Origin of the sequence: Aeromicrobium sp., assembly GCF_047606445.1 — a bacterium.
In the GTDB taxonomy this organism is placed as follows: Bacteria; Actinomycetota; Actinomycetes; order Propionibacteriales; family Nocardioidaceae; genus Aeromicrobium.
Genome location: NZ_JASGEK010000010.1, coordinates 111583 through 169253, shown reverse-complemented (window position 1 = coordinate 169253; position 57671 = coordinate 111583). Strand labels below are relative to the sequence as shown.

The 57671-nt window shown below is 66.7% G+C and carries 52 protein-coding genes, 2 tRNA genes and 1 pseudogene (2 of these 55 only partly in view); 35 read left to right on the top strand and 20 right to left on the bottom strand.

The window, feature by feature from the left end:
- Positions 1–1073 carry the 5' portion of a hypothetical protein gene (locus QM621_RS02955; protein ID WP_414988856.1) on the bottom strand. The gene continues 313 nt to the left of window position 1, outside the view, so only the first 1073 of its 1386 coding nucleotides appear in the window; its start codon is at positions 1071–1073; the stop codon falls past the left edge of the window.
- Positions 1073–3760, bottom strand: a complete 2688-nt coding sequence (locus QM621_RS02950; protein WP_414988855.1) for an McrB family protein — start codon at positions 3758–3760, stop codon at positions 1073–1075. Before QM621_RS02950 ends, QM621_RS02955 begins: the two co-directional genes overlap by 1 nt.
- A 69-nt stretch (positions 3761–3829) precedes the next feature.
- Between QM621_RS02950 and QM621_RS02945 the strand changes: the two genes are divergently transcribed.
- Positions 3830–4627 carry an SDR family NAD(P)-dependent oxidoreductase gene (locus tag QM621_RS02945; RefSeq protein ID WP_414988854.1) on the top strand — a complete coding sequence of 266 codons (798 nt, stop codon included), beginning with the start codon at positions 3830–3832 and terminating at the stop codon, positions 4625–4627.
- 1 nt (position 4628) lies between these two features.
- A complete protein-coding gene (locus QM621_RS02940; RefSeq protein WP_414988853.1) occupies positions 4629–5384 on the top strand; it encodes an SDR family oxidoreductase in 756 nt (251 codons plus the stop codon).
- Between the two features lies 1 nt (position 5385).
- Here the strand turns inward: QM621_RS02940 and QM621_RS02935 are convergent, their stop codons facing one another.
- Positions 5386–6273: an NAD-dependent epimerase/dehydratase family protein gene (locus QM621_RS02935; protein ID WP_414988852.1), complete on the bottom strand. Its 888-nt coding sequence runs from the start codon at positions 6271–6273 to the stop codon at positions 5386–5388.
- Between the two features lie 108 nt (positions 6274–6381).
- Between QM621_RS02935 and QM621_RS02930 the strand changes: the two genes are divergently transcribed.
- Genes QM621_RS02930 through QM621_RS02920 form a run of 3 tightly spaced genes read left to right on the top strand, consistent with a single transcriptional unit; the run spans position 6382 to position 7980 of the window.
- Entirely contained in the window at positions 6382–7068 is a 687-nt protein-coding gene (locus QM621_RS02930) for a TetR/AcrR family transcriptional regulator (RefSeq protein WP_414988851.1), read from the top strand.
- Between the two features lie 53 nt (positions 7069–7121).
- Positions 7122–7655 (top strand): GNAT family N-acetyltransferase, encoded by a 534-nt coding sequence (locus QM621_RS02925; RefSeq protein ID WP_414988850.1) that lies wholly within the window; start codon positions 7122–7124, stop codon positions 7653–7655.
- A 34-nt stretch (positions 7656–7689) separates the two neighbouring features.
- Positions 7690–7980 carry a DUF1778 domain-containing protein gene (locus QM621_RS02920; RefSeq protein ID WP_414988849.1) on the top strand — a complete coding sequence of 97 codons (291 nt, stop codon included), beginning with the start codon at positions 7690–7692 and terminating at the stop codon, positions 7978–7980.
- Between the two features lie 24 nt (positions 7981–8004).
- Here the strand turns inward: QM621_RS02920 and QM621_RS02915 are convergent, their stop codons facing one another.
- The gene (locus QM621_RS02915) at positions 8005–9426 is read right to left on the bottom strand and encodes a CCA tRNA nucleotidyltransferase (RefSeq protein ID WP_414988848.1); all 1422 of its coding nucleotides are present in this window, start codon (positions 9424–9426) and stop codon (positions 8005–8007) included.
- 83 nt (positions 9427–9509) lie between these two features.
- Between QM621_RS02915 and murJ the strand changes: the two genes are divergently transcribed.
- From murJ to trxA, 4 genes are all read left to right on the top strand, one after another.
- Positions 9510–13169: a murein biosynthesis integral membrane protein MurJ gene (murJ, locus tag QM621_RS02910; protein ID WP_414988847.1), complete on the top strand. Its 3660-nt coding sequence runs from the start codon at positions 9510–9512 to the stop codon at positions 13167–13169.
- Positions 13170–13214: 45 nt separating this feature from the next.
- Complete coding sequence (locus QM621_RS02905; RefSeq protein WP_414988846.1) at positions 13215–14780, top strand: protein kinase; 1566 nt, start codon at positions 13215–13217, stop codon at positions 14778–14780.
- 88 nt (positions 14781–14868) lie between these two features.
- Positions 14869–15804 (top strand): thioredoxin-disulfide reductase, encoded by a 936-nt coding sequence (trxB, locus tag QM621_RS02900; protein WP_414988845.1) that lies wholly within the window; start codon positions 14869–14871, stop codon positions 15802–15804.
- 23 nt (positions 15805–15827) lie between these two features.
- Positions 15828–16154: a thioredoxin gene (gene trxA / locus QM621_RS02895; protein WP_414988879.1), complete on the top strand. Its 327-nt coding sequence runs from the start codon at positions 15828–15830 to the stop codon at positions 16152–16154.
- A gap of 87 nt (positions 16155–16241) precedes the next feature.
- On the opposite strand, the gene QM621_RS02890 is transcribed toward trxA, so the two are convergent.
- The 8 genes and pseudogenes from QM621_RS02890 to rpmH all read right to left on the bottom strand — a co-directional run bounded on the left by QM621_RS02890 (position 16242) and on the right by rpmH (position 20915).
- Positions 16242–17141: a ParB/RepB/Spo0J family partition protein gene (locus QM621_RS02890; protein ID WP_414988844.1), complete on the bottom strand. Its 900-nt coding sequence runs from the start codon at positions 17139–17141 to the stop codon at positions 16242–16244.
- On the bottom strand, positions 17138–18058 hold the full coding sequence (locus QM621_RS02885; RefSeq protein WP_414988843.1) for a ParA family protein: 921 nt from the start codon (positions 18056–18058) through the stop codon (positions 17138–17140). Before QM621_RS02885 ends, QM621_RS02890 begins: the two co-directional genes overlap by 4 nt.
- A gap of 34 nt (positions 18059–18092) precedes the next feature.
- Positions 18093–18728 (bottom strand): 16S rRNA (guanine(527)-N(7))-methyltransferase RsmG, encoded by a 636-nt coding sequence (rsmG, locus tag QM621_RS02880; protein WP_414988842.1) that lies wholly within the window; start codon positions 18726–18728, stop codon positions 18093–18095.
- Positions 18728–19198 (bottom strand): protein jag, encoded by a 471-nt coding sequence (locus QM621_RS02875; RefSeq protein WP_414988841.1) that lies wholly within the window; start codon positions 19196–19198, stop codon positions 18728–18730. Before QM621_RS02875 ends, rsmG begins: the two co-directional genes overlap by 1 nt.
- A complete protein-coding gene (gene yidC, locus QM621_RS02870) occupies positions 19198–20139 on the bottom strand; it encodes a membrane protein insertase YidC (protein ID WP_414988878.1) in 942 nt (313 codons plus the stop codon). The genes QM621_RS02875 and yidC overlap by 1 nt, the downstream gene beginning before the upstream one ends.
- A 73-nt stretch (positions 20140–20212) precedes the next feature.
- Positions 20213–20407, bottom strand: a pseudogene (gene yidD, locus QM621_RS02865) (membrane protein insertion efficiency factor YidD); the annotation flags it as partial.
- 6 nt (positions 20408–20413) lie between these two features.
- On the bottom strand, positions 20414–20773 hold the full coding sequence (gene rnpA / locus QM621_RS02860) for a ribonuclease P protein component (protein ID WP_414988840.1): 360 nt from the start codon (positions 20771–20773) through the stop codon (positions 20414–20416).
- A 4-nt stretch (positions 20774–20777) separates the two neighbouring features.
- Complete coding sequence (gene rpmH, locus QM621_RS02855; RefSeq protein WP_414988839.1) at positions 20778–20915, bottom strand: 50S ribosomal protein L34; 138 nt, start codon at positions 20913–20915, stop codon at positions 20778–20780.
- Positions 20916–21249: 334 nt separating this feature from the next.
- On the opposite strand from rpmH, the gene dnaA reads away from it, so the two are divergent.
- The 5 genes from dnaA to QM621_RS02830 all read left to right on the top strand — a co-directional run bounded on the left by dnaA (position 21250) and on the right by QM621_RS02830 (position 26678).
- Entirely contained in the window at positions 21250–22668 is a 1419-nt protein-coding gene (gene dnaA / locus QM621_RS02850) for a chromosomal replication initiator protein DnaA (RefSeq protein WP_414988838.1), read from the top strand.
- A gap of 359 nt (positions 22669–23027) precedes the next feature.
- Positions 23028–24173, top strand: coding sequence for a DNA polymerase III subunit beta (gene dnaN, locus QM621_RS02845; protein ID WP_414988837.1), 1146 nt, complete (start codon positions 23028–23030; stop codon positions 24171–24173).
- 22 nt (positions 24174–24195) lie between these two features.
- Positions 24196–25083 carry a phosphogluconate dehydrogenase (NAD(+)-dependent, decarboxylating) gene (gene gnd / locus QM621_RS02840; RefSeq protein WP_414988836.1) on the top strand — a complete coding sequence of 296 codons (888 nt, stop codon included), beginning with the start codon at positions 24196–24198 and terminating at the stop codon, positions 25081–25083.
- Between the two features lies 1 nt (position 25084).
- Positions 25085–26212 (top strand): DNA replication/repair protein RecF, encoded by a 1128-nt coding sequence (gene recF, locus QM621_RS02835; RefSeq protein ID WP_414988835.1) that lies wholly within the window; start codon positions 25085–25087, stop codon positions 26210–26212.
- A complete protein-coding gene (locus tag QM621_RS02830) occupies positions 26205–26678 on the top strand; it encodes a DUF721 domain-containing protein (protein WP_414988834.1) in 474 nt (157 codons plus the stop codon). Before recF ends, QM621_RS02830 begins: the two co-directional genes overlap by 8 nt.
- 4 nt (positions 26679–26682) lie before the next feature.
- Here the strand turns inward: QM621_RS02830 and QM621_RS02825 are convergent, their stop codons facing one another.
- Entirely contained in the window at positions 26683–27516 is an 834-nt protein-coding gene (locus QM621_RS02825) for a phosphatase PAP2 family protein (RefSeq protein WP_414988833.1), read from the bottom strand.
- A 201-nt stretch (positions 27517–27717) separates the two neighbouring features.
- On the opposite strand from QM621_RS02825, the gene gyrB reads away from it, so the two are divergent.
- The 7 genes from gyrB to QM621_RS02790 all read left to right on the top strand — a co-directional run bounded on the left by gyrB (position 27718) and on the right by QM621_RS02790 (position 35918).
- The gene (gyrB, locus tag QM621_RS02820; RefSeq protein ID WP_414988832.1) at positions 27718–29718 is read left to right on the top strand and encodes a DNA topoisomerase (ATP-hydrolyzing) subunit B; all 2001 of its coding nucleotides are present in this window, start codon (positions 27718–27720) and stop codon (positions 29716–29718) included.
- A gap of 103 nt (positions 29719–29821) precedes the next feature.
- The gene (gyrA, locus tag QM621_RS02815; RefSeq protein ID WP_414988877.1) at positions 29822–32308 is read left to right on the top strand and encodes a DNA gyrase subunit A; all 2487 of its coding nucleotides are present in this window, start codon (positions 29822–29824) and stop codon (positions 32306–32308) included.
- The gene (locus tag QM621_RS02810) at positions 32305–33081 is read left to right on the top strand and encodes a DUF3566 domain-containing protein (protein WP_414988831.1); all 777 of its coding nucleotides are present in this window, start codon (positions 32305–32307) and stop codon (positions 33079–33081) included. Before gyrA ends, QM621_RS02810 begins: the two co-directional genes overlap by 4 nt.
- 50 nt (positions 33082–33131) lie before the next feature.
- Positions 33132–33206 (top strand) — tRNA-Ile (locus QM621_RS02805).
- Between the two features lie 146 nt (positions 33207–33352).
- A tRNA-Ala gene (locus QM621_RS02800) sits at positions 33353–33425 on the top strand.
- Between the two features lie 55 nt (positions 33426–33480).
- The gene (locus QM621_RS02795) at positions 33481–34962 is read left to right on the top strand and encodes an Eco57I restriction-modification methylase domain-containing protein (RefSeq protein WP_414988830.1); all 1482 of its coding nucleotides are present in this window, start codon (positions 33481–33483) and stop codon (positions 34960–34962) included.
- Positions 34959–35918: a BsuBI/PstI family type II restriction endonuclease gene (locus QM621_RS02790; RefSeq protein ID WP_414988829.1), complete on the top strand. Its 960-nt coding sequence runs from the start codon at positions 34959–34961 to the stop codon at positions 35916–35918. Before QM621_RS02795 ends, QM621_RS02790 begins: the two co-directional genes overlap by 4 nt.
- A 106-nt stretch (positions 35919–36024) precedes the next feature.
- On the opposite strand, the gene QM621_RS02785 is transcribed toward QM621_RS02790, so the two are convergent.
- Positions 36025–36483, bottom strand: coding sequence for a hypothetical protein (locus tag QM621_RS02785; RefSeq protein WP_414988828.1), 459 nt, complete (start codon positions 36481–36483; stop codon positions 36025–36027).
- Positions 36484–36515: 32 nt separating this feature from the next.
- Positions 36516–37289: a YfbU family protein gene (locus tag QM621_RS02780; protein WP_414988827.1), complete on the bottom strand. Its 774-nt coding sequence runs from the start codon at positions 37287–37289 to the stop codon at positions 36516–36518.
- 695 nt (positions 37290–37984) lie between these two features.
- On the opposite strand from QM621_RS02780, the gene QM621_RS02775 reads away from it, so the two are divergent.
- Positions 37985–38182 carry a hypothetical protein gene (locus tag QM621_RS02775; RefSeq protein ID WP_414988826.1) on the top strand — a complete coding sequence of 66 codons (198 nt, stop codon included), beginning with the start codon at positions 37985–37987 and terminating at the stop codon, positions 38180–38182.
- Here the strand turns inward: QM621_RS02775 and QM621_RS02770 are convergent.
- Positions 38174–38587 (bottom strand): SRPBCC domain-containing protein, encoded by a 414-nt coding sequence (locus QM621_RS02770; protein WP_414988825.1) that lies wholly within the window; start codon positions 38585–38587, stop codon positions 38174–38176. The two genes, QM621_RS02775 and QM621_RS02770, sit on opposite strands and share 9 nt — an antisense overlap.
- Before the next feature lie 49 nt (positions 38588–38636).
- On the opposite strand from QM621_RS02770, the gene QM621_RS02765 reads away from it, so the two are divergent.
- The 7 genes from QM621_RS02765 to QM621_RS02735 all read left to right on the top strand — a co-directional run bounded on the left by QM621_RS02765 (position 38637) and on the right by QM621_RS02735 (position 43838).
- Positions 38637–38972, top strand: coding sequence for a MazG-like family protein (locus QM621_RS02765; protein WP_414988824.1), 336 nt, complete (start codon positions 38637–38639; stop codon positions 38970–38972).
- Positions 38973–39140: 168 nt separating this feature from the next.
- Positions 39141–41858, top strand: a complete 2718-nt coding sequence (locus QM621_RS02760; RefSeq protein WP_414988823.1) for a GTPase — start codon at positions 39141–39143, stop codon at positions 41856–41858.
- A complete protein-coding gene (locus QM621_RS02755; protein ID WP_414988822.1) occupies positions 41855–42187 on the top strand; it encodes a hypothetical protein in 333 nt (110 codons plus the stop codon). Before QM621_RS02760 ends, QM621_RS02755 begins: the two co-directional genes overlap by 4 nt.
- Positions 42123–42605 carry a hypothetical protein gene (locus QM621_RS02750; RefSeq protein ID WP_414988821.1) on the top strand — a complete coding sequence of 161 codons (483 nt, stop codon included), beginning with the start codon at positions 42123–42125 and terminating at the stop codon, positions 42603–42605. Before QM621_RS02755 ends, QM621_RS02750 begins: the two co-directional genes overlap by 65 nt.
- Complete coding sequence (locus tag QM621_RS02745; protein WP_414988820.1) at positions 42602–43318, top strand: hypothetical protein; 717 nt, start codon at positions 42602–42604, stop codon at positions 43316–43318. Before QM621_RS02750 ends, QM621_RS02745 begins: the two co-directional genes overlap by 4 nt.
- Before the next feature lie 25 nt (positions 43319–43343).
- The gene (locus QM621_RS02740) at positions 43344–43469 is read left to right on the top strand and encodes a hypothetical protein (protein WP_414988819.1); all 126 of its coding nucleotides are present in this window, start codon (positions 43344–43346) and stop codon (positions 43467–43469) included.
- A 9-nt stretch (positions 43470–43478) separates the two neighbouring features.
- On the top strand, positions 43479–43838 hold the full coding sequence (locus tag QM621_RS02735) for a cupin domain-containing protein (protein WP_414988818.1): 360 nt from the start codon (positions 43479–43481) through the stop codon (positions 43836–43838).
- Positions 43839–44101: 263 nt separating this feature from the next.
- Here QM621_RS02735 and QM621_RS02730 read toward each other — a convergent pair whose 3' ends face one another.
- The 3 genes from QM621_RS02730 to QM621_RS02720 form a co-directional block, all read right to left on the bottom strand.
- A complete protein-coding gene (locus tag QM621_RS02730; protein ID WP_414988817.1) occupies positions 44102–44275 on the bottom strand; it encodes a hypothetical protein in 174 nt (57 codons plus the stop codon).
- A gap of 112 nt (positions 44276–44387) precedes the next feature.
- Positions 44388–44924 (bottom strand): TetR/AcrR family transcriptional regulator, encoded by a 537-nt coding sequence (locus tag QM621_RS02725; protein WP_414988876.1) that lies wholly within the window; start codon positions 44922–44924, stop codon positions 44388–44390.
- A gap of 198 nt (positions 44925–45122) precedes the next feature.
- On the bottom strand, positions 45123–47348 hold the full coding sequence (locus tag QM621_RS02720; RefSeq protein ID WP_414988816.1) for a hypothetical protein: 2226 nt from the start codon (positions 47346–47348) through the stop codon (positions 45123–45125).
- Positions 47349–48237: 889 nt separating this feature from the next.
- Here QM621_RS02720 and QM621_RS02715 point away from each other — a divergent pair.
- Both QM621_RS02715 and QM621_RS02710 read left to right on the top strand, forming a co-directional pair.
- A complete protein-coding gene (locus QM621_RS02715; RefSeq protein WP_414988815.1) occupies positions 48238–50196 on the top strand; it encodes a glycosyltransferase in 1959 nt (652 codons plus the stop codon).
- A 122-nt stretch (positions 50197–50318) separates the two neighbouring features.
- Positions 50319–52082, top strand: coding sequence for a hypothetical protein (locus QM621_RS02710; protein WP_414988814.1), 1764 nt, complete (start codon positions 50319–50321; stop codon positions 52080–52082).
- 65 nt (positions 52083–52147) lie between these two features.
- Here QM621_RS02710 and QM621_RS02705 read toward each other — a convergent pair whose 3' ends face one another.
- Positions 52148–53188 carry a septum formation family protein gene (locus QM621_RS02705; RefSeq protein ID WP_414988813.1) on the bottom strand — a complete coding sequence of 347 codons (1041 nt, stop codon included), beginning with the start codon at positions 53186–53188 and terminating at the stop codon, positions 52148–52150.
- A 371-nt stretch (positions 53189–53559) separates the two neighbouring features.
- Between QM621_RS02705 and QM621_RS02700 the strand changes: the two genes are divergently transcribed.
- From QM621_RS02700 to QM621_RS02685, 4 genes are all read left to right on the top strand, one after another.
- The gene (locus QM621_RS02700) at positions 53560–54861 is read left to right on the top strand and encodes a MurT ligase domain-containing protein (protein WP_414988812.1); all 1302 of its coding nucleotides are present in this window, start codon (positions 53560–53562) and stop codon (positions 54859–54861) included.
- The gene (locus QM621_RS02695) at positions 54858–55586 is read left to right on the top strand and encodes a type 1 glutamine amidotransferase (protein ID WP_414988811.1); all 729 of its coding nucleotides are present in this window, start codon (positions 54858–54860) and stop codon (positions 55584–55586) included. Before QM621_RS02700 ends, QM621_RS02695 begins: the two co-directional genes overlap by 4 nt.
- Before the next feature lie 135 nt (positions 55587–55721).
- Positions 55722–56990, top strand: coding sequence for a serine hydroxymethyltransferase (gene glyA, locus QM621_RS02690; protein ID WP_414988810.1), 1269 nt, complete (start codon positions 55722–55724; stop codon positions 56988–56990).
- Positions 56991–57004: 14 nt separating this feature from the next.
- A protein-coding gene (locus tag QM621_RS02685; protein ID WP_414988809.1) for an SURF1 family protein crosses the window boundary here: on the top strand, positions 57005–57671 show its 5' portion. It continues 104 nt past the right edge of the window; the window shows 667 of its 771 coding nt (coding positions 1–667); it begins with the start codon at positions 57005–57007; its stop codon lies off the right edge, out of view.

The window sequence follows — 57671 nt, the reverse complement described above, 5'->3', positions numbered from 1 at the left end:
CGCACATACTCGATCCCCGCCCAGCTGTCCGCCGGTCGGGTCGTGACGCACGGCTCGAAAGCGACCCTGATGTCGCCGGGGAATCTCACGGTCGCGCCTGCGGGGATGTCGATGCGCGGCCCCCGAGCAGTCTCGGCGCGCAGCACACTGAATCCGCCGGCTATCGGATCTCCGTACTTCTCACGCGCTTGAAGGAGCACCTGCAAGAACACCCAGTACTCGTACAGTCGGCTCAAACCACGAACACCCAGACGGATCTCGCCGGGTCCCTCCACCGGTGCGAGGTCCGGTCGCGTCAACAGGCGACGTACCCGCTGCACCTGCCGGTACCGCTGGTCGAGCACATAGCTCGACCCGGCGAAACCGCCCGGCCGGAGGTCGCAGAACGGCTCCACCGAGAGCCACCGAGCCGCATAGGAGGCGACGGCGGCGTCACCGCGACGCAGCGCGTACGCCCTGATCCGCCGCAGCGTGTCGGCGACCATGGCGTTGTCGGCCGTCATCGCCGTCCGTTCGACGACCCGGACGAGAGCGCTTCCGCCACGGGGCAACGCCCGTAACGTCGCCGCCGTCAACTCCCGCCGGTGTCGGACCCGCAACGAGGATCGGTATCCGACAGTGTCGCGCAACTCCTCGTGCGGCTGCGCCGCGATCTGCCGGACAACGCCTTCGATCTCCTTCCACAGGTCGGCTGGCGGCGGCGGCCCTGCCTCCAAATGGGAGAGCGCCTCCGGGTCGAGCGTCAGACCGGTCCACACCGTCTCGACGTCAGCCCGCAGCCGACGGTAGGCGTCCTGGCTCATCTTGTCGGGCACGACGTCGATCTCGCCGAGCGGAACACCCTCGACGCTCACGGAGATCAGCCCGATGTGCCCGCGCAAATCGTCGAAGTCGCGCAGCTTGAACGAGACGTCGCCCCGGTTGCTCGCGGTGACGTCGATCTGGTCGCCGAGGGTGACGGTCGCGTTCGCCTCCACACCGCGCAGGCGGAACAGGTCGCTCTCCCCGATCTGCGCCGGAGGCTGGTCCGAGGCCAGCCTGTGCCACCGTTGAGCGCCGAAGATCTGCGCCATCAGCGCGGGATCCCGATGTGCGGAGCGGTGCCGTCGATGTAGGCGTCGTCGGACACTGACGGATCGAGCCACCGGTCGACGACCGCCAGCGACTCACCGCACTTCTCGGCGACCAACGCTTCCCGCATTGCCTCCAGGGCAGGCGTCAGCTCGCGCTTGAAGCCGCGCACCTTCGGGATGATGCGCTGGAGGACGCCCATGTCGAGCGCGACGTGCGACTCCAGGATGTCCTCGGCGTTGGCGAGGAACCGCTCGATCTCGACGTGGGATCGCAACCCGACGCCGATGCCCACCAGCTCCAGCATCTCGGCGAACCCGACGAGGATGTCGTGATGCTCCGAGGACGGCTCGACTTTGACCAAGGCACGCCACGCGTCACTGTCGACCACCCACGGCTGGGTCTCCTTCGTGTCCTCCGCCTCGTGGTGACCGCGCGACCATCGGAGCTTGAGCTGGAGAAGGTTCGCCCGATCGATCACCCGGTCCGAGAGCGGCCTCGTGGTCTCGTCGACGTTCACTGTGCCGATGACGAAGAGGTTCGTCGGGAAACGCAACTCGGCCGGCCACTGCTGCGCGTTCCTCGGCTTCGCGCCCCGGGTGTAGAGCGGCAGCGTCACATCGTCGAAGCCCGCGCGGACCGACTCCATCGCCGAGAGGAACTCCGCGAGGTACTGCTCGACCGGCGCGAGGTTCATCTCGTCGAGGAGGACGAAGAACAGGTCGTCGGGGTTCGCCTGGCAGGAACGGGCCACATCGGCCAACCAGCCCGGTTCGAAATCCCCCGACATCGGGTTGATGTAGCCGAGGACGTCGGACTGGTCGATCCAGTCCGGCCGCACCGCGATCCGACGGAAACGTCCGTTGGCCGCCGACGAGCCGAAGGCCTCCGCGACCAGGCGCGCGATGCTGCTCTTGCCCGATCCCGTCAACCCGGCGAGGATGACGAAAGGCTTGGTCTTGAGCGCCACGAACAGCCGTTTCAGGTCGTTCTCGTCGTAGTCGATGCGCTCCGTGCAGTATTTGATGAGGTGGCCGAGCAACTCGCCTTCGGAGTGACGGTCTGGAATCCATCGGCGGGTGATCAGCTTGTTGATCTCCGCCTCCAAGGCCAACAACCCCGCGTGCGTGGCCATGATCTCCACGTCGGTGGAGTCACGGTCGACGATCGGCGGCGCCGACTGCCGTAGCTCGGCCCGCCGGTCCTCGTCGATCGAGGGGTCCGAGAGTGCGTCGGCGACCCGCTCTCGGGTACGTCGCACCTCCTCGACGCGGTCGTCTCGCAAGTTGGCGACCTGACGCTCCATCTCTTCCAGCCGACTGCGCGTGATCGTGGCTTTCGCCTCATTGTTGAGGTCGTAGACGCGCTCCTTCGTCGTCCCCAACGTCTCGAGGGTCTTGACGTGACGTTGGAACTCCTCCCGCCGGAGTCTGGCGACCTGGTTCTCCAGCCGTTCTCCGGCCTCGCGCACCCCCTCTCGCAGGGTCGACTCCCGGCCGTCGACCAGCAAGGTCGCGATGTCGTCTCGCAGCGATCGTAGATCCGCGTCCTCGACGCCGACTCGTTCCGCACGGTGGAGAGCGGCGTCGATCTCGCTCTGCCACCGACGTGTGGACAGCTCGATCTCCTTGTCGCCCTGATGTTGACCGATGAGCTCGTGCGCGTGGTCGAAGTCGCCCTCGAGGAAGTACAACTCGATCTCGTCGATCGCCTCGCTGTCGAGGTCAGCCTGTCGGAGCTCCTCGATCTGCGACTCGATCTGCGGGATCTGATGCAACGCCTCCGAAATCGCGGGCAGCGCCGGCGCCGCGGCGTAGAGGTCGTACCGTTCGTCGACCCAGGGGCGTAGCAGGAGCGCCACTTGATGTCGGCTCCCCGTGTCGAGTCGCTCCAGTTCGGCGTCGAGCGTCGACTCCAGGTCCGCAGGCCGAGGAGGATCGACCAGTACCGGGAACAACAAGACATCGGCGCTGTCGCCCAGCAGATCGCGCATCTCCTCGGGGACCTCCCGCAGGACTGGCACATCGACGTCGGGGGTGTGCGACAGCCAGATCTGCGTCTCCTCGCGCAGATCGTAGAGGAAGTCCGCCATCTGCTGCACCCGGTATTTGATGGCCTTCCAACGATCGGAGTTCTCGATGATGTCGCTGGCGATGAGAATGCGCTTGACATCGTCTTCGATATCGGCGATCTCCGGACCCGGACGACCCGATCGCAACGCGCTGATGTGCGGCTCGAACAACTCGATGAACTGATCCCAGGCAGCTCGTTCTTTCGGGATGCGCGAGTTCCCGTAGTAGTCCATACTCAACGGACCCTTCGTTCCGGGCTCGATCAACGCGCGGCCCTTAGCGACGGTGCTCCGCGCGCTGAGCCACCTCCAGGGCGCGATATCGGAGTGGATGTCCCGCAACGCGGTCATGGCATCGGCGAGATCGCCGCGGATGTCGGCGGGCAGCTGGTAGCACGACCCGTTGGCCGACTCGCCGGTCACGACCTTCACCCACCAGTCCATGACAGTCGCGGGGACCGAGCCCGGCGCCACGGTCGCCAGACAGCTGCGGACAGCGCCTGCGAGAGCGGGGTAGTTCTTCTCATGGAGGATCGGGCCGATCAATCGGACGAGGTCGAGCGTGTCGGACTCATCGGTGACCTGACGGGCGGAGAGCAGCGAGCTGAGGAGGGGCATGTCGACCATCGTGGCAGTTGTGACGTGTCACCGGGGGTGAAACTTTCAGATACCGGTAGTATCTGAAAAATGCAGATCACTTCCGGCTCCCGTGCGCTGGTGACCGGCGGGGCCTCTGGGCTCGGCCTGGCGCTGGTCCGGCAGCTTCGCGACAAGGGTGTGCGCGTGCTCGCCACCGACGTCCACCAGGAGCGCCCCGACTCCCTCGACGGGCTCGACGTCGAGTACCGCCGCCTCGACGTCACCTCCGACGTCGACTGGCAGACCGCGCACGACTGGGTGGTCGAGACCTGGGGCGGCCTGGACTACCTGTTCAACAACGCGGGCGTCGCGGCGGGCGGCCGGATCGAGCTGACCGAGATGGACCAGTGGCAGTGGATCGTCGACATCAACCTGCTCGGCGTGGCACGCGGCTGCCGACAGTTCACGCCGATGATGAAGGAGGCGGGCAGCGGCCACATCGTCAACACCGCCTCGGCCGCCGGGCTCGTCCACCCGCCTCGCATGACCGAGTACGTCGCGGTGAAGGCGGGCGTCGTCGCGCTGAGCGAGTCGCTGAGTTATGAGCTGGACCCCTTCGGCGTGAAGGTGTCGGTGATCTGCCCGACCTTCTTCAAGACGAACCTCGCCGAGTCGCTGCGCGGCAAGGACGAGTCGTCGCGACAACTCGCCGCCAAGCTCATCGACCGGTCGAAGGTCACCGCCGACGACATCGCCGCGGCCACGCTGCGCAAGATGGAGAAGGGCGTGCACGTCATCACGACCGACCGCAATGGCACGATCGCCTACGCGGCGAAGCGCTGGCTGCGCCCCCTGTACACCCGCGAGATGCTCAAGGCCGCCGCGAAGATGGCGAAGAAGGACTGACATGCGCACGAACATCCTCATCACCGGCGCGAGCTCCGGCCTCGGCGCGGAGATGGCCCGTCAGTTCGCCGCGAAGGGCCACTCGCTCGCCCTCACCGCGCGCCGTCTCGACCGGCTGGAGGAGCTGCGCGCCGAGATCGTCGCCGCGCACCCCGACGTCGAGGTGGTCGTCCGCCAGCTCGACGTCAACGACCACGACCAGGTCTTCGCCGTCGTCAAGGAAGCCGCCGACGAGCTGGGCGGCCTCGACCGGGTGATCGTCAACGCCGGCCTCGGCAAGGGCGGACGGATCGGCACCGGCAAGTTCCACGCCAACAAGCAGACCGCCGAGACGAACTTCATCGCCGCGATGGCCCAGTGCGAGGCCGCGATGGAGCACTTCTACGCGAAGAAGTCCGGTCACCTCGTGGTGATCTCGTCGGTGTCGGCCATGCGCGGCATGCCGTCGAGCATGGCCGCCTACGCCGCGACGAAAGCGGGCATCGCGCATCTGGCCGAAGGCATCCGCATGGACCTGGTCGGCCGGGGCCTCGACATCTTGGTCACCACGATCTATCCCGGCTACATCGCCTCGGAGATGAACGAGAAGGTCGAGCAGGAGCAGAAGCTCATGGTCGACACCGCGACCGGCGTGCGCGCGATGGTCAAGGCCATCGACAAAGAGGTCGACAACGCCGCCGTCCCAGCCTGGCCCTGGGTCCCGCTCGGCCAGGTCCTCAAGCACGCCCCGCGTCCCGTGGCGCGCAAGCTGATCTGAGTCAGCCGACGGTCGCCTTGGCGATGACGTCGAGGTCGGTGGCGGGGAGGCCGAACTGTTCGCGTGTCGTCGTGAAGTCGATCTGCAGCGGCTCAGTGAACAGGTGGCCGGTCTGGGCGAGGGCGCTGGTCTCGGGGTGGACGGCGCCGACAGCGCGCAGCGCCCACAGCGGGACCGGACGGATCCGGGGGACCGGCACGCCCGCCGCACGGGCGAAGGCCTCGACGACCTCACGCTGGGTGGCGTGGACCGCAGGAGCCACGATGATCGACTCATCGATATGTCGACTCGCAGCACTCATGGTAGCGGCGAGGTCGGACAGATAGGTCCACGCGTGGACGGTGTCGACGTCGCCGACTGGCCGCACCGTCTTCCCGGCGACCACCGCCTGCCACATGCGCGGACCCGCGTGCGACTGGTCGGCGCCTGGGCCGATGAAGTCGCCGGCCACCACGCTGACCGTGCGCGCCGGTGAGGCCGCACGCTGCTCCAGCAACTGTCGCCGCACCTGGCCGAGCGGGCTGCGCGGCGCGAACGCCGAGGCGGCAGTGACTGGGGAGGAGGTGCCGAAGGCGTAGACGCTCTCCGGGAAGACCACCGTGGTCCCGGTGACGGCGGCCGCGTCGAGCACCGTCCGCTCCAACGACGGCAGTTCCCGCTCCCAGACATCGGCACGGTACGCCGAGGCGTGCAAGCAGAGGTGCAGCGTCTCGACCTCGATGAGAGCGGCGCGCAACGCCGCGCCGTCGGAGGCCTCGAGGCGTTCGACGGGCAGGTCGGCCGGGCCCCGGCCGGAGCGCGTGGCGACGGTGACGCGCTCGCCCTGCGCGAGGAGGTGACGGGCGAGGTGTGGGCCGATCTGTCCGGCTCCGATGACGAGGTGGCTCATGGCTTCTCCTAAAAGTGAGCGGTGCTCTCTCTTTGAGCATGGCACCGTTCCACAAGAAAATCAAGAGCAGTGCTCTCTCAATCCGTCGCCTTCGCTACGGTGGACTCCGTGGAGACTCCTCGCCAACAGGCCCGGCGCCAGACGATGGCCGACATCGTGCGACTCGGCCGCGAGCAGCTGGCGACGGCGACGCCCGCCGAGTTGTCGCTGCGCGCCATCGCCCGCGACCTCGGCCTTGTCTCTTCAGCGATATATCGATATGTCAAGGATCGCGACGAGTTGCTGACCCTGCTCATCGTCGACGCCTACGACGAACTGGGGGAGGAGGTCGAGGCGGCCGTCGCCCAGACCGCCGACCGCCCCGGCCGTGAGCGCCTGCTCGCCCTCGGCCGCGCGCTCCGGGCGTGGGCGCTGCGCGAGCCGTCGCGCTTCGCCCTGCTCTACGGCACCCCGGTGCCGGGCTACACCGCGCCGAGCGAGCGCACCAACGACCCCGGCACCCGCGTCGCGGTCGCGCTGATGGGGATCGTCGAACAGGCCTGGACCGCAGGACGGCTCACCGCGCCCGACGACGACCTCCCCGACGACGTAAGCGAGGACATGGAGCGGCTGCGCCAGGAGTACGGTCTGACCCTGCCGCCGCTCGTGCTGGCTCGAGGGATCGGCCTGTGGTCGGCGCTCGTCGGCGCGGTCGCCTTCGAGGTCCACGAACACCTCGGCGCCGACACCCTCACCGACCCCGCCGCCTTCTTCGACGCCCACCTGAACACCCTCATCGACACCCTCGGATGGTGACGAGTCGACATTTTCCTTGAGGAAGCGCGCGTCATCCGCCTAACGTCGACGACGTGAACCCCCGTTTGCTCAAACTCGTGCCTTATCAGAGCAAGAGATACGACTACACGTCCTTCGCCTGCGGTCATGAATCGATGGACACCTGGCTTCAGCGCCACGCCGGGCAGAACGAACGACTCAACAGGGCCAGGACATTCCTTCTCGTCGACCGACTTGAGGCGTCCCGTCAGATCTACGGGTACTTTTCCCTCCTGAATTATCAGATAGTGCCCTCCGAGGCCACGCTCGTGCTGAACCGTCGATATCGCTATCCCATGCCCGCCACCTTGCTGGCCCGTCTGGCTGTCGCCAGCGGAGCACAGAACCGAGGGCTGGGCAAACTCTTGCTTGTGAGAGCAATGGAGCATGTGCTCGTGGCACTGGAGCATTCAGCTTCCGAAGTTCTCCTGGTGGACGCGATCGATGACAACGCCGTCGCTTTCTATCGACGCCACGGCTTCCAACTCCTTCACGGCGACGGACGCCGCATGTTCCTCCCGACACAGACCATCCGCGCCTCCCTTGACGGAAGCAGGCCATCCCACTAACGTACGTACCACGTACACACGATGGTGGTCAGACATGACGAACAAATCCGAGCGAATCCAACTGCGTGTCTCATCCGAAGCGAAAAGCCAGATCACAGAAGCGGCCGCGCTGACACAGCAAGACACCACGTCGTTCATCCTCGACGCGGCGACCTCGCGCGCTCGCTCGGTGTTGATCGAGCGGCATCTTCTGCGTCTGTCCACCGCCGACATCCGCCAGATCGAAGAAGCTCTCGACACGGCCCACTCGGGGTCACCCGAACTGCGCGCGCTCTTCGCAGAAACGCGGCGCGTCTCAGACGAGACCTCGGTGGCGTCAGGCTGAGCACCCGCGCGCACCGATCGAGCGTTAGCGGGCGGCCCACCAGGCGCGCAGGGCCTCGGCGGCCTGGTCCTCGCCGAGGGGGCCGCGGTCCATGCGCAGGTCGAGCAGGAAGCGGTAGGCCTCGCCGACCTCGCGGCCGGGGGAGATGCCCAGGATCTCCATGATCTGCGTGCCGTCGAGGTCGGGACGGATCGAGTCGATCTCCTCGCGCTCGCGCAACTCGGCGATACGCCGTTCCAAGTCGTCGTAGGTGCGCTGCAGCCGCATCGCCTTGCGCGCGTTGCGGGTCGTGCAGTCGGCGCGGGTCAGCACGTGCAAGCGGTCGAGCAGATCCCCCGCGTCGCGCACATACCGTCGCACCGCCGCGTCGGTCCACACCCCCGACCCATACCCGTGGAAGCGCAGGTGCAACTCCACCAGCTTCGACACCTGGTCGGTGACCTCGTTGCTGTAGCGCAGCTTGCCCAGGCGCTTGCGGGTCATCTTCGCGCCGACGACATCGTGATGGTGGAAAGTCACCGAGCCGTCGGACTGGAAACGGCGGGTGCGCGGCTTGCCGATGTCGTGCAGCACCGCCGCCAGCCGGATGACGAGGTCAGGCTGGCTGTCGAGCCGTCCCTCCAGCGCCACCGCCTGTTCCAACACCGTCAGCGAATGCTCGTAGACGTCCTTGTGGCGACGGTGCTCGTCGGTCGTGTCCCGCAGCGCCGCGACCTCCGGGATGACCTGGTCGGCCAGACCCGTGTCGACCATGAGCCGCAGTCCCGCCACCGGGTCGGCCGCGCAGATCAGCTTGTCGAGCTCGTCGCGGACGCGTTCGGCCGAGACGATCTGCAAACGGTCGGCTTGACGTCGCATCGCCTCGACCACGTCGTCGTCGGCCGTGAAACCAAGCTGCGCCACGAACCGCGCGGCCCGCATCATGCGCAGCGGGTCGTCGTCGAAGGATTGTTGGGCGGTCACCGGCGTGGTCAACTGACGACGCGTCAACGCGCCGCGCCCGTCGAAGGGGTCGACCAACTCGCCGGTGGACAGCACCAGGGCCATCGCGTTGACGGTGAAGTCACGGCGCGAGAGGTCGCCCTCCAGCGTGTCGCCGAAGGCCACGACCGGCTTGCGGGTCTCCCCGTCGTACTGGTCGCTGCGGTACGTGGTGATCTCCAGCTGCGCGCCACCCTTGCGCAGGCCGATCGTGCCGAAGTCGCGGCCGATGTCCCACACCGCGTCGGCCCAGCCGGCCACGACCTGTTCGATCTGCTCCGGCCGTGCCGACGTCGTGAGGTCCCAGTCATTGCCCGGACGTCCCAGCAGGGCGTCGCGCACCGGCCCGCCGACCAAAGCGATCTCGTGGCCGGCGGCGGCGAAAAGCCCGCCCAGCTCGGTCAGCACGCTCTCTCGTCGCAGAAGTGCGGCGAGACGGTCGGACGCGGAAGACGGTGAGGACACGGAGCCAGAGTCTACGGACCGCCTACCATGGCCCGGTGAGCCACCGACGCCCGACAAGACGCCTTCGGGGCAAGGCTGTCGCGGTGTGGCTCGCCGCTCTGCTGCTCGGCCTCGTCGTCGGGGGCTCCGTCACGCCGTCCGTCCACGCAGTCGAGGAGGACGCCCGCCTCACCGTGACGATCACCGCCGTGTCGCCCCGCCTGACCTCCGGCCAGCCGCTCGTCGTCGCCGGCACGGTGCGCAATGACGACGACGCTGCCTGGTCCGACACCCGGGTGCAGGCCTCCATCGCGCCCCGGCCGTTCACCGACCGCGCCGAGCTGGTCGACGAGCTCGAGAACGATCCCGACGCCACCGGCTCGCCGGTGGCCGACCCGGCAGCGACCAGCGAGATCGGCAACCTCGCTCCCGGACAGACCGCGTCCTTCTCGATCACCGTCCCCTGGGACCGTCTCGACATCACCGGCGGGCCCGGCGTCTATCCCGTTGGCGTCGAGCTCGTCGGCGACGAGCTCTCCCTCGGGAAGGCCGCCACACTCGTGCCGCTGACCTCGGACGGACTACCGTCCGTCCCCAGCGCGCTGATGGTGACCCTGGCCGCGCCGGTCCGTCTGGCCGGAGCCGCCACCCCGGCCGACCCGAGGGAGCTGGTCGACGCAGTGAGCCCCGACGGCCCGCTGGGACGCAGCCTCGACCTGGTGAAGACGCTGCCCCGTGGCGCTGCGGGCATCGTGCTCGACCCGTACCTCCTCGACCTCGTCGGCGCGCTCGCCGACGACGAGGCCTTCGCGCGCGACCATCCACAAGACCACGAGCAGCTCGTCGCCTTCGACGACCGTCTGCGGAGCACGATCACCGCCCTGCCGACGCTGACCACCGGCTACGGCCTGCCCGACCTCACCGCGCTGTCTGCGGCGACCGGCACCGCCTCGCTGCGCACGATCACCGACACGGTCACACGACGCGCGCTCGACGACCACGGGCTGAGCGTCCCGTCCGTCCGATGGATCGAGGACGGCGGGATGAGCGGAGCACTGTTGTCAGCCCTCGGCACCGACCAACCGTACATCGCGAACGCCGACGACCTCGCCGACTGGCGGCCCTCAGACGGCTCGTTCACACTCGTCGGCGGCGCGCCGACGCTGTTGCGCCACGACCTCACCGCCGCGCTACCCGGCGCCGTGACGGCCGTGACGCTGCGCCAGCTGTTGCTCGCCGAGGCCGACCTCGCCGCGCGCGGACGCGCCGACGACCCGGCCTCGCGCGCCGACGCGCTCGTCATCACGGCGCCGGGCTGGGATCCGGGCGCACACTGGCGCGAGGCCGACCTCGCCGCAGCGTGGACCCTCGCCGACCTGACGTCCGGCCTGCCCGACCTCGGCGTCGTGCCGGTGCCCGAGGAGACCCTCAGCCCGCCCGACTCAGCCCCTGTCTCCACCGTCGTCGTCGACGAGGTCCGCCGACTCGGATCGGTCGTGGACAAGCTGGCGTCGATCTCCGTCGACGATGAGGCGGTGGCGGCTGACCACGCCCTCATCGTCGACCTCCTCGGGGTCGCATGGCGGGACCGTCCCGACGACGCCGTCGCCGCGGCGGCCGACCGCCGCACCGCCATCGAGTCCGAGCTGCGGCAACCCGCCATCGAAGGGCCGCCCAGCTTCCTGCTCGCCGGTCGTCACGGACAGGTGCCACTCACCATCCACAACCCCACGAGCCAGACGATCCGCGTGGGCGTCTCGGTCAGCTCGACCAATCCGCAACTCCGCGTCGACGACCTCAGCGATGTCGAGGTGCCCGCCGGCGCCCGCACCACGGTCACCGTGCCCATCGACGTCGGTCGGCAGAACACCACGTCGCTGACCACTCAGCTCGTCACCCCGGAGGGCCTGCCGTTCGGACAGGCGGCGCGCTTCAACGTCCGTTCCAGCAACACCGGGATGGTCGTCTGGATCGTCATGGGCGTCGCGAGTGGCCTGCTGGCGCTCGCCGTGGCGCGGCGCCTCTGGCAGCGCTTCAAACACAGCGACGTCCCCGGCGGCGACGAGGACTCCGAGTCGGTCGGCAAGGAGACGGCCGCCCCCACCGCCCCCCAGACCACCCGCGAGGTCGGCCGCGCCAGCGCCTGGATGGCGCTCGGCACTCTCGTCTCACGGGCCACCGGCTTCCTGCGCGACCTCCTCCTCATCTGGGTGATCGGCACCGGCCTGAACGGCGACCTCTTCAACAGCGCCAACACCGTGCCCAACGCGCTCTACATCCTGGTCGCAGGCGGTGTGTTCAACGTCGTGCTCGTACCGCAGCTCGTCCGCGCGATGAAGCAGGATTCCGACGGCGGCGCGGCCTACGCCCACCGCATCATGACGCTCGGCCTGCTGGTGCTGGGCACGGCCACCGTGGTCCTGGTCGCGGCCGCGCCTGTTCTCGTGCGCGTGGTCTTCGACGGGGCGCTGTTCACCGAGACCTTCGCCGACCAGCGGCAGTCGGCCCTGTGGCTCATGTATCTGTGCGTGCCGCAGGTGTTCTTCTACGGAGCCTTTCTGCTGGTCGGCCAGGTGCTCAACGCGCGAGGTCGCTTCGGCCCGATGATGTGGGCGCCGATCCTCAACAACATCGTCGCCGGCTCCACACTGATCGCCTACATGGTCGTCTTCGGACGCAGCGGCGGCAACGACGGCTTCACCTTCGACGAAGCCCTGCTGCTAGGGCTCGGCTCGACCTTCGGCATCGCTGCCCAGGCGGCCGTGCTCGTGCCCTGCCTGCGCGCCACCGGCTTCCGCTATCGGCCGCGCTTCGACTTCCGAGGCGTCGGACTCGGCCACACGCTCCGACTCGGCGGGTGGACGCTCGCCTTCGTCATCGTCAACCAGATCACCTTCATCACGGTGAACCGTCTCGCGACCAGCGGCAGCCTCGACGGAGCCTCCGCAGGGGAGGGCGGGGCCGGGTCGACGGTCTACAACTTCGGCTTCCTCATCAGCCAGCTGCCGCACGGCGTCATCACGGTCTCGCTCGTCACCGCCATCATGCCGACGCTGGCCAGCCTCGCCATCGACCGTCGCCCGGACCTGCTGGGCGAGGAACTTCGTCGGACGCTGCGCACCGCGCTCGCCCTCATCATGCCGCTCGCCGTGGCGGCGGCCTGCCTCGCGACGCCGGCGGCGACCGCCATCGCACTCGGCACGACTCCGGGACAGGCCGAGGCGATCGGCACCACCGTCGTCGCCTTCGCCCCGTCGATGGTGCTGTTCTGTCTGCACTTCGTGATGCTGCGCGGTTTCTACGCAGCCGAGGACACCCGCACGCCGTTCTTCCTGCAGCTCGTCGTCGCGGCGACGAACCTGGCCGCCGCGATGGCGTTCACCCGCGACGCCGACCCGCACCAGGTCGCCTCACGCCTCGCCTGGGCGTGGTCGACGGCCTATCTCGTCGGCAGCCTCGCCGCCCTCTGGCTGCAATCACGGCGCTGCGGGACGATCATCGACCGACCCACCCTCGGCTTCCTCGTCCGCCTGACGGCCGCCTGCGCGGCGACGGCTGCGGCGCTACGCGGCGCGGCGACGCTGCTCGACGCGGTCGGCCTCGACGGCGAGACGCCGCTCGGAGCGCTCGCCGTGCTGGCCCTGGCCGGCGCGGTCGGCGCGGCGACGCTGCTGATCGCGGCCCGTGTCGTCCGACTGACCGAGGTCACCCGGGTCACAACCCTCCTCCGCCGCCGAGCGTCACGCATGTCACCTACGGAATAGTCGGCGAGCCCTCTAGACTTGCCTTTCGGCAAGGAGGTGCGTGGCATGCTCGAACGTCGGACCCTGGTCTCCGGTGATGTCGTCGCCCAGCGTTATCACCTGCAAGACCTCGTCCACGAGCACGCGGGGTCGATCACCTGGCGTGCGCACGACAGCGTCCTGTCGCGCAGCGTCGGCTTGGAACTGCTGCGCAGCGACGACCCGCGCGCCGACCGCTTCCTCGACGCGGCCCGACGGTCGACCACCGTCTCCGATCCGCGCTTCCTCCGGGTGCTCGACCTCCTTCCCGACGAGCAGGGCCACCACATGGTCGTGCGGGAGTGGGCTCGCGCCTACACCCTGAGCTCGGTGCTCGCCCAGGGACCCCTGCCCAGCGCCCGGGCGGCGGCCGTCGTCGCCGAGGTCGCCGAAGCGTTGGCGTGCGCCCACAAGGACGGCCAGTTCCACCGACGCCTCGCCCCCCGCCACGTCTTGTTGAAGAAGTCCGGCGCAGTGCGGGTGGTCGGACTGGGCGTCGCCACCGCCCTGGCGCCGGTGTCCTCGCACGACGACCCGCCCGACCTGGAGGAATTGGAACGGCTCGACGTGCGGGGGCTCGGCAAACTGCTGTACGTCTGCCTCGCCAGCCGCTGGCCGGGCGGCAGCGTCGACGGGCTGCGCGCCGCCCCCACCGAGCACGGCCGCGAGCTGCGCCCCGGCCAGGTGCGCGCGGGCATCGACCGTGAACTCGACGCGGTGTACGACCGCATCCGCGGCGACTCCTCTTCGACCCGCCCTCCGCTGACGACCGCCTCGCAAGTCGCCGCGAAGCTCAAACAGATCGCCACCCGGCTGGAGGAGGCCGAACTCGCCACCCCCGACGCCGCCCCGGCGCCCGACCTCGTCCGCTACGACCCGGTCGTCGAGCCGTTGGAGCCGCCGCCGGGCCTGCGCCCGCCCCGGCCTCGACCGAAATCCTCGGAGCCGCCTCCGCCGACCACAGTGGAGAAGGGCAAAGAGCAGGCTCTCAAGATGCTGCACGGAGCCCGTGGCCTCGTGGCTCTCGGCACGGTCGGCATCCTCGCACTCGTAGTGGTCATCGCCGCAGTCGCCGTCCTGCAACACAGCAGCGACGACGCCGACCCGATCACCCAGACGTCGGGCGAGGTCCACCCGCTGACCTTCGACTCCATCACCGACTTCGACCCTCACGGTGACGGTCGGGAGTCGCCGCAGAAGCTGTCCTTCGTCACCGACGGCGATCCCGAGACGGCGTGGACCACCTCCACCTATCGGTCGCGCGCCGATCTCGGCGGGCTCAAGGACGGCGTCGGGCTGCTCATCGACCTTGGTGCGACCCGACAGATCGACTCTGTGCGGCTCAATCTGATCGGCTCGCCGACCAGCCTGCAGATCTTCACCGCTCCGCCGGGCACCGACGGAGCGCCGGAAGATCTGTCCCGACTCACCTCGGTCGCCTCGGTCGAGAGCGCCGGCACCGATGTCACCGTGAGCGTTCCGCAGACCACGATGACCCGTTATGTCGTGGTCTGGCTGACCTCTCTGCCGCAGGTCGACACGGGGGAGTTCCGGGCGGAGATCGCCGAACTCCGCATCGACGGCGTCTCCTGAGCCGTCTCGCGCCAGACGAGCGCGGCGGGGCGGGAATCGCGCGCGACTAGGCTGTGTTGCACCAGGCGTCACCAGCGAAAGAGCGGATATGAGCGACGTACGCAATCTGATCATCATCGGTTCCGGTCCTTCCGGCTACACTGCGGCGATCTACGCCGCCCGGGCCAGTCTGGAGCCGCTGGTCTTCGAGGGGTCGGTGACTGCCGGCGGCGCGCTGATGAACACCACCGACGTCGAGAACTTCCCCGGTTTCCCCGAGGGCATCATGGGCCCGGAGCTGATGGACAACCTGCGCGCCCAGGCCGAGCGCTTCGGCGCGGAGCTGGTCGCCAACGACGTGGTGTCGGTCGACCTGACCGGCGACGTCAAGACGGTGAAGCTCTCCGACGGGTCGGCGCACTCGGCGCTCGCGGTCATCTTGGCGACGGGTTCGGGCTACCGCAAGCTCGGCGTCGACCGGGAGGACGAGCTGTCCGGCCACGGCGTCAGCTGGTGCGCCACCTGTGACGGCTTCTTCTTCCGCGAGCAGGAGATCATCGTGGTCGGCGGCGGCGACTCGGCGCTGGAGGAGGCCACCTTCCTGACCCGCTTCGCCTCGAAGGTCACCCTCGTGCACCGTCGCGACGAACTGCGCGCCTCCAAGATCATGCAGGACCGCGCCACCGCGAACGAGAAGATCGAGTTCGCCTGGAACAGCGAGATCGCGGAGCTGCACGGCGACGGCAAGTTGGAGGCCGTCACCCTGCGCGACACAGTCACGGGGGAGACCCGTCGCCTCGACGCGTCCGGCCTGTTCATCGCCATCGGCCACGACCCGCGCTCGGAGCTGTTGGCCGGTCAGGTCGACCTCGACGACGAGGGGTACGTGCTCGTCCAGAGCGGTTCCACCGCGACGAACCTCACCGGCGTGTTCGCCGCAGGCGACCTCGTCGACCACACCTACCGCCAGGCCATCACGGCCGCTGGCAGCGGCTGTGCCGCAGCCCTCGACGCCGAGCGTTATCTGGCCGCCCTGACCGACTGACACCGACATCCACCCTGAGGAGAATCATGTCCACACTCGACAACGTGACCGACGCCGACTTCGCCGAGAAGGTCTTGCAGGCCGACGGGCCCGTGCTCGTCGACTTCTGGGCCTCCTGGTGCGGCCCGTGCCGTCAGCTCGCCCCCATCCTCGAGGAGATCGCGAAGGAGAAGGAGGGCCAGCTGACGGTCGTCAAGATCGACGCCGACGCGAACCCGTCCACGGCCGCCGCCTACCGGGTGACCGGTCTGCCGACGGTCAACCTCTACAAGGGGGGCGAGGTGGTCGCCTCGATCACCGGCGCCCGTCCCAAGTCGAGCCTGCTCGCGGAGATCGACAAGCACCTCTGACCTGCGAGAACACAAAGACCCTTGTCGTTCTATCGACAAGGGTCTTTGTCTTTCCACCGAACTTGTCCACAACTGTGGACAAGGTGCTCAGTCCTTCTTCGGGTCCATCAGATCGACGATGCGCTCGAGGTCGTCGACAGTCGCGAACTCGACGGTGATGCGACCCTTGGAGCGGCCGAGCGCTACCTTGACCCGCGTGTCGAAGCGCTCGGACAGACGGTTCGCGATCTCCTCGACACGAGGCGAGGAGACTGTGGCTTTCTTACGCGCAGGGGTGGGTCGCTTCTCATCGTCGTCGGTGAGCGAGACGATCTCCTCCAACGCCCGCACCGACAGCCCCTCGGCCACGACGCGCGTGGCAAGGCGCTCCTGGATCTCCGGGTTGGCGACGGTCACCAGCGCGCGAGCGTGCCCGGCGCTGATGACCTCGGCGGCGACCCGGCGCTGGACGGCCGGCGTGAGCTTGAGAAGTCGCAATGTGTTGCTGATCTGCGGACGCGAGCGGCCGATCCGGCGACCGAGCTCCTCGTGCGTGCAGCCGAAGTCGTCGAGCAGCTGCTGATAGGCCGACGCCTCTTCCAGCGGGTTCAGCTGAGAACGGTGCAAGTTCTCCAACAGCGCGTCGCGCAGCAGATCCTCGTCCTGGGTCTCCCGGACGACTGCGGCGATGGTCTCCTTGCCGGCCTCACGACTGGCCCGCCAGCGGCGCTCGCCCATGATGAGCTCGAAGCGGCCCGGCGCGATCTCCCGGACGACCACCGGCTGCAGCAGGCCGATCTCCTTGATGGAGTGGACCAGTTCAGCCATGGACTCCTCGTCGAAGACCGTGCGCGGCTGACGCGGGTTCGGTGTGATCGCATCGAGCGGCAGCTCCTCGAAGCGGGCGCCTTGGATCTCCTGGAGTCCCGTGCTCGCGGCCTCCTCGGGACCCTGGGGGATGAGGGCCTCCAAGCCACGACCGAGACCACGGGTACGACGACTGCTCATCGCTGAGCCTCTCTTTTCTGACCGGACGCCCTCTCGGCGATCTCACGCGCCGCCTCGATGTACGACAGGGCGCCCGACGAGGAGGGGTCGTAGGTGACGACGCTCTGCTGATAGCTCGGAGCCTCGGAGATGCGCACCGACCGGGGAATCGCCGTCGTCAACACCGTCCCGCCGAAGTGCTGCCGCACCTCGGCGGCAACGCCGGAGGACAGGTTGGTGCGACCGTCGTACATGGTCAGCAGGATCGTCGTGACGTTGAGCTTGGGGTTCAGATGGGCTTTGACCAGCTCGATATTGCGCAGTAGCTGACCCAGCCCTTCCAGGGCGTAGTACTCGCACTGGATGGGGATCAGCACCTCACGTCCCGCGACCAGCGCGTTGACGGTGAGCAAGCCGAGGGAGGGCGGGCAGTCGATGAAGACATAGTCGTACCGCTCGCCTTTCTGCTCAGCCTCGTGCAAGTAGCTCTGCAGCGCCTTGTCGAGACGCGTCTCGCGAGCCACCAAGGACACCAGTTCGATCTCGGCGCCCGCCAGGTCGATCGAGGCGGGGAGCACCTGGATGCTCTCGTGCGCGGGACACTGCTGGACCAGCGTGCCGATGGACTCGCCTTCCACCAGCGCCTCGTAGACGCCGGGAGTGCCCTCGGTGTGGACGATGTCGAGGGCCGTCGAGGTGTTGCCCTGTGGATCGAGGTCGATCACCAGGATGCGCAGGCCCTTGATCGCCATGGCCGCCGCCAGGTTGACGGTGGTCGTGGTCTTGCCGACGCCGCCCTTCTGGTTGGCGACGACGAAGACACGCGTCTGGGCAGGTCGGGGAAGCTGGACGATGCTCTCCACTTTGCGCGCCAATGAGACGTGCTCCTCAGCGGCGCGCGCCAAGGGCGTGGGGTCGTCGGGGAAGACCGTCGTCATCGCCACCTCCGGGTTTCACGTGAAACAACATGGATCATCGGGTGATCTCCACGACGGTCGTCGGAACCGCTAGATCACCATAGGACTCGATACGGACATCTTTCACCTCGAGCCGCTTCAACGACGGCTGCGAGGCCTTGACCTCATCCGTTGCGGACTGACCCTTCATCGCCAACAGCACACCGCCCTCGGCGACCAGGGGCCAACACCACGTCATCAACTTATCGAGAGACGCCACAGCGCGGGCGGTCACCACCTCATACCGACGGTCATGGTCCTCCGCCCGACTCCGGACGATCTCCACATTCGTCAGATCGAGATCGTCGACGACCGCGGTGAGGAAACGGACACGACGCAACAGCGGCTCGACCAGGGTCATCGAGACGTCCGGGCGAGCGATGGCCCAGACCAGCCCGGGGAGCCCGGCGCCCGTGCCGACATCGGCGACGGTGGCTCCGTCAGGCAATCGCGGGCACACTGCGGCGCAGTTCAGAAGATGACGTTCCCATAGGCGCGGCACCTCACGAGGACCGATCATGCCTCGCTCCACCCCCCAGGTCGCGAGCAACTCCGCGTACCGCTGAGCCGTGGCCCACTGGTCTCCGAAATAAGCCGGCGCCTCCGGGGGAGTGCCCACCCCTGAGGCGCCGGTTTCACGTGAAACAGACATCAGTCGTCCGCCGCCGGCAGCACCACGACGAAGCGACGCGGCTCGGCTCCCTCCGACTCACTGCGCAGACCGGCTTCCGTCACGGCGTCGTGCGCGATCTTGCGCTCGAAGGCGGACATCGGAGCCAGTTCGATCCGCGCCGCGCCGTCGCGCACGGCGGCCACCGCGCTCTCGGCCTCCTCCCGCACCGCGACGCGGCGGCCCTCGCGATAACCGGCGATGTCGAGCATGAGCCGACTGCGGTCGCCCGTCTCGCGGTACACCGCCAAGCGAGTCAACTCCTGCAGCGCCTCCAACACCTGACCATCGTGACCGACGAGATGGTCGAGGCCACCACCCACCACCGAGACCGCCGCACGATCGCCGTCGACGTCCATGTCGATGTCGCCGTCGAGATCGGCGATGTCCAGCAGGCCTTCCAGGAAGTCAGCGGCGATATCGCCCTCGGCCTCCAGCTTGTCCGCGCTCATCAGCGGCCACCCTTCTTCTTCGTCCGTTGGCTCCGCGACTGCCTCTTCGGCTGCTGGCGAGCGGGCTGGGGAGCCTCCTCGACCACCTCGACCGAGCTGCCGCCCGTGCCGTCCTTCTTCTTGTCTTTGCCCTTGGCCGCGTCGCGCAGCTGCTTCGCGCGGAAGGCCGGCGTGTTCGGCACCGGGTTGTTGCGGATCACGTAGAACTGCTGGCCCATCGTCCACAGGTTCGAGGTCACCCAGTAGATAAGGACGCCCAGCGGGAAGATCACGCCGCTGATCGCGAACACGAACGGCAAGATGTAGAGCAGCAACTTCTGCTGCTGCGCATAGGGACCGGTCAGCGCGTCCTCGGGCATGTTCTTGGCCATGAGCTGGCGCTGGGTCAAGAACTGCGTGGCGCACATGGCCACCACCAGGATGATCGCGACGACCCGCGTCTCCCAGTGGTCGGTGTTCATGAAGGTGTCGGAGATCTTGCCGCCGAGCCATAGCGCCGACTGAATGGAGTCGGCGTCCGCGCCGGAGAGGAAGCCCTTCTTGCCCTCGGCGCCATTCTTGGCCGCCTGGTCGATCGTGCGGAAGAGCGCGAAGAAGATCGGCATCTGCGCGAGCAGCGGCAGACAGGAGGCGAACGGGTTGGTGCCCGTCTCCTTCCAGAGCTTCATCTGCTCCTGAGTGAGCCGCTCACGGTCGTGGCCGTACTTCTTCTGCAGCTCTTTGATCTTGGGCTGCAGAAGCTGCATGTTCCGGCTGCTCTTGATCTGCTTGACGAACAGCGGGATCAGCAGCGCGCGGATCGTCACCGTCAGACCGACGATCGACAACGCCCACGTCCAACCGTCGCTCAAGTTCGGCACATGCTCGAACACCCAGTGCCAGCCCAGCAGAATCGCCGACACGGCGTAATACAGCGGCGTCATGATCGCCGAGCCGATCATGCTGAAGATCTCCACGGTTCAAACTCCTCAGTGAGACACCCGAGCACCGGGTGTCAGGGGGGACGGGGTCGTACCCGCCAGGATTCCAGGGGTGGCAGCGCGCCAGTCGTCGCGCCGCCAGCCATGAGCCGCGCAACGCGCCGTGCGTCTCCACGGCTTCGAGCGCGTAGGCCGAACAGGTCGGATGGTAGCGGCACACCTGTCCGTACAGGGGACTGATCGCAAATCGGTAGGCCTTGAGCAGACCGATCAGAAGCCAGCGCGCCATGACGCCTCAGACCGCCGGGGCAGGGGAGCGCTCGACGGCCCGACGCGTGGCCCGCGCCACCGCGTCACGCGTCTCGTGCGGCAGAGCCGCGCTGGTCGCGGCGCCGGGCAACGCGCGGATCACCACGCGGGCGCCGACGGGCAGCGTCGACAGCTCCGAACGCAGCGCGTGCCGGACGCGACGCTTGACCCGGTTGCGGGCGACGGCGTTGCCGACCTTCTTGCCGACGATCAGCCCTACCTGCACGTCGGGCTCGGTCGTCAGCACGACACGTGCGACGACCGAGCCCGAGGTCGACGAGGCGCCCCGCCGCAGTGTGTGACGGAAGGTCTCTCCGTCACGCATGCGGACCGCCTGCGGAAGCAATGCTTCAGGCAGACAGCTTGGCGCGACCCTTGCTGCGGCGCGACGCGAGGATCGCGCGGCCGGCGCGGGTGCGCATGCGGAGGCGGAAGCCATGCTTCTTGGCACGGCGGCGGTTGTTCGGCTGGTACGTACGCTTGCTCACGGAAAAGTCCTTCTCGAAAGGGTCGATGACCGCATCGACGATCACCGCTCGCCCACGAAGCTTCTACCTCATGGGCACGCGGCCGCTCGTCGCGCGACTGTCCAACGGTACGGGGGCCTGCGAACACCGGTCAAACTGACCTCTTCACGGCTTTTCGCCCGTTTCCGGCCGTTCGGCGCCAGCGTGTTTCCCCAGGACGGCGGACGTATGGGTTGTCTGCCTCTCAAGCGGCTGCTAGCGTCGCCGAGTCAGCAGGTTGTCCACAGGTTGTCGCTTTCTTTGGACTCCCTGGATCCACAGATGTGGACAAACTTGTGGAACACAGGAGGACCCCATGCCGAAGGACGCGGCGCCGCTGTCTGACAGCGAACTTCAGGCCGTCTGGCGCACGGCAGTCGACCGGCTCTCGATGGGAGCGCGGGTCTGGGCCTTCCCGGCTGTCCCCTTGAGTTTCCACAGCGGCATGCTCATCGTGGCCGTCGCCGACGAGCTCACCCGTTCGCAGTTGGAGTCGCGCGTCCAGCCGATCCTCGAGCAGACGCTCAGCCGCGACCTCGACACCGAGGTCCGGCTGATCATCACCATCGACCCGAACGTCCAGTTGCCCGAGCCCGAGCCCGAGCGTCCCTCCGCCGCGGCACCGCAACCGGAGCCGTCGCCGCAGCTGTGGGGCCCGGCCCGTCGGCCCGAGCCGACCAGCAGCAGCACCACCTCCGAGGCGCGACTGAATCCGCGCTACCTCTTCGAGAACTTCGTGACCGGCTCGTCGAACCGGTTCGCGCACGCCGCCGCGGTCGCCGCGGCCGAGGCGCCGGGCAAGGCCTACAACCCGCTCGTCATCTACGGCGACTCCGGCCTGGGCAAAACGCACCTGCTGCATGCCATCGGCCACTACATCCTCAGCGTCTACCCGTCCTCGCGCGTGCGGTACGTGAACACCGAGGAGTTCACCAACGACGTCATCAACGCGATCAGCGACCGCAAGACCAGCGAGATGAAGCGCAAGTACCGCGAGATCGACGTGCTGCTGGTCGACGACATCCAGTTCTTCGAGGGCAAAGAGGCGACGCAGGAGGAGTTCTTCCACACCTTCAACGCGCTGCACAACGAGAACAAGCAGATCGTCATGACCTCGGACCGCCCGCCGAAGAACCTCAAGACGCTGGAGGAGCGCCTGCGCAACCGCTTCGAGTGGGGCCTGACGACCGACGTCACGCTGCCCGAGCTCGAGACACGGATCGCGATCCTGCGCAAGAAGGCCGACAACGACGACCTCACCGTGCCCGAGGACGTGCTCGAGTTCATCGCCAGCAAGGTGCAGAGCAACATCCGCGAGCTCGAAGGCGCCTTGCTGCGGGTGACCGCCTTCGCCAATCTCAACCAGTCGACGATCGACCTCAACTTGGCGCAGATCGTGCTCAAGGACATCGTGTCGGCGACCGAGGAGCCGGAGGTCACCAGCGCGGTCATCATCGCGCAGACCGCCGTGTACTCGGAGTTCTCCATCGATGAGATCTGCGGCGCCAACCGCTCGCGCGACCTGGTGCTCGCCCGGCAGATCGCCATGTACCTGTGCCGCGAGCTGACCGAGATGTCGCTGCCGAAGATCGGCCAGGAGTTCGGCGGCCGCGACCACACGACCGTCATGCACGCAGTCAAGAAGATCGGCAAGCTGATGACCGAGAACCACGCGGTCTTCAACCAAGTGACCGAGTTGACCAATCGCATCCGCCAGCAGGCCCGTCAGGCGTAGCCGACACCATCCCCAGCTGTGGACGAAGCTGTGGGAAAACTCGGGGGAACGTGGACAGTCACGGCGCCCCGTGTGGACGCCAGACGAACAACCAGACGCCGTCCACACCCCCTCAGGGGTCCGTCCACGCCTCCCTCCCCGCTTTTTCCACCGGCGGCTTCGCTGGAGTTCCAGTGGGAAATCCGGTTCTCCACGCTATGCACAGATGCTACGACAACTACTACCGAAAGACACGTGAAAGTCCTCGTTGAAGGGTCGTCGCGCCCTGTGTGTGGATGAAGCGCCCTGCGCGAGACGTCTGCCCGCCCACGTGGCAGGATTCACTCACCGGTACTCGCCCGCGTCTGAAAGGCCATCTCGTGAAGTTCAGGATCGATCGCGACACCCTGGCTGACGCTGTCGCGTGGACGGCGCGCAGCCTTCCGGTGCGCCCGAGCGTCCCTGTGCTTGCCGGGCTGTTGATCGAGGCCGACCACGAGGGACTCACCCTGTCGGGCTTCGACTACGAGACCTCCACGCGCGCCACCTTGCCCGCAGAGGTCTCCGCCGACGGCCGGGCGCTCGTCAGCGGCAAGCTGCTCAGCGAGATCGTCAAGTCGCTGCCGGCCCAGCCGGTCGACGTCGCCTTGGAGGACACCAGGGTCAGCGTCGTCTGCGGTCGCGCCCGTTTCCACTTGCAGACGATGCCAGTGGAGGAGTACCCGAGACTGCCCCAGATGCCCACCTCCACCGGCGCCGTCAAGGCTGACGCCTTCGTCACAGCTGTGCAGCAGGCCGGCGCCGCCGCCGGCCGCGACGAGATGCTGCCGTTGCTGACGGGGGTGCGTCTCGAACTCGCTGGCGCCACGATCTCGCTGATGGCCACCGACCGGTTCCGTGCGAGCCTGCGCGACGTCGAGTGGTTCCCCGAGGACGGCGAGATCTCCGCACAGGCTTTGGTGCCCGCACGGGTGCTCAGCGAGACAGCCCGCTCCTTCGCCGGCGGCAGCGACATCTCGATCGCGGTCTCGGTCGGCGACGTCGGCGACGGACTCATCGGTTTCGAGGGAACGGTCGGCAACGGCACGCGCCGCACGACCACCCGACTGCTCGAAGGCGACTTCCCCCGGGTGCGACAGTTGTTCCAGACTCAACCGGAGACGGTCGCGTACGTGTCGACTCAGCATCTCGTCGACGCGGTCAAACGTGTGGCCCTGGTCGCAGAGCGCAACACGCCGGTGCGCCTCACCTTCTCGGCGGAGAACGGACTGCTGCTGGAGGCGGGCACCGGCAACGAGGCCCAGGCGAGCGAGTCCATCGAGGCGGCCGTCACCGGCCCCGACATCGAGATCGGCTTCAACCCCTCCTATCTGCTGGAGGGGTTGAGCGTGATGGGCGAGCCGGTGGTCCACCTGGCTTTCACCCAACACACCAAACCGGCCGCGATCAGCGGCGTGGGCGAGGTCGGGGCCGACCCCGACGGCGCCTTCCGCTATCTGATCATGCCGGTGCGATTGCAAACCTGATCGGTTATCCCTAGGAGGCGTCATGCGTATCGGACTCATCGGACTCGGCAAGATGGGCGGCAACATGCGCGAGCGCCTGCGCGAGCGCGGGGTCGAGGTGACCGGCTACGACCGGGACGCCTCGGTCAGCGACGTCGCCTCGCTCGCCGATTTGGTCGCGGCGCTGCCGGAGTCGCCGAAGGTCGTCTGGGTCATGGTGCCCGCCGGCGCCCCGACGCGCGCGACGGTCGAGGAGCTGGCCGAGCTGCTCAGCCCCGGCGACATCGTGATCGAGGGCGGCAACTCGCGCTGGACCGACGACATCGCCCACGCGGCGCTGCTCGCCGAGAAGGGCGTCGGCTATCTCGACTGCGGGGTCAGCGGCGGCGTCTGGGGGCGCCAGAACGGCTACGCGCTCATGGTCGGCGGCGCCGCCGAGCTGGTCGAGTCCGCGCGTCCGGTCTTCGACGCGCTGCGTCCCGACGGCGACGCTGGATTCGTGCACGCCGGCCAGGTGGGCGCCGGGCACTTCTCGAAGATGGTCCACAACGGCATCGAGTACGCGATGATGCAGGCCTATGCCGAGGGCTACGAGCTGCTGGAGAAGACCGAGCTGGTCGAGGACGTCCCGGCGGTGCTCGACTCCTGGCGCGAGGGCACGGTCGTGCGGTCGTGGCTGCTCGACCTGCTGGTCAAGGCGCTCGACGAGCATCCGGGGCTGACCGACATCCGCGGCTACGCCGAGGACTCCGGCGAGGGTCGGTGGACCGTCGAGGCGGCCATCGAGCACGCCGTGCCGACTCCGGCCATCGCGGCCTCGCTGTTCGCGCGGTTCAGCTCGCGGCAGGACGAGTCTCCGGCGATGCAGGCCATCGCGGCGATGCGTCAGCAGTTCGGCGGGCACGCGGTGCAGCAGTCCACGCCTGACTGACGTGCGCATCTCACGACTCGCGCTGCACGACTTCCGCTCTTACGAGGACGTCGACCTGGCGTTGTCGCCGGGGCCGGTCTGCTTCGTCGGCGCCAACGGCCAGGGCAAGACGAATCTGGTCGAGGCGATCGACTACCTGTCGCGGCTGGAGTCGCACCGTGTGTCGAGCGAGGCGCCGCTGGTGAGGGCGGGCTGCGACTCGGCGATCGTGCGGGTGGAGGCGGTCAAGGACGACCGTCCGGCGCTGATCGAGGTCGAGTTGCGCCCCGGCCGGACGAATCGCGCGCGGATCAACCGTGCGGATCTTTCGCGGCCACGCGACCTGCTCGGGGTGGTGCGCACCGTCCTGTTCTCGCCGGAGGATTTGGCGCTGGTCAAGGGCGATCCGGCGCAGCGGCGCCGTTTCCTCGACGATCTGCTGGTGATGGAGTCGGTGCGGGTCGCGGGGATCAAGTCCGACTACGAGCGCACGGTGCGGCAGCGCAACACGCTGCTCAAAACATCGAGAGGTCGACAGGTCGATCTGTCGACTTTAGAGATCTGGGACGACAAACTCGCCTCGCTCGGCGGGGAGATCATGGCGCGGCGCCTGCGCACGCTCGACGCGCTCGCCCCGTATCTCCAGGAGCGGCACGCCGGGGTCGCGGCCTCGGCGGCCGAGCGGCGCCAGACGGTGACAGCCGTCTACGAGTGCCGGGCCGCTGGCGACAGCGCGGACCTTCCACGCGTGGCCGACGCGTGCCGCGAGCTGCTGCTCGCGGCGATCACCGAACGGCGCCGCGACGAGCGCGACCGGGGGCTCACCTTGGTCGGACCGCACCGCGACGAGCTGGCGCTGTCGATCGGCGGCCTTCCGGCGAAGGGCTATGCGAGCCACGGCGAGTCGTGGTCGCTGGCCCTCGCACTGAAACTGGCCTCTTTCGACCGGCTGAGGGTCGACGACGACCCGATCCTGATCCTCGACGACGTCTTCGCCGAGCTCGACACGGGGCGGCGCGACCATCTGGCCGGCATGACGCACGACGTCGAGCAGGTGCTCGTCACCGCCGCCGTGGTCGACGACGTGCCGGACGCGCTGCGCGGACATCGTTTCGTCGTCGCCGACGGGGAGGCGACCCCCGATGAGTGAGGACGATCCGTTGAGCCTCGCGCGCGAGCTGGCGCGGGGCTACCAGGACCCGAACGCCCCGGCGCCCAGGCGTCGTCGCCGTCGCAGACCGCCGTCGGTCCGGCACGACCGCGAGGACGCGCTGCCGCTCGGCGACGTCCTGCGCGACCTCGCCGAAGCGCAGGGCTGGACCGACCAGCTCGCCGCCTCGCGGGTGTTCACCGATTGGGCGTCGATCGTCGGCCCCGACATCGCCGCGCACTCGGTCGTGGAGGGCTACGAGGACAAGATCGTGTCGGTCCGCACCGACTCCACCGCTTGGCGCAAAGAGCTGCAACTGCTGGCGCCGCGTATGGTCGCGCGGCTCAACGAGGAGCTCGGCCACGGCTCGGTGCTGCGCATCGAGGTGCGTGGACCGGAGGCGCCGTCGTGGAAGCACGGCAAACGCAGCGTCCGAGGTCGCGGCCCCCGCGACACGTACGGGTAGCCGGTCACGCGGCGGGGGACATGCGGTCCATGAGGGTGGCGGACAGCGCGGTGGCCAGGGCGATGCTGCCGAGGACCGCCCAGGCGATCACGAAGGAGTTCCAGCCGGCGGACGGTCGCACGCCGATCACGATCAAGAAGACGATCGCCGCGCCGGCGCCGATGAGGGCGAAGACCAGGCAGCCCGGCGACGGGGATCGTCGGCCTCCGACGCCGATCGCCACGAGCGCGGTCCAGAACAGGCAGACCAACACGGCCGCCAACACGTCAGAGGGCCGATGCCATCCGGCCACCACGGTGGAGGCTCCGGTGAGGGCGACGGCGAAGGCCCCGACGGTGATGAAGAACGGTCGCAGCCAGGCCGGGCTCGCGAGGCACAGGGCGCCGAGGATGGAGGCGACGACGGTGGTGTGCCCGCTGGGCAGGCTGTTGTGCGCGAAGATCCCGTCCACCAGCTCGGACCGCTCCAACACGACGCGCTTGAGCACTTGGGTGGTGACGTTCGCCCCGGTGATGATGGTGGCCGCGGCGACGGCGAGCCGGATGTTCCCGCGCAGCAGCGCCAGACCCACACTTCCTGCGGCGACGACGGCCAAGGCGCCGATCGAGAGGTAGCCCAGCACGCTGAGCACCGCCAGGTGGGTGTCGCGGCCGGCCACCACAGTCGACATGGCCCAGTGGTCGAAACGCTGACCGCGCGCCGTCCAGAGCGCCAGGCTGGTCAGTCCGAGGAGCGACGCGAGCGACAGCGGCGCCATCGCCCAGGCGACCGGGCGCACCGAGTGCCCCCGAGGGCCATCTCCGATCACCGGTCCGCCGGTCACACTGGTCGTGCTCATGGGTACCACTGTGCCGGATCGTCGACCTCCGCCGCCACCGGGAACCCGCGCCACGCAGGGCCGCGCACGCGTGAGGCCGTGTCCTGCGCCTTGGAACTCGCCCCGCGAACGTCTCACAGAGGCCTTCAGGCGCGTCTCAGTGCCACACTCGTGAAACAGTCGAGGCTCCTCGTCGAGCCCCATGTCGCTCAGACGAACAGAATGGCCTCGTATACTGTCCAAGTGACCCAGGTCCCAGACTCCGCGCAGACGCCCGGCAATTACGACGCCAGCAATATCCAGGTCCTCGAAGGACTGGAGGCGGTGCGCAAACGACCCGGCATGTACATCGGCTCCACCGGCGAGCGGGGCCTGCACCACCTGGTGTGGGAGGTCGTCGACAACTCCGTCGACGAGGCGCTGGCCGGCTACGCCACCCGCGTCGAGGTGACGCTGCAGGCCGACGGCGGCGTGCGCGTCGTCGACGACGGTCGCGGCATCCCGGTCGACGAGCACCCCGAGCAGAAGATCCCCGCGGTCACGCTGGTGCTCACCTCGCTGCACGCCGGCGGCAAGTTCGGCGGCGGCGGCTACAAGGTCTCCGGCGGCCTGCACGGCGTCGGCGTCTCGGTGGTCAACGCGCTCAGCACGAAGATGAAGGTGGAGGTCAAGCGCGACGGCCACGTCTGGCGGCAGAGCTTCACCTACGGCGAGCCCGACGCGCCGCTGGAGCAGGGCGAGCCGACCGACGAGACCGGCACCACCAACACCTTCTACGCCAGCGCCGACATCTTCGACACCGTCGAGTACTCCTACGACACGCTCAAGACGCGCTTCCGGGAGATGGCCTTCCTCAACAAGGGCCTGAAGATCGTGCTGATCGACGAACGCGAGCACCCCGAGGAGGACGCCGACGTCGAGCGGCGCGTCGAGTTCCAGTACGAGAAGGGCCTCGTCGACTACGTCGAGCACATCAACACCGGCGCCAAGGCCCCGATCCATCGCGACGTGATCTCCATCGAGCGCGAGGACGTCGACAACGGCCTGTCGGTCGAGGTCGCGATGCAGTGGAACGCCAGCTTCGCCGAGTCGGTGCACACCTTCGCCAACACGATCAACACCCACGAGGGCGGCACCCACGAGGAGGGCTTCCGCGCGGCGCTGACCAGCACGGTCAACCGCTTCGCCGAGGCCAACAACCTCATCAAAAAGAAGGAGGACCGCCTCACCGGCGACGACATCCGCGAGGGCCTGGCCGCGATCATCTCGGTCAAGCTCACCGAGCCGCAGTTCGAGGGCCAGACCAAGACCAAGCTCGGCAACACCGAGGCCAAGAGTTTCGTGCAGCAGGCGATGAACGAGGAGCTGGCGGCCTGGTTCGAGCAGAATCCGGCCGAGGGCAAGACCATCGTCCGCAAGTCGATCGACGCCGCGAGCGCCCGCATGGCCGCGCGCAAGGCCCGCGACCTCGCCCGCAACCGCAAGGGCTTCCTCGGTGGCGGCGGCCTGCCCGGCAAGCTCGCCGACTGCTCCAGCCGCAACCCGGAGGAGTGCGAGATCTTCGTGGTCGAGGGCAACTCGGCCGGCGGCTCGGCCAAGGGCGGCCGCGACCCGCGCACCCAGGCGATCCTCCCGCTGCGCGGCAAGATCCTCAACGTCGAGAAGGCACGGATCGACAAGATCCTGCAGAACGCCGAGGTCCAGGCGATCATCTCCGCGCTCGGCACCGGCGTGCACGACGACTTCGACATCGCCAAGCTGCGCTATCACAAGATCGTGCTGATGGCCGACGCCGACGTCGACGGCCAGCACATCTCGACGCTGTTGCTGACGCTGCTGTTCCGCTTCATGAAGCCGCTCATCGACGCCGGTCACGTGTACCTGGCGCAGCCGCCGCTGTACAAGATCAAGTGGGCCAACGCCCCGCACGAGCTGGCCTACTCCGACCGCGAGCGCGACGTGCTGCTCGCCGCCGGCGAGGAGGCCGGCCGCCGTCTGCCGAAGGAGGCGCCGGTGCAGCGGTACAAGGGTCTGGGCGAGATGAACGACTCCGAGCTGTGGGAGACCACGATGGACCCGGAGGCGCGCATCCTGCGCCAGGTCACCCTCGACGACGCCGCCGTGGCCGACGAGATCTTCACGATCCTCATGGGCGAGGACGTCGAGCAGCGCCGGAACTTCATCCAGCGCAACGCCAAAGACGTCCGATTCTTGGATATTTAGCGACATATCTCCTTGTTGACCGGAAACTTCCCCGTAAGGACCCACCGTGACTGACACGCCGATCGAGCGCGACCGGATCGAGCCCGTCGAGCTGCAGGACGAGATGCAGCGCTCGTACATCGACTACGCGATGAGCGTGATCGTGGCGCGCGCGCTGCCCGACGTGCGCGACGGCCTCAAGCCGGTGCACCGCCGCGTCCTGTACGCGATGTACGACGGCGGCTACCGGCCCGACCGGGGCTTCTCCAAGTGCTCGCGCATCGTCGGCGACGTGATGGGCCAGTACCACCCGCACGGCGACACGGCGATCTACGACACCCTCGTGCGCCTGGCCCAGCCGTGGGTGATGCGCGCTCCGATGATCCTCGGCCAGGGCAACTTCGGCTCGCCGGGCGACGACCCGGCCGCCGCGATGCGGTACACCGAGTGCAAGCTCGCGCCCATCGCGATGGAGATGGTGCGCGACATCAACGAGGACACCGTCGACTTCAAGCCGAACTACGACGGCCGCTCCGAGGAGCCGACGGTGCTGCCGTCGCGCATCCCGAACCTGCTGGTCAACGGCTCGGCCGGCATCGCCGTCGGCATGGCCACCAACATCCCGCCGCACAACCTGCGCGAGGTCGCCGAGGCGGCCCAGTGGGCGCTGGCGCATCCGAACGCCTCCCGCGAGGAGTTGCTGGAGGCGCTGATGGCGCGGGTCAAGGGCCCCGACTTCCCGACGCACGGCCTGATCGTCGGATCCAAGGGCATCGAGGAGATGTACCGCACCGGTCGCGGCTCGGTCACGATGCGAGCGATCGTCAACATCGAAGAGGACACCAAGGGCCGCGTCCAGCTGGTCGTCACCGAGCTGCCCTACCAGGTCAACCCCGACGCGCTCATGCGCAAGATCGCCGAGCTGGTGGGCAGCGGGCGCCTCCAGGGCGTCGCCGATCTGCGCGACGAGTCGAGCTCGCGGGTCGGCCGCCGCATCGTCGTCGAGGTGCGCAAGGACGCCGTCGCCCGGGTGGTCCTCAACAATCTCTACAAATACACAGATCTCCAAAGCAACTTCAGCGCGAACATGCTGGCGCTCGTCGACGACGTGCCGCGCACGCTCAGCCTCGACGGCTTCATCACGCACTGGATCAGCCATCAGATCGACGTCATCCGACGTCGCACCGAGTTCCGGCTGCGCAAGGCCGAGGCCGAGGCGCACATCTACCGCGGCCTGGTCAAGGCGCTCGACGCGCTCGACGAGGTCATCGCGCTCATCCGTCGCAGCCCCACGGTCGACGAGGCGCGCACCGGTCTGATGGGCCTGCTCGACATCGACGAGTTGCAGGCGAACGCGATCCTCGAGATGCAGTTGCGTCGGCTGGCGGCGTTGGAGCGGCAGAAGATCCTCGACAAGCTGGCCGAGCTAGAGCGGTTGATCGCCGACTTCAAGGACATCTTGGCCTCCGAGGAGCGGCAGCGCGCCATCGTCTCGCAGGAGCTGGCCGAGATCGTCGACAAGTTCGGCGACGACCGTCGCACGCGCATCGTCCCGGCCGACGGCGACCTGTCCGACGAGGACCTGATCCCCGACGAGGACGTGGTGGTCACGATCACCGCCGGCGGCTACGCCAAGCGCACCAAGACCGACCTCTACCGGGTGCAGCATCGCGGCGGCAAGGGTGTGCGCGGCGCGCAGTTGCGCGACGGCGACTACGTCGAGCATCTGTTCCCGACCACCTCGCACCACTGGATCCTGTTCTTCACCACGGCGGGCCGGGTCTACCGCGCGAAGGCCTACCACCTGCCCGAGGCCGGCCGCGACGCGAAGGGCGGACACGTCGCCGGACTGCTGTCGTTCCAGCCCGACGAGCAGATCGCGCAGGTGCTGGCGATCCGCGACTACGACCAGGCGCCCTATCTGGTGCTCGCCACCCGCAAGGGCCTGGTGAAGAAGACGCGGCTGGCCGACTACAACAGCCCGCGTCAGGCCGGCGTCATCGCGATCAACTTCCGCGACGAGGACGACGAACTGATCGGCGCCGAGCTGGTCGGCCCAGACGACGACCTGCTCCTCATCAGTAAGAAGGCGCAGGCGATCCGCTTCCAGGCCGATGACGAGCAGCTGCGTCCGATGGGCCGCGCGACGTCGGGCGTCACGGGCATGAAGTTCCGCGACGGCGACGAGCTGTTGTCGATGGCGGTCGTCCCCGGCGAGCAGGTCGAGGCGGCCGACGACGACGAGCCGCTGTACGTGTTCACGGTGACCGACGGCGGCTTCGCGAAGAAGACCGCGGTCGGCGAGTACCGCCGCCAGGGTCGCGGCGGCCTCGGCATCAAAGCGATGCAGATCAGTGAGCAGCGCGGCCGACTAGTCGGAGGCCTGGTGCTGCGCGACAACGACGACGTGATCAGCGTGACCTCGAACGGACAGGTGACGCGTAGCCTCGTCTCCGGCGTCAATCCGACCGGACGTGGCACGATGGGGGTGAGCTTCGTGAAGTTCAAGGGGGACGACCACGTGGTCACCATCGCCCGGAACACCGAACTCGCCGCCAATGAGGGGAGCGACGACGCTCCCGAGTCGACCACCGAGGGTGAGGCACAGTGAGCAAGCGGAAGCCCCGGAACAAGCCGGTCAGCAAGCCGGTGGTGCAGGCGTCGAATCGGCCGCCGCTCCCGCCGACGTCACCCCCGCCCACCGACCCCGTGCCGACGTCCCCGCCGGTCGTCGAGGTGGTCTCCGAGCCGGTCGTCGAGAGTCCTCCGGCCGACGATCCGCCGCGCGGTGTCACCCTGTCGAGGGGAGGCGTCGTGGAGTCGACGGTCGAGCCGGAGCCGGCGGTCGCCAAGGGGCCGCGCGACATCAAGCGGCCGATGACGGCGGCCGACTACGCCCGGACGGTGGAGGCCGACCCGGCGTCGACGTCGGTGTTCCCGAAGGTCGAGGAGAGCGCCCCCGCTTCGGCGGTGGAGCCGAAGGAGCCGAAGCCTCAGTCAGTCGACACCACGCCGGTCACCCGGCAGGCGCGGTTGAGCCTCGTGCACGTCGACCCGTGGTCGGTCACGCAGTTGGCCTTCGTTGTGTCGACGGCGTTGATGGTGGTCACAGTGGTCGCGGTGACGGTGTTCTGGCTGGTGCTGAGCGTGACCGGCGTGTGGGACAACCTCAACGACACGGTCAACTCGGTGCTGAGCGCCGAGGACGGCACCTTCGACGTGAAGAATTACTTCGGCTTCGGCCGGGTGGTCGGCCTGACGCTGGTGCTGTCGGCGATCAACGTCATCTTGATGACGGCGCTCGCGGCGATCGGCGCGCGGCTGTACAACGCGGCGACGCACTTGGTCGGGGGCGTGCAGCTCACCTTCCGCGAGCGTTCCTGAACCCCGACCCTCCGGGTGAAATCCGGTGGGGTAGAGTTCAACGCTGTTGCGGGCCTATAGCTCAGCTCGGTTAGAGCGCTTCCCTGATAAGGAAGAGGTCGCTGGTTCAAGTCCAGCTAGGCCCACCGTCGTGTCTCATCGGAGGTCGCCCGTGAAGAAGCTCGTCGCCGGTGGCCTGGCCCTCGCGGGCGTCACATGGGCTGTCCTCGCCCGCGTACGCCGCGCCCCGGAGAACCCGTGGGCCGCGACCACCGACGAGGTCTGACACCCAGGGGCATTGGCGCAATTGGTAGCGCACCTGCTTTGCAAGCAGGGGGTTAGGGGTTCGAGTCCCCTATGCTCCACTCCCGGTCTGCGTGTTCCCGGTTGGCTGTCTGTGCCCCCGGATACGATGAGAGGGTGCTGGCGACCGACCTCTTGGACATCGCCGAGAGTGAGCGAGTTGCCGCCCTCGGTGGGCTCGATGCGGGCACACAGAGCGATCTAGGTCAGTTCTTCACCCCCGCCGCCGCCGCACAGTTGATCGCTTCGTTGCCCCGCCTGCCGTCTAGTGGCACTATTCGCGTGCTTGATCCCGGAGCTGGCTCAGGAGTTCTCACTGCGGCTTTGGTGGGTCGAGCGTTGGCCGAACAGCCTGAACTCTCGATAGAGATCGTCGCGGTTGAACGTGATCCGGGCGTGCTGTCGTACCTTCGGGCAACTCTCGCTGAATGCGAGCGCGTCGGAGAAGGTCGGGTAACAGCAGAGGCCGTCGAGGCCGACTTTATTCTCGATTCCACGGGACTGGATGCCTCGCTCAACCTAGAAGCACAGTTCGATCTGGTCATCGAGAATCCGCCTTACGGGAAGTTGTCTACGTCGAGTTCCCACCGGGCCGCAATGCGTGCCGCTGGAGTCGATGCTCCCAACCTCTACGCTGCATTTCTTGCCCTATCTGTCGCCGCGCTACGGCCAGGCGGACAAGTTGTGGCGATCACGCCCCGATCTTTCTTCAATGGACCGTACTTCGGATCCTTCCGCGCCCACCTGCTCGACTCCATCGCGCTCAACCGAGTACACGTCTTCGACTCCCGTTCCACAGTATTCGCAGACACCGGTGTGCTCCAGGAGAACGTGATCTTCTCCGGAACCCGCGGAGCCGCTTCCGGCGTCGTTGAACTATCGGTGAGCCGCGATCACACCGACGAGATCGCGTCGCGGGTCCTTCCCTACGCCGAAGTTGTCTTTCCTGACGACCCCAACCGATTCATCCGGCTGGCAACCGATGACGACGACACCAGGGTCGCCGAACTGGTTCTATCGCAACCTTGCGCGCTGACCGATCTCGGAGTTCAGGTCTCGACCGGCCGTGTGGTGGACTTCCGCTCACGCCACGCACTCAGCGGCGTCGAGTTACCCGAGGCCGTTCCGCTCGTCTATCCCGGCAATCTCCGTGACGGCGAAGTGCTCTGGCCGCGGGTAATCCGTAAGCCCCAGTGGTTCCAGCCGAGCAACGACAAGGATCGGGCGATGCTCCTGCCCGAGGGCTGGTACACAGTCGTCAAGCGGTTCAGTGCGAAAGAGGAGCGTCGGCGGATCGTAGCGTCAGTCTGGTCGCCTGTGGACAACCCTGGCGAAGTAGCCTTCGAGAACCACCTGAACGTGTTCCACATCGGAGGTCGCGGGCTGGATGAAGACCTCGCGAGAGGCATAGCTACTTGGCTCAACTCGTCCGTGATCGACAAGTTCTTTCGTACTTTCTCCGGCCACACCCAAGTCAACGCTACCGACCTCCGCGCACTGAGGTTCCCCGCTCTGGCGACCTTACGGCGCCTTGGACGCAACGCAGTCGTATCGCAGGTCGAGGTTGACACCCTGGTAAACGAGTTGATCGCGGCGTGAGTGAACTGGGTGACGCCGCGTACGAGCGAGTTGAGGATGCTCGGATGGCATTGGAGACGCTCGGCATGGATGCGGAGCGCAGCAACGAACGTTCTGCCCTCGTGCTCCTGGCGCTTCTCCGGCTCAAACCCGCCAAGTCATGGGTAGAGGCAGCCAACCCGATGCTTGGAACTCGAGCCATCATGGACTTCATCCGCGACGAATATGGCAAGAACTACGCACCGAACACTCGCGAGACGGTCCGACGATTCACACTCCACCAGTTCGTGGAAGCACAACTCGTGGTGCAGAACGCTGACGAGCCGCAGCGCCCCGTCAACTCGCCCAAGTGGAACTACCAAGTCACGGCCGAGGCGCTGGACGTACTGCGCACCTACGGTACTAACGAATGGCAGGTAGCAACCGATCGATACCTCGTTGCTCTACCAGGGCTCAAGGCCCGTTATGCGGCCGCGCGCGAGATGGATCGCATTCCGCTCACGCTTCCAGACAGTTCGACCTTCACTCTGACGCCCGGCGGGCAGAACGTGCTGCTTAAGGCGATGGTTGAGGACTTCTGTCCGCGCTTCACCCCCGGTGGGCAAGTGCTGTACATCGGCGATGCGGGCGACAAGTGGGCACTCTTCGAACGAGAGACCCTATTCTCGCTCAATGTCGAGGTCGACGAGCACGGAAAGATGCCCGACCTCGTCATCTACCTCCCTGACCGCAACTGGCTTGTGCTCCTGGAAGCAGCCAGTTCCCACGGCCCTGTCGATTCCAAACGACAAGCCGAACTTGCTGACCTGTTCTCCGAATCGACGGCGGGTCTTGTCTACGTTTCCTGCTTTCCCGACCGTGTCGAGTTCCGCAAGTACGTCGACAAGATCGCCTGGGAATCCGAAGTTTGGTGCGCCGACCACCCCACCCACATGATCCATTACAACGGCGAACGCTTTCTCGGGCCGTATCAATGAGGAGGCTCCATGCGTCAGAATCAACGGGTCGCCGGGCTCGTTGACGATATCGTCAGTATGGTCGTGCAATCAGTAGCACGATCATGCGTCTGATAGTCCACCGAAATCAGCCACGGACCTCCTCGGCGGCTGTGAACGGCGGCCTCGTCCGCGACACCGCCAATAACTGCTCGTTCAGCTCGCTGATCGCCGAGTCGAACCACTCGTCGTCGATCCAGAAGCGCTTACCCGTGGTCCGCCGGTCTCGCACTTCGGCGCGGTTCAGGCGCTGGCCCTGGTTAGAGTGGGTGGCCGGGCGAGCATGGAGGACGTCGCTGCGGAGGTCGGCCGCGACGAACAGCCCGCGATACACGGCGACCAGGTAGTCCTTCACCGGGCCTTCGGCAACCTCCTTCGATGCGTTCTTCACTGCCGAGGCGATCTGCGAGGTCATCATCGGCTCCAGACGACTCAAGGCGAGGCCGTCCGGCAACTGGTCTGCGAGGCGATGCAGGTCACCGAGGATCGTCCACTCAAGGTACGAAACCGAGTAGGCGATCTCGCCAATACGGGCGAGATAGTCCACGTCGGGGAGCGCGGCGCGGGATCTAGGCATGCTCAGTCCTGGGCCGCGCGGCGGTTTGCCGGGTGGACGCGCGCCTCGGAGATCCGTACGAGTTCACCTTCACCCAACAAGTAGTCGAGGCGACTGGAGCCCCGCTTGCGGCTATCCATGATCCGTCGGTACTCCGTGAGCATGCGCAGGTAGGTGTCGAGCATCAGCGAGTGAGAGTTCCCGCCGTCGTTGCGGGCGATCTGGGGCTGCAGCTCGGTCCAGCGCTCGCCGTCGCGCATAAGGAACTTGACGTAACTAGCCATGTGGCCCTCAAGCGCGTCGTTGTGGTCGAACCCCATGAACTCGAGCTCGTAAACCAGTTGATCATCAAGCTCAATGCCTTCCTTGCGGAGGTGATCGATGCTGTAGGTGCAGATGCGGAACATGTCAAGAATGTCCTTGACTCGACCACAGTCCCGCTTCGAAAGCTCGGTGCTAAACCCAGCGGTCTCGTACCAATACTCGCCGGTGTAGCCCTCCTCAAGGATCGTTGCTCGCATCAACTGATACTTGAGGTCGCCGTCGACGTCATTTGCGTCCTCGGGCAGCACTCGCGCCAGGATCCGGTGCAACAGAGAGAGGATCTGTCGGTCGGCGATGCGCATGCTATCCACCGGCGGCTCGCCGCCATGGTTCACCTCTTGTTCGTAGACAGGGACGACCGCCTCCATCAGCAGGTCACGGACATACTCACTCAGCGAGACGCCCTGATCTTCAGCCAACTCCTTCAACTGGTCGCGGACCCGGTCGTCTACTCGGATGTTCAAGACTGCCATCGAAACCTCACGTATTAGTGTATGACAGTGATAGTAACACAGTCATACATGAGTACGTCTGCTTCGAATCGTGTCTCGCATGCTCGGAGCACGACCGTGGACACGGAGCAGTCGGGTGTTGTCTCACTGCAGCGCTCGCGTCTTCGTCCGCACTGTGCCACGGTGGATGCCGAACTGCTTCGCGAGCACGCTGACGCCCGCGGCGCGGGCTGTTCGCATACCGTCCACTTCGTCGTTCGTCAGTGGTGTTCGAGCGCGTCTCCTTGGCCTTGCGGCGGCCTTGAGCAGTGGGTCGTCAGGCTCGGCCAGGCCGTCGGTACCTTGATGCCACGCGGAAACGAGCCTCTCGATCCGTTGTCGCCTGTTCCTGTAGTGGTCGATGGAGTCCACCCGGTTCCGAACGGTGTGGGACCTTCAGTGAAGCGTCTCAGGCGTGGGCTGACACATTGATCCTCGGCGGGTCACCTACCAGATGATGGAGTCGGCGTGGCGGCGTCCGACCTCCGGAGACTGGCCCGACTGGATGAGTGACGGGGAGGTCCTCTTCACCGAGGCGATCGACCAGGCGGACAAGCATGTCGTGTCGAGCACGCTCAGCGACGTCGATTGGAACGCTGAGCTGGTGCGCGGCGACCTGGGAGAAACGGTGCGGCGGCTCAAAGAACAACCCGGCGAAGGTCTGTGGGTCGGTGGGGGTGACCCTGCCCTCGGCGCTGGTGGACCTGGGGTTGATCGACCAGTACGAGTTCTTAGTGCAGTCGGTCCTCGCCGGACATGGCCCGACCCTGCTCGCAGGTCTGCGTGAACGCGTCCAGCTCGAGTTGGTCGATCGTCAGGAGTTCGGTTCAGGGGCGATGCTCCTGCGTTATCAAGCCAGTGGTGTCTCAGTCTGACGCGTCGCTGAGCGCCGCGCCGAGGGTCTCGAGGACGGCTGTCCAGTGGGTGAGCATGCGTTCGCGCTCATCGGCGTCGGCGAGACGTTCCTGGTGGACGGCGATGGTGGCTCCCGTCGCGGCGGGCAGGACGGTGAGTTGGAGGGTCGTGTCGTGCGACCAGTCCGACGGCCGCCAGGTGAGCCGTACTCTCCGGCCGTCGGTCCGGCTACGGAGCTCGCCTGACACGCCCTCCTCGGTGACGTACGGCTCGCCAGCCCTGTCGCCGAGCGAGGTGTGTCCCAGCCATAGCGGCAGTCCCTCGCCCACCAGGAACTCCCAGGCGTCCTCGGCGGCGATGGGGAGGGTGCGCCGCACTCCCATCTGCCAGCCCGCGTCTTTGGTCTTCCCGGTGGTTCCTGCCATGTGACCAGTGATAACGCCTCGGGGGTTTTCGGTCAACGACAATGGGTGGATGAGCAGAGACGAGACTTCTCAGGGTGTCGCCGTGTTGAGCGCGTGGATCGACGCGGCCAACATCGAGCGCGACGTGGAGGCGGCGACGTGGGCGCGGTTGGCGAAGATCACCGAGGAGGCGGGTGAGGTGGTGGCCGCTTACATCGGGGCCACCGGTCAGAACCCGCGCAAAGGCGTCACCCATACGCTCGCCGACGTCGAGGGCGAGTTGCTCGACGTCGCGATCACGGCCCTAGCCGCCCTGGAGCACCTGCGCGACCACGACGGACGATGCCTCGAACTCCTCGACGAGAAGCTGCGTCGGACACTCGACCGCGCGGGCTTACGGTCGTGATCCAGGCGGGCGAAGTGAGTCGATTCGTCCATCCCTGAGGAATGATCCCACGCTGCGTAAATCTTTTGACGTCGATAGTCATACATTTGTGAAGAGATCACGACGTGAAGTCTCATAGGTCGTCGTCAATGTCGGACATGGGTCGCGCCGCGCGAGTATGTTGCTCTCATGACGGAGCGGCTCGGGGCGGGGCTGGTCGCGGAGACGTTGGGGCTGCTGATGGAGCCGCTCGGCGTCGACTCGGTCGTGGGGGCGGCCGCGGTCGAGGAGCTGATCCACCGGCTCGCCGAGGTGGCGCGCGACCACGGCGTTCCCGACCGTCCGACCTCCGGCAGCACCCTGCGGGTCGTCGAGGCGTTCACGCGTCGCCGTGAACAGGACCGTGAGCTTGTCGCCCGTGTCACCGACCGGGGCGGGCGCCTCCCGCTCGACCAGGTCGACGACCTCAGGGCGCTCGCGGCCCAGCGTGGTCTGAGCGAACATCTGCGCTCCTTCGAAGGCGTCACGGTCGAGGTGCTGCGGGCCTCACTCGCCGAGGTGGCCTCGGCGGAGCGCTCCCTCGCCATCGTCCTCGCGGAGTGCCGCCGCGCGGAGGCCCGATGGCCGATCGAGTTCACGCGCTCCGTCCTCGACCTGGAGGTGGAGTCCGCCGCCGCGACTCTGCGACGGCGGGCGAGCCGTCAGGCCGCCCGCCTGCGCGACCGCGTCCTCGACCACAGCCGACCCGGCGCCGACCGACTGTCGAACCGAGAACTCGCCGACCGCCTCGACCTCGTGCTCGACGTCGTGGTCGCGCGGGAGGCCTATGAGTCGGTCGTGCTCGTCCAACCCTCGTGGTGGCGCTGGCTCGGGCCGCAGGACGTACGACTGCGAGTGCGCGAGGACCGCTGCGCCGCGTTGCGGTGGGCGATCCACGCCCGTGACACGGGCGCCCTCTCCGTCGACGCTGTCGACCTGCTCGCCGATCCCGGCGTCCGCGCGGTGCTGGTCGAGGGCCTTCCTGGAGAGGTCGTCACGCTGAAGCCAGGAGTCAACGGACGTCTCGCCGCCGGGCTCGCCGCGTTCGACGACGCGGCCGCCGCCGAGGCGCCGGCCTTGCACACCTGGTGGCGCGACCACCTCGACGCCCTCGACCGGGTCGCCGCCGCGATGGACGCGCTGCCCGACGACCCCGCGCTGCGCGAACGACTCGACACGCTCGTGGCCGCGTCCCTCCCGCCTTTCGGCGTCGACCCCAGCCGCGCCGCCTATCGCGACATCCAGACGCGACTGCGCGCCACCGCCGCCCTCCGCCTGCCGCCACTCGACTACTCCGCCTACGCGGTCGAGAGCGAACGTCTCGTCGGCGTCATCGGCGCGTTGGGCGCGATCGAACGCGACCTCCACGACGCCGTACGGTCGCTGCCCGCGCCGAGCGGCCCGCTGCGCGTCGCCATCGTCGGCTGCACGAAGTCGGGCAAGACGACACTGCGCAAGGCACTCCTGCGCGAGGCCGACCGCGACGGCATCGGCCGGGGAGCCCACCGCACCACCCGCGAGACCTCGGCGTTCGAACTCGGCTCAGTGGTGTACCTCGACACCCCCGGGCTCGCGGCCAAGGACGACGACTTCGACGCCGCCCGCGCCCGCGAGGCCTGGGAGGGCGCCGACGCCGTCCTCTGGAACTACGCCGACACGCTGCGCGAGGAAGAGGCGGCCGAGTTCTGCCGCATCCTGCGAGCGGGCAAGCCGATGCTGGCCGTGGTCAATGTGAAACGGCGCGTCGACGATGAGCAGAGCCTGCGCGCTTTCGTGCGTCGCCCCGACCGCCTGTTCGCCGCCGTGCCCGAGCACGCCCGCCGGATCGAACAGGTCGCGGCGAGCGTGGGGGCTGGCGCGCCGACCGTGCTGCCGGTGCACGCAGCCGCCGCGCACGAGGCCTTGTCGCTGGCCGACCGCGACCTCGGCGACCAGGCCTTCGTGGCGAGTCGGCTCCCCGAACTGGAGGCTTCGCTGCGACGGCTGCTCGCCGAGCGCTCGATCCCGCTGCGGGCGCTGCGTCTGGCCGACCATGTGCGCGGGCCGGTGGTCGTGACGCACGAGCGGTTGCTGTCCGACCTTCCCCCGATCGACCGACGATTGCGCAACCTGAAGGAGGAGGCGCCTCGCCAGCGTGAGGCGTTCGGCCGAGCGGTCGAACGCGCGGGCCGCGACGCCCACGACCGGCTCGACGCGACCCGCCACCTCACCGCTGAGCGGCTGGCCACCGAACTAGACCGTCTCGGTCGCGGCGACCACGCGCGTCGATGGAGCCAGTTCCTCGACGGGCTCGCGCTGGAGCAGATCGCCGTGGAGTTGTACGACCGGATCGACCAGGCCGCGCGTGAGCACGAGCGGGTGCTGCCGTCGGTCGGCGGCCATGACCTGGTCGACGAGCCACTGGCAGCCGTGCGTCGCCCGCGCACCTCGACCCGGCGCTGGGCGAAGGTCGCCGCGCGGGGGACGGCCGGCTCGTTGATGCGGGCGGTGACGACGAAGGTCAAGATCCTGATCGCGGTGCAAGCGGTGACCGGCGTGGTCAAGGCGGTCAGTGAGGAGGTCGACCGGGCGAATGAGGCGGGCCGCGCCTGGACGACGATGACGGCGGCGCAGGCCGAGACGGTGTTGAACGTCCTGTTCGCCCGAATCGGAGCGCGGCTGACCGAGATCGTCGACACCGCCACCGCGCACGCGGAGGCGCACTTCGACGGTCAGAAGGCCGATATCGTTCGGATCCGTGACCGTTATGACCGGTTGAACGCCCTGATCCCCGATGTCGTCGCGGCGTTCAGCGCCATCGACGACGTCCTTGACCAACGTCTGTGCGCCCTCGAAGCGCCCGCGAGCCTGACAGGAGCGAGCCGATGAACGACGGCCGTCTCGCCGACCGGGTGCTCGGGCTGAGCGCCCGCGCCGACGCCGCGCTGCGCGAGCACCCGCGCACCGCCGAGGTGGCCGATCGGCTGCCCCGCGCCGACGACAACCCGCTGCGGATCGCCTTCTCCGGCCCGTACAGCGCGGGCAAGACCAACCCTGATCGCCGCGCTCTGCGGGTTTCCGCAACACCTGGTCGACGAGTTGGTCGACGCCGCGCCCGCCACCTCCGAGCCGACTGCCTACGACTGGAACGGCGTGACGCTGCTCGACCTGCCGGGCACGCTGTCGGGGGAGGACGCGCACACGGCACGAGCGCGTGAGGGCCTGCGGTCGGCCGCCGCGCTGGTCATCGTCACGACGAGCGAGTTGCCCGGGGAGGCTGAGACCGCCGCGATCCGTGCGGCGCTCGACGCCGACAGCTTCGTCGGCCGCAGCCTCGTCGTCGTCAACAAGATCAACGCCGAGAACAGCGACCCCGCGCTCATCCTCGACGAGGTGCGCCTACGGCTCGGACCCTTCGCCGATCGAGTGCCCGTCGTCGCCACCGACGCCCTCGACCACATCGAGGCGGTGAACGATCCCGACCTCGACGCGGAACAGCGGGAGTGGCTGCTCGCGCGGAGCGGTTTCGACGCCTTCACCGTCGAGCTACAGAAGATCGTGGACGCCGGGGTCGAGGCTTTCCGACCGATGGCGCAGGCCCACGAGCTCGTCCGAGTGCTCGACGACGCCGTGTGACGACGACGCTGAACCAGCAGAGCGAGGCGGTCGAGGCCGCGTTGCGGTCGGTGTTCGAGCGCTTCGCCCAGCAGGTCTCCGACAAGGACGGTTCGGTCCCCGAACGGGTGTGGAGCAAGGGTGAGAAGGAGCGGGCCGAGGTGTTGACGACGTTCGACGCGAAGTTCTCGGCGGCGCTGTCGGCCGCTCACGCCGAACTGGTCGAGGAGCACGGGTCGGAGGTTCCACCGCCTGCGGCGTGGGTGGCCGCCGTCGACCTGGCGGACCTGGCGTCCGGCGGCGAGCTGGGGGAGTCGTCGCTGGAACGATTGGGCAGAAGCGCCGCGCAGACCGGTGCGATCTGGGTGAGCCGCAAGCTCGGCGACCTCGCCCGCAGTGGCGCCGAGCCGGGCGAGGAAAGCCAGTGGGCGCTGGAGGTGGTCGGCCCGCTCGCCGACCTGTCGGGGCGGCGAAAGGTCAGGCGCGCCGGATGCGGATCGCCAAACATCGCAAGGATCTGCGGCTGCGCGGCGAGGAGGAGGGAGCCGAGGTCCGCGCGCTGCTCTTCGCCGGCGGCCTCGACCACCTCGACGCCTGGATCGACCGGGTCGAGCAGTCCCTCGCCCCGCTCACCGAGGAGGGTCGCGCCCTCACCGCCACGCGTGACACCGCCCTCGGCCGCCTCCACGCGCTTCAGGCGGAGGCGACGGCGCTGGCGTTGGACGCTGACATGACCTCGAGGCCGCGAGGATGACGCAGATGAGCAGCGAGGGCGTCGCGCACGAGCTGGTCGGGACCTATGACGACGGTGTCCGGCACGTCGTCGTCGACCTCGACGGCAACAGCCTGTCCGTCGCTGCCGCGCCCGTCGGCTCCGATGGTTAGAGTCGACGCATGACCGAAGGAGCTTCGTTGACGACGCTGGCCGATATTCAGCTGGAATCGGCTCGGGGGCAGTCCTCCGGCCGGTCGTCGGTCACGGTCTACGGCGGCCGCGACCTCGCCCTGCGCCAGACGCTCATCGCGATGGTCGGCGGCCAGGCGCTCGGCGAGCACGAGAACCCCGGCGAGGCCACCTTGCAGGTGCTGCGCGGCCGGGTGCGGCTGACCGCCGGCGACGAGCAGTGGGAGGGCGGCGTCGGTGACCACCTCGTCATCCCGCACGCGCGCCACGACCTCACCGCGCTGGAGGACGCCGCCGTGCTGTTGACGGTGGCGATGGAGAAGGTGCCGCCCAGCCCCTCGTCGCTCTGATCGGACCGGTCCCTGGCCGACGCACCAGAACGGCGACAGCGGCAGTGCTCCGTCGGGGAGTCGCAGCACGGGCCCGAGCATGGTGGTCATGGTGATGTACCCGAAGCTCCCCCAGACCAGTCCCGAGGCGCACGGCGACCACGCGTGACAGAAGGTGGCGAGAGCCACCACGACCGCGACGGCCAGCCAGCGACGCCGGGAGACCGGGCGGGCGAGGGTGATGCCGAGTCGGCCGACGCGTTCCTCGGTCCGTGCGCGGAACGTCATCGCGACGGCGTAACCGGCGGCGGCGAGGCGGTGGACGAGATCATGGCCGCGAGGAAGCCGGTGGTCGGATTGTCGCCGAACAGCCCCAGCACGGCGGCGTTGCTCTGCGCCATCGACTCCAGCGTCTCCTCGATGCCGCCGCCGAGATAGGTGCCGACGGCTCCGAACATCACGAAAGCTCCGGCGAACCACCAGAAGAGGGCTCCGCGCTCTGTCGCCAGGCCAGGCCGAGGCGAGAGCCGAGGCCTGCCCCGGCGTCGGCCGGTCCGGGCCGGTCGGGGATCAGCGAGCTGTCGAGGTCGCGCCGGGAGACGAGCAGGGCGCTGACCGCCAGAGGACGCCGATCGCCGCGATCCTGAGCAGAAGCGGCCACCACCCATCAGCGGGCCTCGCCGTAGTGCCGCATGAAGAGTTCTTCGAGCGACGTGGAAGGCCAGGCGGGTGGCGGCCCCGTCCGGTTCCGTGACGAGGCCCGCGACGCCGGGAGGGACGAGGCGGCGGCGAGCCCGCCGGGTCGCGCTGAATCTCCAGGAGGAGCGCTCCGAGCGCCGACAAGGTGAGATAGCGGGCGCGCGCCGCCTCGTCGACCTCCGCGAGGCGGTGCAGGATGCTCTGGCCGGAGGTGACCGCGGCGAGCGTCTGCCGTTTGGACGTCCGGATCCGCGCCAGGATCTCCCCGTCGCACTCGTCGCGCAGGGCTTGTTTGGAGCCGAAGCGGTGGATGACGAGGGCGGGGCTCACTCCGGCGTCGCTGGCGATCGTGCGGACTGAAGTTCCGAAGCCGTGGCGGGCGAAGCACAGGGTCGCGGTGTCGCGGATCCGTGCTCGCGCTGACGCCGTGCTCGCTTCGGGGATTCGGCTGAACGCATGTTCAGCACATGAAACGCTTGTTCAGTCCAGTGCAAGGCCTCGCGCGCGGCGGTTCAATCCTTGAGGTGTTTTACGGCCGTCAAGTTGGCGCATGTCCCACACCACTCAGCGATGCCTCAAAACGCCTTCCGTAAACCATCACCGCGATCATTGGGCCGATTTTCTGGACGACCTCATGAATAAGTCTCCTTGACGGTTTCGGATGGCATGCGAGGTGCTCCATACGCCCGCAGTGACGAGGGCGAGAATTCCGCTGAGAAGTTCCAATCTCCACCCGGGGGGTCGGAAAGAGATGGTGACTCGTTCGCCGACCTGCTTACTGCCGACGTGAACGGTTAGCAGGTAATCGTCGGTAGGATCGACATGGTTGGCCCCGGTGACTCGGTACCCAGGCCAGTCGATGCGGCTGAATACGATAGAGCCATTGGATTCCTGGTCAACTGAGTCGACGGTAAAAGAGACTTCGGTGTTGCTGACCTTTACGTCAGAGACTGACACTCCGTCGGTGCGAGTGATGCCACCTGCAGGGGGTAATGGGTTGAGGCGGCGGACGGTCCATGTGTGTTCGCCTGTCTGCATCTCCCATCCTTCATGCAGTTCCGGCGCGGTGATTGGATCGCCTTCTGAAGTGGTTCCATCACGCACCACAATGACGGTGTTGATGTGCATGTCGTCGACTAGTTTGGAGCCGTCTTTCCGCTCTTTGAAAAGACGGCTATAAGCCTCAGGGCAGGTTGCTCCGCGAGCATCGGCGCACAGGCGCTGAGAAAGTCCTCGGTGAGGAAGCACCGTGTAAACCCCGGCCGCGTCAAGGTCGGTCACGTGCCAGACGTTTGCGATGAGAGTTTCTTCCCATCCGCTCGGATCGTTCTTCATGGCGTAGATATCCCCAACAGTGAAAACTCCAGAGTCAATGTTATTTTGAACAGAGCGAATTTGATCGGTGGAGGTCGGAATCTGGAAGTCTGGAAGGGGAGAAGTACGTGCCAATTGAGTCTGTACGGCGAGCAGGACGATCGTTGCTAGAATTGCTGTCCCCGCGCTCCAGGAAGCAGCATGGCGAACGGTCATCCGAGGTCCGATATTAAGAACGAGGATGATCGACAAAAGCTGAAGAAATCCTCCGATGGCGAGCCAACGCATGTTGTCCGGTTGGGCTGACCATGAAAGCCACAGGCTGAGCGAAGTCAGAGCGAGAGGCCATGCAAGTTGCGCACGCGTTGGTGACCGAGGCCAGGATTTGGTGGCGAGAATAGCGAATGCCAAAGCAAGGTAGACCGAAACGTACGGCAGCATGCGCGCGGGGAATCGGAGCGGACCGACAATGCTCGGGCCGAGGATCATGATTAAAGTCATAGCACAAATTGCGATGATGACTAGTAAAGTGCGCCAGTGATGACGGAATTGTGGCGCCAGTATGACAAAGAGTGGAATAAACCATCCGAGATATTGAATGGGAGCCGGTGCTATGGTCCCCCAGTATCCAGTGACTGAGGTCAGTCCTGTGACGGCGGGAGAAGTGGCGAGATCCCCGAGGTCGAGGTTGAGGAACTGGTCGTTCTGGATGCCTTTTCCGGAACGGACCGTGACTGAAGAGGTCAAAATACCGGGAAGGTAGACAAAAATTGTCAACAGTCCGCTGTAAGCTCCTAGGAGAAAGATTCTGAATATTCGAAACTTATCACGATGAACAATGAGAGCTTCAAGGATGAGCGCTGCGAAGAGGAAGACGAGAGTTATGACGGCAAAGATGTAACCAAGGGTGATAAGGAGGAAAGCTGACAGGAAATAGAATAGGGGGTTCTTTCCTTCCTCGACGTGTCGACGAAGCATCCACCATGTGAGAACGAAGATAGAGACACCTTGGAGTCCTGTGACCCAGGAGGGTGCATCCATGTAGAGGGTCTGCCCTGCGGTGACGGAACTTACGCCAGCAAAGGCAGACCAGGGTGCGGATACGCCATAGGATCGGGCGAGCCCGAAGGTGGATGAGTGGAGAAGGAGAAGGAATCCAATTTTGACGAACGTCGCGTAGATCGCAGGATTATCGCTGAGATGACTCCCTGCGCCGACGATCCATGTCAAAGGGCTCCATAAACCCCACTGCTGTTCGGCGAGGAAATTTCCCCCTTGCCAAGAACCGGGATCGAGAATGGTCCATTCGCCTGAGATGACGCGGCGACCGACATCGTACCACTGTCCGAAGGATCCCGTCTGAGTATCGTCCCAGAAGAAGTACTTGGGGGTTCTTGCCACCCTCGTTGCTGCGATAAGTAAGACGGCAAGTGCGGAGAATGCCCACCAGCTGAGGGTAAAGCGAAGGGACGGAGCAGCGGAATTAACTCGTTCGTTGGTTCTGGTTCTTTCGGACACGGTGACTAGAGTACTGGGTGGCTGGGTGTTTTCGGCGTGTGTGTCCGGCTGTGGTCGGCGGGTTCGAAATCCTGGGGCTATGAGGCAGGGGCGGGTCTCGACGCAGGGAGAACTGCTGGTCTCGACGATCAGCTTCTGTCGGGGTCGAATCGGGGAGGGCCCATCCGACAGAGTCCTTGAGACGTGAAGAATATTCAGGCGGTGGCCCAGAAATATAGTCCGACGATAAGGTCGATGGTTGAGGGAAGCGCTGAATTTCTTGTGCTGTCGAGCGCGGTGTGGCATGGGCCCATGGGCCCATATCGCAAAAATGGGCCGTGGTTTCTGTGTAGGGTTCGTTTACTGAGCTGCCGCGTTCCCAGGGTGAGTGGGGGTGCGCGAGTAGACCGGCATGTTCGTGGCAAACGGTAGACCGGCATGGGGGGCCATCTTGGCTCCCTGGTCCGACGTCAACGACCTCCGCATCGACGCCGGTGGCTCGTCGACCTCGTCGATGAGGACGTCGGCGAGACGGTCGGCTTTCTTCCGACCAGGGTGCGCTTGATCACCACGAACCTGGTGGTCCGTTCCTGGAGGGTCGCGACCTGACTCCGATGACGAGGTCTCCTTCCCAATCCCTCGGAACCCGCCGATCATCGACGGAGTCTTGCCGGTCTTCGATCTCCAACCCGTCATCCCCACCCTTTTCAGGGATGTGGCTTCGACGGTATGACACCAAGGCGTCAGGAGCGGTTGTATGGATCCCCCATCACCGAATGGCGGGCTGAGTACGCCTCGAACTTGGCATCGCTGCATAAGATCACAGGCGCGCATGCGACAATGAGCCCTCGTTGGTGACTACCAGTCGCTGGACGATGGAAGGAAGGTGCAGATGTCGCCCGCTAATCCTATGGCGCAGGCCACGGTGATCCAGAGGACGGTGTTCCCACAGCAGTCGGCTCTTGACGCCGTGGCTCTCTACGTCGACACAGGCGCCGCAGTGACGCTCAAGCCCAGTTCGAAAGGACAGGCCAAGGACGTCGCGGTGTCCGTTGTCCAGTCGGGTGGCGATGTCAATCTCGGAGACTTCCTCTCTCGGCACTCGATGGTGGTCAGAGCGGGAACGCGAGTCTCCTACGCGTCGTTGTTCAACGCCTTCCCGGCGAGTTACTGGAACCGTTGGACTACCGTTGAGCGTGTCACTTTGCGGGTGCGGACACGTGGCGACGGCTCTATCATCCTGATGAAGTCGAACGCTCGTGGGACGTTGCAGATGCTCGAATTGCATCGGGTCAACGGGGAGAGCGAGGTCTTGATTGATGCGGACCTGTCCTCCTTCGGTGATGGCGGATGGCTGTGGTTCGACCTGCTGGGCGGTGACGGCGATCTCGTCCTGGAGTCTGCTGAATGGCTGACCGAGGCGCCCCCCCGGGAGCGGCCTCGGGTCATGATCCAGATGACCACGATGGACAAGCCGGACTACTGCTTAGCCAATCTTCGACGACTTGGCGAGGCGAGCGAGGTTTTGGGGGCCATCGATGAGATCCTCCTTGTCGATCAAGGGCGCAAGAAAGTCGCTGAAGCGAATGGTTTCAGTGATGCGGCCGCAGCGCTTGGCGGACGGCTTCGCATTATCGATCAGACCAATATCGGCGGATCGGGGGGTTTCGCCCGCGGAATGTACGAAGCGGTGCAGGGCGATTTCGACTATGTCCTGCTGATGGACGACGATGTCGAGATGGAGACCGAGAGTCTGCCTCGCATGTTAGCTATGGCGCAGTTCGCTAAGACTCCTTTGATTGTCGGCGGCTTGATGTTCGATATCTATAATCGTTCGACGCTGCACACATTGGGCGAAGTGGTGAACCCGTGGCGGTTCTTCTGGGTGAACGCCCACGAGAGCATGGAGAGCGCTCACAACCTCGCGGCTTCGAATCTTCGTCAGACGCCATGGCTCCATCGTCGTTTCGACGTCGACTACAACGCATGGTGGATGTGTTTGATCCCCACTGCGGTGATCCGCGAGGTGGGTTTGTCCCTGCCGGTCTTCATCAAATGGGACGATGCCGAGTTCGGAGTTCGGGCCAAGGCGCACGGATTCCCCACCGTGACGATGCCGGGAACGGGAGTCTGGCATGTCTCGTGGGTCGACAAGGACGACACTGTCGGCTGGCAGGCGTACTTCCATGCTCGAAATCGTGTGATCGCGGCCTTGCTGCACAGTCCTTACGAGGACGGCGGCCGAGTCTCGTGGGAATGGATGACGCATACCGTGCGCCACCTGCTGTCGTTGCAGTATGGGACCGTGGTCCTGAGGAACATGGCTCTTCGGGATGTGATGGCGGGCCCGGAGGCTTTGAAGGGCCTCCTGGCGACCAAGCTGCAGGACGTTCGGGGGGAGCTTGCGCATTATTCGGACTCCCGTATGGAGATCAGCGTCGACGACTTCCCCCCGGCGGGAGTTAGCAAGCCTCCGCGCCGTGGCGGCGGCTTCAAGCAGCCACCGAAGGCGTTGCTTGCGCCTTGGACGATGAAGAACTTTCTTCGCCAGTCGATGACCAAGGTGGAGGACGAGCGGGAGCGTCGTCCGCAGACGCATCTGCCTCACCAGGACAACAAGTGGTGGCTCGTCTCGCAGTTCGACTCGGCTCTGGTGTCGAACGCCGAGGGAACGGCGGTCTCGTGGTACAAGCGCGACCCCGAGAAGGCCCGCACCCTGATGCGTGAGAGTTCCTTGCTGTACTGGCGTCTGCGGAAGGAGTGGGGTGACTTGTCGAAGCGTTATCGTGAGTCGCTCGCCGAAATCACCTCGTTCGATTCTTGGGCTGAGGTTTTTGAGACGAACACCATCGGTGATCGTCGGTACTGATATCTGTGAAGACGGGGCGGTGTCGTAGAGTGGGAGCGAAGCCGCGCACTTGGTTTGCGCGAAATTCCCGAAGACATTTCTCAGCGAAGACCATCGCGGCCGCTATTCTCGCTGGAATCTTGATGGTTATCGTCCAGCAATCCGGTCAGATTAGTCGGGGACATAACCCACTGACCGGACTAAGAACAAACTTCTGGTACGACCAGTTGGGATTTTTAGCCATTTCAGCTAATGTCGCAAATGGTAATTTTGAATCCACTGAACCGGTTTCAATGACTGGTGTCAGTTACTATCCTCGGCTTTACTATTCTCTGGTCGGGATCATTGCAAATTTAACGGGTCTTCCCACTGTAGTAGCCTGGAATCTAACTTCTTTTACCTTGCAGGTTGTGGCGGTTGCTGCTATCGGAATGGTAGCGGCGTCGATCCTGGGTCGTTGGTGGGCGGCATTCTTTGCCCCCCTTCCTTTTTTCACCGGCACATTTTCTTACGTGCACGATTCGACATCGTGGTACACGAGCCTTCAGTCGCATGCCGTTCTCTGGGGTCCGTACGGCGTACTGTTCTCTAATAATGCGGAGACGGCTGGGATTTGCATCGGAATTGTTGCTCTTTCATCCGTTATCTGGGTCTGGTCATGCGATTGCTCCAAGCGTACGCGTGCCATTGTCACCATCGCATCGTCTGCTTCTATCGGAGTTCTGTCGAGTTTTCAAACATACTCCTTCCTCATGTTCACCTACTGCCTGGTGTATGGGACGGCGTTGGCTGTCGCAGTCTACGTGAAGGAATGCAGGCGCCAGGTGATCTTGGGCGGTGCATTTTTAGTTATCGGAGTGTTCTTATTTGGACCGCATTTGGCCGACCGTTTCGGCCAGCTACCGACTTTGTTCTGCGGTCTTCTCCCCGCTTTCCCAGGTATTATTTACGCAGTATTCCGTACCAAGTGGCTTGTTGCGGTAGCAGGTTTTGCCGCAGTGGCTACTGCTGCTCCCCAAGTCGTGTTCACGCTGAGCGGAATTTTTTCAAGAGACCCGTTCCTCACCTATCGAGTCGCGTCAAATAATCATCTTGGAATCTTTGCATGGGAATCCGCAGTGAGCGCTTCAGCGATTGCCATTCCACTTTTTGTCATCTTCCTTCTTTCTTTGAGGACGAGAGACAAATTAGCTACCACTATCACACTGACAGCTCTACTCGTCCTCCCCTTCCTGGCGGTCAACGATCTCTGGGGTGCAAACGCGGAGCCCTATCGATTCTGGATTGAAGGATTTCTAGTCGGCGGGATCGCCCTATTATTTAGTCTTCTCAGAATTCTTAAGGGCGCATCAGATTATCTCACATCTCCTCGTGCCTGTATTCGACTCAAAAGTTCCATTGTAATGGCCGTCGCGGTGACGGCGTTGTTCTGGGGTGCATCACTTCCTGATTGGATCAACTCGATGAGGGATTCTGAAATGCAGGCCTCATGGAATCCCTTCACTGAGAGGGAGAGTGCCATCTCAGAAATGGCCAGAAAGGGGACGATGGATTCATCGGATGGCTTGATTGTCACGGATGGTTGCATCGATAATCGCACTGCCAAGGTCACATCGGGTTCTCCCTTCGCGTACTACCACCTAGGAATGGCCTGGCCTTCACAGAAGGACGAGATTGACAACGTCATCTCCGCCAGAGCTGACGGGAGCCTCGATTTAAATTCGATGGATCAAGCCAATGTAGTATTTGTCCTCACAGATTCCGCATGTTCCGTGAATTTGGGGGATAAATATAAAGATAATCTCACATTGCTGGCATCGGATAGCTACCGACTCGCTCCCGGTGAGGTTGTTCTAGGCTCACAGGAGAAAGCGGGCCAGATAATGCTTTGGAGAGTTGTCGATTAAGGGGCTCTTCCGGTGTGAGAGTGTAGACGACGAGTCTATTGGACGGTTGAAGACCGTGGCCCCGCTCACATGCCGGGGCTGACGGGTTCGGTGGTCGGGGCCGCGGAGCCGGAGCCGAAGACGTCGCCGACGAGGTTGAGACCGGCCGAGTCGGTCGCGGTGACGCCGCAGACCAACTCGTCGAATCCGGGCAGGACGGAGGTCGTGCCGCCGAGGTCGGCCCAGCCTTGGGAGCCGAGGTCGCCGCGGGCGGCCAACGCGTCGTTGTCGTCTCCGAGCGCGATCGGCAGGAAGCTCGCGCACACCTGGTCGACCGCGGCGGCGGCCTCGGGCGACCAGACCCCTTGGTACGACAGAGAATCGCGGAGCGACTGTACCGTCTCGGCGGCGAGTACGGCGTTCGCGTTGACCGACACTGCGGTCTGCCGCCAGTGAGGGTCGTCGCACGGGGTGGGCGCGCCGTCGGGCGTCGCCTCGCAACGGCGTGTCTCCGTGGGGAAATCGTCGCTGAACCAATCGGCGAGGGTCACCCCTTCCGGCAGCGTGACCTCGGTGCGCTCGGTGAAGTCCTCGCCGGTCCGCCACGACAGCGAGCAGACGAATCCCGGCTTCCCGTCCGTCCAGTCCTCCTCGCTGGTCAAGGTGACGTCGTGGGCGAAGGAGCCCACGGGGACGGCGAGCGCGTCGAGGGCGGCTCCGTCGAAACCGACGGCGGCGCTCAGCGAGGAGCGGCAGGTGGCGGTGGCCAGCGTCGTCAGAGCTTGGCCCAGTTCCGAGGTGACGTCTTGAAGTGTCGCTCGGGTCTCGGCGATCTGCTCGGCGTCGAGGTCGCCGAGTCCGAGCTCGGCCAGGTCGAGGTCGGCGACCTCGTAGACCAGGAACAGGTGTGGCTCAGTGCAGGGAACGAGCGATTCGAGGTCGGCGTCGACGGTTCCGGCGTGGTTCGCCGTCGTGTCGGAGAGGCAGGAGCCGGGAGCCAGCGTGAGGGGGTCGGCCGGTGGCGGAGGGCTGTCGTCGCTGGAGCAACTCGCCAGGAGGCCGACGACGAGCAGCATTGTGACGAGCATCGCACGGCCACGACGGTGGGCGGGTGAGCCAGTGGGCATGGCGGCCTCCTGTGGACACAGCGTTACCCACAGTCTGTGGACACGTCTGGGGAAAACTACATCGGTGTGATTACGCGACGGTCATTCGTGGTCGACGGGCCTGCGAGAAGCCCGCGCCAGGTTAGCGGAGGCCTCGGACATTTCGTGATGACGGCTGGTATTCCAGGGTCGGCGGACACCTGTCACCCGATGCCGTCTCACGAGCAGGCAGACGAGGGTGGGGGAGGAGCCTGTGAATGAACGACGACGGCCATACGATCAGTCGTCTGGTCGTTCCACATCAGGCGCCCAGGTTTATCCCCAGGTTGTGCACAGACCTGGGGATAACTACACAGGTGTCATTCACGCGCCTGGTCCCGTAGGCTCGCAGGGTGACGACGTTGCCTGAACGACGGCCCGCGGTGAGGCGTTCGACCATCGTGGTGGGCAAGCTCGTGCGCGCGCTCGCCCGGCTGCGCGGCGGTGGCTCAGCGCTGCCCGGCCTGGTCATCGAGCGCCGCGACCCCGGCTTCGTCCCGTCGGTGCTCGCCCAGCTGCCACGCGGCGTGGTCGTCGTCAGCGGCACGAACGGCAAGACCACCACCACCAAGATGGTCACCGAACTCCTCCAGAGCCAGGGCTTGAAGGTGTTCACCAACCGCACCGGCAGCAACTTCGTGCGCGGCGTGGCGGCGGCGCTCGTCGCCGAGGTCGACTTCAAAGGCCGTCTCGACGCCGACATCGCGGTGCTGGAGCTCGACGAGGCCCACGCGGTCCACTTCGTCAAACTCGTCCGGCCGCGCCACAGCCTGCTGCTCAACGTCATGCGCGACCAGCTCGACCGCTTCGGCGAGATCGACACGACCGCGCGCATGCTCCAGGCCATCGCCGAGGCCACCACCGACGGCGTCGTGCTCAACCGCGAGGACCCTCGGGTCGCCGCGCTGGCCGACCATGTGGCCGGGCGGGACGTCGCCTGGTTCGGCTTCGACCCGTCGCTCGCGCACATCTTCCCCAGCGACAACGACCTGCACAGCGGTCCGTCGCCGGCCGCCGAGCCGACGCGCGCGGCCGACGTCGAGCTGGCCGGAGTCGAGGGCGACCGGGGGAGCTTCGTCATTGAGGGCCGCCTGGTCGAGGTCGACCTCGCGCTGCGCGGCGTCCACAACGTCTTCAACGCCGCCGCCGCGCTCGCGCTGGTGCGCCAGGTCGCCGGCGACCGGCTCGACGGGCCCGCGCTGTTGACCGCGCTGTCGCAGGTCACGCCCGCCTTCGGCCGCGGCGAGCAGGTGGAGGTCGACGGGCAGCCGGTGGAGTTGGTGCTCGTCAAGAATCCGGCGGGCTTCCGGCTGAGCCTGGCGTCCTTCCCCTCCGAGGGCCACGCGACGATGATCGCGATCAACGACCAGTACGCCGACGGTCGCGATATGAGCTGGCTGTGGGACGTCTCCTTCGAGGCGCTGCGGGAGACGGGGGTCGCGCAGGTCACCGGCACGCGCGCCTGGGACATGGCGCTGCGGTTGAAGTACGACGACGTCCCGGTGGCGGCCGTCGAGCCCGACCTCGCCGACGCGCTGCGCGCCTTCCTGCGCGAGCACGCTGACGCGCCGAAACGGATCTTCACCACCTACACCGCGATGCTCGCCTTGCGCAAAGAGCTCGCCCGGATCACCGACGTGGAGGAGGTGGCATGAGCGAGAGCAAGGGCGCGGTCACGATCCTGCAGCTGTACCCGCGCGATATGAACATCTACGGCGACTGGGGCAACGTCCTCACGCTGAGCCGCCGCCTGGAGTGGCACGGCTACACGCCGGTCGTCGTCGGCTACGACCCCGGCGAGGCCTTCCCCGAGGACGTCGACCTCGTCGTCGGCGGCGGGGGGCAGGACTCCGGCCAGGGCGTCATCCAGACTGACCTGCGCGCCATCGGCCCCCGGCTGCGCGAGTGGGCCGAGGACGACGTGCCGATGCTCGCGATCTGTGGGCTGTACCAATTGTTCGGTCGCTTCTTCCGGACTCTGGAGGGCGAGATGATCGAGGGGATCGGCCTGCTCGACATCGAGACGATCGGCGGCCAGGAGCGGCTGATCGGCAATATCGTCACGGAATCGTCCGAGTTCGGGCAGGTCATCGGTTACGAGAACCACAGCGGGAAGACCTATCTCGGCGCGGGCGCCACGCCGTTCGGCCGGGTCCTGGCCGGGGCGGGCAACAACGGCGAGGACGGCACCGAGGGCGTGCGCCACCGCAACGTCGTCGGCAGCTACCTGCACGGCTCGCTGCTGCCGAAGAATCCGCTCGTCGCCGACTTCCTCATCGAGCGGGCCGTGGTCCGTCGTCACGGCTCCTTCACCCCCGGCGACCTCGACGACACCGTCGAGCACCGCGCCCGCACCGTCGCCGCCGCCCGCCCCCGCTGACCCTGGGGTCACCTTCTTCCCAGATTTGCGCCAAGTTCAACCGTTTCCCATTGACGTTTCGGTTGAACTTGGCGCAAATCTGGCAGGGACCGAGCGGAGGACGGAGGGCGGGGGAGCGCCGGTAGGCTTGCGCGCATGGACCACAACGCGCCCCTGTCCGTGGCCGATCCCGAGATCGCCGCGCTGATCGACGCCGAGCTCGCCCGCCAGCAGACCACGTTGGAGATGATCGCGTCGGAGAACTTCGCCCCCGTCGCCTCGCTGCAGGCCAACGGCAGCGTCCTGACGAACAAGTACGCCGAGGGCTACCCGGGCGCGCGGTACTACGGCGGCTGCGAGGTCGTCGACCAGGTCGAGCAGATCGCCATCGACCGGCTCAAGCAGCTCTTCGACGCCGACTACGCCAACGTCCAGCCGCACTCCGGCGCCAGCGCCAACGCCGCGGTCCTGCACGCCATCGCGCGCGCCGGCGACACGATCCTCGGCCTCGACCTCGCCAACGGCGGCCACCTGACGCACGGCATGAAGATCAACTTCTCCGGCCGCCTCTACCACGTCGTCCCGTACCACGTCGACGACGCCGGAATCGTCGACATGGACGAGGTCCGCGAGCTCGCCCGCGAGCACCAGCCGAAGGTCATCATCGCCGGCTGGTCGGCCTACCCCCGCCAGCTCGACTTCGCCGCCTTCCGTGAGATCGCCGACGAGGTGGGCGCCTACCTGTGGGTCGACATGGCGCACTTCGCCGGTCTCGTCGCCGCCGGCCTGCACCCGAGCCCGCTGCCGCACGCGCACGTCGTCTCGACCACCACGCACAAGACCCTCGGCGGCCCGCGCGGCGGCGCGATCCTCAGCAACGACCCCGACGTGCCGAAGAAGCTGCAGTCGGCGGTCTTCCCCGGGCAGCAGGGCGGCCCGCTGGAGCACGTCATCGCCGCGAAGGCCGTCGCCTTCAAGATGGCGTTGGAGGACGGTTTCGCCGACCGCCAGCAGCGCACCCTCGAGGGCGCCAAGCTCATCGCCGACCGGCTGACCCAGTCCGACGTCGCCGAGGCGGGCGTCGCGGTGCTGTCCGGCGGCACCGACGTCCACCTGGTGCTCGTCGACCTGCGGAACTCCGAGTTCGACGGCCAGCAGGCCGAGGACCGGCTGCACGAGGTCGGCATCACGGTCAACCGCAACGCGGTCCCGAACGACCCGCGCCCGCCGAAGGTCACCTCCGGCCTGCGCGTCGGCACCCCGGCGCTCGCCACGCGCGGCTTCGGCGCCGAGGAGTTCGCCGAGGTCGCCGACGTCATCGCCGAGGCGCTCAAGCCGGGCGCCGACCTGGAGTCGCTGCGCCGGCGCACCGCCGTGCTGGCCGAGCGCTTCCCGCTCTACCCCGACCTGCCGCCGTCGGCCTGATCACGGCCTGACAGGTGGGCGCCGGCGAGACACTGCGAGCGTGGCTGCGCCCCCGCATGTGGGGGCTGCACCTCGTGGCGCTCGTCGCGGCGACCTTCTGCGCCGTCGGCGGCTCCTGGCAGCTGGGCGTCTACGACCAGCGCCAGGAGCATGAGCGGGCGGATCGGCAGGAGGTGCCGACGGTCCCGATCGAGGAGGTCTGGACGACGGGCGAGCCGTTCCGCGACGTGATGAACCACCGGCCGGTGACCGTCACGGGCGAGTTCGGCGCGACGGACGAGCAGCGCTGGGTGTCGGGACGGACGCAGGACGGCGTCGACGGCTACTGGCTGCTGACGCCGTTGGCGACCGCCCCGGACGAGGCGATCCTCGTGGTCCGGGGGTTCTCGACCGAGGCCGGTGACCTGCCCGCGCCGCCACCCGGCGAGCAGACGGTGCGGATGGTGTTGGAGCCGGGTGAGCCGGCGGCCGAGGTGGCTCCGCCCGCCGACGAGCGGGTCGTTCCCGCAGTGCGCGTCCCGGCCCTGGTCAACGAGCTGCCCTACGCGCTGTTCCCCGGCTACGGCATCAGCACGACCGCCGAGGTCGCCTCGGGATTGGAACTCGCGGAGGTGCCCGAGCCGGACGTCTCCTTCATGGTCGGCATGCGCAATCTCGCCTATGCGACGCAGTGGTGGGCTT

Coding starts and splice junctions, on each gene's coding strand:
- QM621_RS02950 (WP_414988855.1), bottom strand. CDS start 3,760: ATGCCCCTCCTCAGCTCGCTGCTCTCCGCCCGTCAGGTCACCGATGAG.
- QM621_RS02945 (WP_414988854.1), top strand. CDS start 3,830: ATGCAGATCACTTCCGGCTCCCGTGCGCTGGTGACCGGCGGGGCCTCT.
- QM621_RS02940 (WP_414988853.1), top strand. CDS start 4,629: ATGCGCACGAACATCCTCATCACCGGCGCGAGCTCCGGCCTCGGCGCG.
- QM621_RS02935 (WP_414988852.1), bottom strand. CDS start 6,273: ATGAGCCACCTCGTCATCGGAGCCGGACAGATCGGCCCACACCTCGCC.
- QM621_RS02920 (WP_414988849.1), top strand. CDS start 7,690: ATGACGAACAAATCCGAGCGAATCCAACTGCGTGTCTCATCCGAAGCG.
- QM621_RS02905 (WP_414988846.1), top strand. CDS start 13,215: ATGCTCGAACGTCGGACCCTGGTCTCCGGTGATGTCGTCGCCCAGCGT.
- trxB (WP_414988845.1), top strand. CDS start 14,869: ATGAGCGACGTACGCAATCTGATCATCATCGGTTCCGGTCCTTCCGGC.
- QM621_RS02890 (WP_414988844.1), bottom strand. CDS start 17,141: ATGAGCAGTCGTCGTACCCGTGGTCTCGGTCGTGGCTTGGAGGCCCTC.
- QM621_RS02885 (WP_414988843.1), bottom strand. CDS start 18,058: ATGACGACGGTCTTCCCCGACGACCCCACGCCCTTGGCGCGCGCCGCT.
- rsmG (WP_414988842.1), bottom strand. CDS start 18,728: ATGTCTGTTTCACGTGAAACCGGCGCCTCAGGGGTGGGCACTCCCCCG.
- QM621_RS02875 (WP_414988841.1), bottom strand. CDS start 19,198: ATGAGCGCGGACAAGCTGGAGGCCGAGGGCGATATCGCCGCTGACTTC.
- yidC (WP_414988878.1), bottom strand. CDS start 20,139: ATGATCGGCTCGGCGATCATGACGCCGCTGTATTACGCCGTGTCGGCG.
- dnaA (WP_414988838.1), top strand. CDS start 21,250: ATGCCGAAGGACGCGGCGCCGCTGTCTGACAGCGAACTTCAGGCCGTC.
- gnd (WP_414988836.1), top strand. CDS start 24,196: ATGCGTATCGGACTCATCGGACTCGGCAAGATGGGCGGCAACATGCGC.
- QM621_RS02830 (WP_414988834.1), top strand. CDS start 26,205: ATGAGTGAGGACGATCCGTTGAGCCTCGCGCGCGAGCTGGCGCGGGGC.
- QM621_RS02825 (WP_414988833.1), bottom strand. CDS start 27,516: ATGAGCACGACCAGTGTGACCGGCGGACCGGTGATCGGAGATGGCCCT.
- gyrB (WP_414988832.1), top strand. CDS start 27,718: ATGGCCTCGTATACTGTCCAAGTGACCCAGGTCCCAGACTCCGCGCAG.
- gyrA (WP_414988877.1), top strand. CDS start 29,822: ATGCAGCGCTCGTACATCGACTACGCGATGAGCGTGATCGTGGCGCGC.
- QM621_RS02780 (WP_414988827.1), bottom strand. CDS start 37,289: ATGGCAGTCTTGAACATCCGAGTAGACGACCGGGTCCGCGACCAGTTG.
- QM621_RS02770 (WP_414988825.1), bottom strand. CDS start 38,587: ATGGCAGGAACCACCGGGAAGACCAAAGACGCGGGCTGGCAGATGGGA.
- QM621_RS02765 (WP_414988824.1), top strand. CDS start 38,637: ATGAGCAGAGACGAGACTTCTCAGGGTGTCGCCGTGTTGAGCGCGTGG.
- QM621_RS02760 (WP_414988823.1), top strand. CDS start 39,141: ATGACGGAGCGGCTCGGGGCGGGGCTGGTCGCGGAGACGTTGGGGCTG.
- QM621_RS02755 (WP_414988822.1), top strand. CDS start 41,855: ATGAACGACGGCCGTCTCGCCGACCGGGTGCTCGGGCTGAGCGCCCGC.
- QM621_RS02740 (WP_414988819.1), top strand. CDS start 43,344: ATGAGCAGCGAGGGCGTCGCGCACGAGCTGGTCGGGACCTATGACGAC.
- QM621_RS02735 (WP_414988818.1), top strand. CDS start 43,479: ATGACCGAAGGAGCTTCGTTGACGACGCTGGCCGATATTCAGCTGGAA.
- QM621_RS02730 (WP_414988817.1), bottom strand. CDS start 44,275: ATGTTCGGAGCCGTCGGCACCTATCTCGGCGGCGGCATCGAGGAGACG.
- QM621_RS02715 (WP_414988815.1), top strand. CDS start 48,238: ATGGCGCAGGCCACGGTGATCCAGAGGACGGTGTTCCCACAGCAGTCG.
- QM621_RS02710 (WP_414988814.1), top strand. CDS start 50,319: ATGGTTATCGTCCAGCAATCCGGTCAGATTAGTCGGGGACATAACCCA.
- QM621_RS02705 (WP_414988813.1), bottom strand. CDS start 53,188: ATGCCCACTGGCTCACCCGCCCACCGTCGTGGCCGTGCGATGCTCGTC.
- QM621_RS02695 (WP_414988811.1), top strand. CDS start 54,858: ATGAGCGAGAGCAAGGGCGCGGTCACGATCCTGCAGCTGTACCCGCGC.
- glyA (WP_414988810.1), top strand. CDS start 55,722: ATGGACCACAACGCGCCCCTGTCCGTGGCCGATCCCGAGATCGCCGCG.